Source organism: Ruegeria sp. N10, from assembly GCF_056531545.1.
On record NZ_JBQFLY010000002.1, the window covers coordinates 113,545 to 170,208 of the forward strand.

Sequence of the window (56,664 nt, forward strand, 5' to 3'; positions counted from 1 at the left end):
GATCAGCCCATCCGCAGGTGCGATGCTTGCGCTGGCCCCTTCACGCGATGCGGTGACGGTCTTCAGCACCTCATAGGCCAGCACCGGGCTGGCCTGACGGCGCACGCCTCGGGCCATGATGCCGCGTACGAAATCGATCGAAGACCCGTCCATGATCGGAACTTCGGGGCCGTCGATTTCAATCAGTGCGTTGTGAACGCCGCACCCGGCCAAAGCTGCCATGATATGTTCGATGGTGGATACCGACACCCCGGCATCATTCACCAGACGGGTGCAAAGCGGGGTCCGTTCGACCACGTGATAGATCGCCGGGATCATCGCATCGCCCAGATGGATATCCGTCCGTTTGAACCAGATGCCATGACCAGCTGCTGCCGGTTTCAGGATCATGGTCGCAGGCTTGCCGCTGTGCAGCCCGACGCCTTTAAACGTGACCGGAGATTTGAGCGTATGTTGCAAAATGGGCCTCGGCGAGTGGTGTCCAGCCTGCTGGGGCTGTGTTGGACACTCAGTTAAGGAAGCCCGCGTCAAGGCTCAACTCACTCTTTGTAACCGAATGAAACATGTATGTAACAGATCGGCAAAACCCTGCTTACCCGTTCGTAAGCCACTGTTTTAAAAAGAATTAGGGCCGCCAAATGGCGACCCCGTGAGTGGATTTTGTTACCGCGATCAGTTGGCCTGACGGCGCAGGAAGGCTGGAATTTCGATACGATCCTGATCCGGGTCGGCCTCATCGTGAATCGGTGCCGTGGCCTCGGACTGGCGCAGAACGGGCTGCTGACGCGGCGGATGGGCCGGTGTATCAGAGGCGTGCCCGGTCATCCGGTCGATCAGCCGATTGAAGCCAAACCGCGAGCGTTCTTCGGGTTCGTGATGCGAAACCGCCGCTTGCGGGCGGGGCGTTGCGGCGCGCTGAGCTGCAGAGGGAACCTTCTGAACCGCTGCCTGCAAACGCTGGAGCGCTTCGGGCGACGGGGTGCCTGCGACAGGCGCGCGCGGGGCAACAAAAGCCTCGGGCGCCGGTTCTATTTGCTCGGGCTGCGGCTCGAATTCGGCGACGCGCGGCTGATAGGCCGGTGGCGGCAGATCGTCCTCATCCCGTTCATCAAACGGCTGGAACTTCGGCTGGGCGGGCTCTTCCGCGGCTTCAAACAACGAAGGTTCGCGGTCCTCTTCCATCTGCGGCGCGGGCTCTGCCATTTCGGCGGCTGCGGGCGCTTCTTCGCGACCGTATTCTTCGGCCGAAACGGTGCGGGTCAGCGGCTCGGACATCGAGCGGCGCGCGACCGGAATATCAGCCGTTTTTTCGGTGGCGTCGATGCCGGTCGCAACAACCGACACGCGCATGCCGCCTTCCATCGCGGTATCCAGCGTCGAGCCGACGATGATGTTCGCCTCGGGGTCCACTTCCTCGCGGATGCGGTTGGCGGCTTCGTCCAGCTCGAACAGGGTCAGGTCGTGCGAACCGGTGATGTTGATCAGTACACCCTTGGCGCCCTTGAGGCTGATTTCGTCCAGCAGCGGGTTGGCGATGGCTTTTTCCGCCGCCTGAATGGCGCGGTCTTCGCCAGTTGCCTCACCGGTGCCCATCATGGCTTTGCCCATCTCGTCCATCACGGCGCGTACATCCGCAAAGTCGAGGTTGATCAGGCCCGGACGCACCATCAGGTCGGTTACGCCTTTGACCCCCTGATACAGGACATCGTCGGCCATCGAGAACGCCTCGGTAAAGGTAGTCTTTTCATTGGCGAGGCGGAACAGGTTCTGGTTCGGAATGATGATCAGCGTGTCGACGACCCTTTGCAGTGCCTCAACACCGTCCTCGGCCTGACGCATCCGCTTGGCACCTTCGAACTGGAAGGGCTTGGTTACGACACCCACGGTCAGCACACCCAGCTCACGCGCGGCCTGCGCGATGATCGGAGCGGCGCCGGTGCCGGTGCCGCCGCCCATACCCGCGGTGATAAAGCACATATGCGCGCCTGCCAGATGGTCGACGATCTGTTCGATGCTTTCTTCGGCAGCAGCGGCACCCACGGCCGGGCGGGCCCCTGCCCCCAAACCTTCGGTGACCTTCACACCCAGTTGCACCCGCGCCGAGGACTGGCTTTGCTGCAGCGCCTGCGCATCGGTGTTGGCGACGACAAAATCGACGCCGTCCAGCTGTTTTTCAATCATGTTGTTGACAGCGTTACCGCCCGCACCGCCAACGCCAAATACTGTAATCCGAGGCTTCAGTTCGTCTTGCCCGGGCATCGAAAGATTCAATGTCATGCTCTGTCCGCCTGTATTTATGTTCCGCCAAAGCGGTATTTTTCTTACCTATCCTTGCTCGATTCTAGCGGGCTGATGCGAAAAGGTCACGTCAAAAATCGCGATTCACCACAAAATATGGAGGAAATAAGGCAGAAACCGGCGGCATTTCGCAGGTACTGCCAGATATAGCGGAAACAGCGGCGACCATCACAAGGCAGACGACCACGGCGCGAGGACTCAGCCGTTCGTCACGCTTTGGTCGACCATCATTTACACTGCGGAAAACTGCTCAGGTCCTGCCGCGAGGCCTCTGCCGGGCCTTGTGGATATCTTGAGGGATAAATCGGCGCGCCGCAACCGGATTTTTCAACTGAGCGGCGCACTTGGACAGTTCAGGCTGGTTTCGGTGATGCTGCGCACCTCCTGGATTTCGCTTTCTGCAAACGAGGCCAGACGCACCATCAGACGGCCTTCGTGCAGGAAGGGCCACCAGCAGACGGGAATACCATCCGGATCATTGTCATAGAGAAAGCAGATCTGACCGTTTGGCGTGGTGATCTGCCCATAGACACAGCCCTGCCCTTCTTGCCGCCAGACCGAAGCGTGACGGTTCAGAAATTGCTCGGTCCCGACGAAATAGCCGCTGCGAATCTCATGGAACGTGAGCGTTTTGCCGACGGCGGCATCCAGAAATGCCTCGGGCGTGATGATGGTCTGGGCCGAAACCCATCCCGGCAACAGGGCCGCACACAGCGCGGCCCGTTGCAGGTGTCTACCAATTGTCACGGAACCACCGGACGGCCCGCTTGAACGGGCGCGCGGCATATGTGTCGACCGGGATTTCGAAATCCCACCATTCGTCCTGCGGGTGCGCCGCAAACAGGCTAAGCCCCACTGAGGACGAGAACGCCGGTCCTGTCGCCGATTGCGGCAGGCCATGCACCCGCAGCGGGCGGCCCAGACGCACGCGTTGACCAAGGATGCGGGTCGCCAGACCGTCCAGCCCCATGATCTGACTGCCGCCACCGGTCAGAACGATCTGCTGGCTTGGCATGTGTTCAAACCCGGCCGCATCCAGACGCACGCGGACCTCTTCTAGAATTTCCTCGACGCGCGGACGCATGATGCCGATCAGTTCGGCCCGACTGACTGTGCGGCGGTCGTGTTCCCAGTCACCGGTATCGCCGCCGATATCGATCATGTCGCGGTCATCAGCGCCGGTCGCATGAACGCCGCCATTGAACGTCTTGATCCGCTCCGCAACTGCTGCGGGCACACCCAACCCCATCGAGATATCGGCGGTCACGTGATCGCCGCCCATACGCACGCAATCGGCATAGATCATGTGTTTCTTCATGAAGATCGAAACGCTGGTGGTACCGCCGCCCATGTCGATACAGGCCGCGCCGAGTTCCTGCTCATCTTCGACCAGCGCGGAAATTCCTGAGACATAGGCCGAGTTCGCAATCCCGGCGAGTTCCAGATCGCAGCGTTTGATACAGCGCACGATGTTCTGGATCGCCATCGCATCGACGGTCAGCATGTGCATATCGACCGCAAGACTTTGGCCCATCTGCCCGCGCGGGTCGATCAGGCCCGAGCGGTTGTCGAGCGCAAAATTGACTGGCTGTGCGTGCAGCACTTCACGCCCGTCGCCGTAATCCGGCACGTCGCAGGCATTCAGAACACGGCCCACTTCGGCCTCGGTCACCAGCTGGCCATCCAGATCGACCTGCGCGTCCAGCCCGTAAGAGCGCGGGTTGGCCCCCGAGAAACAGGCGATAACGTGATCGACACGGATATCGGCCATCTTCTGTGCGGCCTGAAGCGCGGTGCGGATGGCGCGTTCGGTTTCCTGCATGGCGGTGACTTCGCCAAACTGTACGCCGCGCGAACGTGTCGTTGCGGCCCCGATAACCCGAAACCCTGTCTGCCCCGCCATTGAGCCGATGGTGTTATCTTCACTCAACCGGCCCGATCCGTCAAAACGCAGAACGAGGCAGGCAATCTTGGAACTGCCCACATCCAGAATCGCGATCACACCGCGTTGCAATGCCTGGCGCCGCATCTGACGCATGGCGCGTTGGGACTGATAAAGATCGGTCATCATGCTCGTTACTGCCCGTTACTCAGTGTCACTTTTGTATTCCACCAGTCTTCGCTGGCGGCTTTGGTCATTCGGATGGTGGGACGCTGGCCAAGGCGCATGTCGACCACGGCCACGTCGCGCTCCAGAAGGTCCTGCACCTCGTTCACCGCAAGCACGCGTTCCAGCGCACGCACCGGGCGTTCGGTCGGCAGCATGATGCGCTGGCCACGGTCCAGGACCAGATCCCAGCGGCGTTCACCCACGCGCACCAGCCCGCGCACACGGTTGCCCAGGCTGCGGGCGGTCTGAAAAATCTCGAGCGCCTGCGCCACATGGGCATCCGCACCCGCGCCCGCGATCAGCGGCAGGTCGGCATGGTCCTTGCGAGAAGTGGTTTCCTTGACATGCGCGCCGGTCTCGTCGAGCAGTTCGAGCCCGTCATGCGTCCGCCAGACAATCACGGGCTGACGCTCGACCACGTTGACCTGAAGGATGCCGCCCGGACGGATGCGGACGGTGGCCGATTTCACCGGATCAAGCCCGGTGATCGTGTCGCGCATCTGTTCGACATCCAGATCCCAGGAACTGATCGGAAAATCCAGAGGCACGACCTCGCGGATATCATCGGACAGGCTGGTGCCTGCCCCGTCGATGGCCATCAGGTTAACCATGAACTCGGGGCGTTCCTGAATCGAGGTGCGAATATCGGCAATATAGGTACCAAGCGCTTCGCGCCGTTCCTGAGAGGCAAAATAGACGCCAACTGCCGCGGCAATGGCGCAGATCGGCAGGCCAAGCTTGACGCCCAGACGGATACCCGGTGTCAGCATCCAGCGCTGAAGACGATAGCTGAGGCGCGACGGGGCCGGATCGCTGCGGCGTGCGGTGCGGGAAAACACCCGCGCCCCGCGCAGACGCAGAATGGGCTGGGTGTCATGCGGCTCCGTATCAGCCGAGGCAAAATCGGCATCCGGCCCGGCAAGGGGCTTGGTGCGATGGATTTCCAGAGAGCGGCTGGCGATTAACGGTTGCATGAGGCGTCCTTAACCATCCAGGCGCAGAGCTGACCAAATGTCATGCCCATATGCGCGGCCTGTTCCGGGGCCAGCGAGGTGGGCGTCATGCCCGGCTGGGTATTGGTTTCCAGCAGAAACAGCCCATCAGCACCCGCGCTGTCATCCCAGCGAAAATCGGTGCGGCTGACACCCTTGCAGCCCAAAGCATCATGCGCACGCAAGGCATAATCCATACAGCGATCAAAGATATCCTGCGGGATGTCGGCGGGGACCACGTGCCATGATCCGCCGGGTTTGTACTTGGCGTCATAATCGTACCAGCCGCCATCGGTCATGATCTCGGTCACGGTCAGGGCGCGGTCGCCCATGACGGTCACGGTCAGCTCGCGCCCGGCCACGTATTTCTCGACCATGATCTGGTCGGGCATGTCTTCGGACAGCTGCGGCGGGCCGTTGGCGTTTTCGTGAACGATGTAGATGCCGACACTGGACCCTTCGTTATTGGGCTTGGCCACATAGGGCGGTTCCATCACATGGGCGCGGGTCACTTCGGCCCGCGGGACGATCACACTGGGGACAACGGGCAGACCTTCGGCCTGATAGACGTCCTTGCTGCGTTGCTTGTCCATGGCAAGGGCCGAGGCCAGAACGCCCGAATGGGTATAGGGAATACGCATCCATTCCAGCATCCCCTGCACGCAGCCATCCTCGCCCCAGCGGCCATGCAGGGCGTTGAAAACCACATCCGGCTGAATATCCAACAGGCGCGCATAGAGGTCGGGACCTGCGTCCAGTTCGACCACTTCAAAGCCTTCTCCCACAAGGGCGGCTGCGCATTCGCGCCCAGAGCTGAGAGACACCTCGCGTTCCGCCGAGGGGCCGCCCATCAATACCGCCACTTTGGGGTTTGTCCTGCTCGACATACCCAATGTGCGCCTCAATGTCCCCGGACCTTATGTGGTGGTCCGTACTGCGTTTATGCCTTTGATCCGTCGCCTGAATTTGCCTGTTTTGGTCTGACGGTCGGGGCTTTATTCTTTTAGCGGATCACCGACCCGCATGATTTCCCACTCTAGCGTGATGCCGCTTGTTTCGTAAACCTTTTTTCGCACCTCTTCGCCCAGGCCTTCGAGGTCGTCAGCGGTGGCGGTGCCGGTATTGATCAGGAAGTTCGAGTGTTTCGGGCTCATCTGCGCCCCGCCGCGTGCCGCACCGCGCATTCCGGCATCGTCGATCACTTTCCACGCCTTGAGGTCATGCACGTCATCGGCCTGCCCGGTCGAAGAAAACCCGGCCGGGTTGCGGAACGTCGATCCGGCGCTGCGGTCCTTGGTGGGCTGTGTTTCGTCACGCTTTTTCAGTTGCGCTTCCATTCGGGCATGAAGATCATCGGGATCGCCGGACGGGCCTTCGAACGTGGCCGAAATCAGAACGGCGCCTTCGGGCAAGTCGGACTGGCGATAGCGAAAGTTCAGTTCCTCGGTCGTCAGGTCCCGCAGGTCGCCCTGCCGGGTGACAATGGTGGCCTTGCGCAGCACGTCCGCCGTGTAGCTGCCGTAACAGCCCGCATTCATCCGCACCGCGCCCCCGATCGAGCCGGGGATGGTGCGCAGAAAGGTCAGGTCCACACCCGCATCCGCGGCCTTGCGCGCAACATGCGCGTCCAGTGCGGCAGCGCCCGCGATGACCGTATTGCCCTCAACCGAGATGGCGTTGAACCCGCGCCCCAGCCGGATCACCACGGCCCGCAAGCCACCATCGCGCACGATGAGGTTCGAGCCGACCCCCATCGGGAAGACCGGCACACCATCCGGCAGATCGCGCAGGAAGGCCTGCAAGTCTTCGATATCGGCAGGTTGAAACAGGTAATCCGCCGGCCCACCGACGCGGAGCCATGTGAGGTCAGACAGGTTACGCGCTTTGGACAGGCGGCCCCGGACGTCAGGAAGGACAGGGGGAAGCCGTGTCATGTAGTCGCGCGCACCGCCAGGCTGCGCCCACCGACCCCGCCCATGATTGCGGCGAAAAGGAAGGGGAGAACGCCGGCAGTCAACCAGACCAGCGGGCCGAACGCCTTGTCTTCTTCACCCGTTCCGACACCGGCCAGCACGACGATCAGCCCCAGACCAACCGCGGATGTCAGCCCGATCAGCCACAGAAGGCTGCGCAGGCCAAGCCAGCGGCCCGCCGTAAACCCGGCAGCGGCACCCAGAACGAAGGAAACGAGCGGTAGATAGGCAAATGTGGCGATTGTCGCCATGACAGATCTCCTGAAGTTGGCCGGTTATTCTTTGGCCGCCTTCATGCCCTGCATTTTCGCCTTTGTCCAACGGGTCAGATAAATCACCGGCCAGCGCAGCACGGACATGCCCATTGCCAGCACCAGCAAACCGATCCAGGGGCCGTTTTCATAGGTGACATAGCCGACGATGGGAATGCCCACGATGATCAGGATATAGGCGCGCGTCCAGTGGTTGTCGGTACTGGGGATCAGCGCAAGGATGTTGGCGGCAAAGCCCCACAGGGCCGCCAGAGCGATAGACCATGTCATTCCGCGACCTCGTGCCCTGTCCATTTGCGCCAGTAATACCGGATGGGGTTGCGAAACATCGACACGAACCCGGCAAATGCCGCGACCGACCAGAACCAGCCATGGACATACCCAAGCCACACGACCAGCACTGGTGCGCAGATCAGCAGGACAAACCCCAGCGGGAATTGCAGCCGCATCGGCAACATTGCCACGATGGTGGCGCAGATCACCCAAAGCGCTGCAAAGATCATCGAATAGTCCATTCGCCCCTCCGAGGACACGCGACTGCTGCAGTCAGAGTATCACACTTTTAAGTTGTGCGACAAACAAATGACGCGTCAAACAGCTTGTTTTCTTTGCAATCTCTCGGGCAAGCCGTTGGCCCAGGCGCTGATCGTACCGGCCCCGAGGCAGACGACCATGTCGCCCGGACGGGCCTGTTCGCGCACGAGGCGTTCGAGATCGTCTTCATCCAGCAGCGCACGGGCGTGGCGGTGGCCGTGACGGATCAGGCCCTGCACCAGATCGTCGCGCGAGGCACCTTCGATCGGGTCTTCGCCAGCGGCAAAAACCTCGGCAATCGCCACAACATCGGCGTCGTTGAAGCAGGTGCAGAAATCATCAAACAGGTTGGACAGGCGCGAATAGCGGTGCGGCTGATGCACCGCAATCACGCGGCCTTCGGTCGCCTGACGGGCAGCCTTGAGAACAGCTGCGATTTCAACCGGGTGGTGGCCGTAATCGTCGATGATGGTGACACCGTCGATTTCTCCGACCTTTGTAAAGCGACGGTTGACGCCGCCGAAATTGGCCAGCGCATCGCGGATTTCCGCAGCTTTCATGCCCAGATGGCGGGCGACAGCCACAGCGGACAGCGCGTTTGAGACGTTGTGATCGCCGGGCATCGGCAGGGTGCAGCCTTCGATCATCTTGTCTTCGTATTGCAGGTGGATGTCGAAATGCGCCACGCCGCCCTTGTAGGTCAGGTTCACCGCCCGCACATCCGCCTGCGCGTTGAACCCATAGGTGCGGACACGGCGATCCGTGATGCGGCCGACAAGGGCCTGAACCTCGGCATGATCGGTGCAGCAGACGGCCAGACCGTAGAATGGCAGGTTCGAGACGAATTCGTAGAAACCGTCGCGCAGCCTGTCGAAATCACCCCAATGCTCCATATGCTCGGGGTCGATATTGGTGACAATGGCGATGGTTGCGGGCAGGCGGTTAAAAGAACCGTCGCTTTCGTCGGCTTCGACCACCATCCATTCGCCCTGCCCCATCCGCGCGTTCGATCCATAGGCGTGGATGATGCCGCCATTGATCACGGTCGGATCGAAATCGCCTGCCACCATCAGTTCGGCCATCATGGTCGTCGTGGTGGTCTTGCCGTGCGTTCCGGCAATGGCAATGTTCGAGCGCAGGCGCATCAGTTCGGCCAGCATGTCGGCGCGGCGGACAACCGGCAGCCCTCGGGCGCGGGCTTGGTCCAGTTCCGGGTTACCCGGTTTGATCGCGGTCGAGACAACCACAACAGCGGCGTTTTCAAGGTTTTCGGCGCGCTGGCCGACGAAAATCTCGGCCCCCAAACTGGCCAGCCGGTCTGTGATCTTCGAGGCTTTCAAATCGGAGCCCTGTACCTGATACCCCAGGTTCAGCAGCACCTCGGCGATGCCCGACATGCCGATCCCGCCGATGCCCACAAAATGGATCGGCCCTACGTCCTGCGGCAGTTTGGTTGCTGGGTTCATGTGGTCTCCTTCTGCGCCAGCTGCTCGACCAGAGCGACCAGACGCTGGGTGGCATCGGGCGCCCCGACCGACAGGGCACCATGGGCCATTTTCTGTGCGGCTTCGGGGTTCGTGAGAACCGTGGTGATTTGCTGTGTCAGCGTGGGAACGTCAAGCGCATTTTCCGGGATCATGATGGCCCCGCCGGCCTGCACCAGCCCGTGCGCGTTGGCGGTCTGATGATCCCCGGCGGCGGCGGCAAACGGGATCAGGATCGAAGGGCGACCGATGACCGAGATATCGGCCACGCTGGACGCGCCCGAGCGCGAGATCACCAGCTGCGCATCCGACATGCGGCGGGGAATGTCATCGAAGAAGGGCTGAACGTCGGCGCGGATACCATGATCTTGGTAGAATGCGCTGACCCGTTCGCCATCTTCATCCCGCGCCTGATGCGAGACACGGATATGCGCGCGAAGGTCTTGGGGCAGCGCGGCAATCGCTCCGGGCACCATATTGCTGAGGATGCGCGCACCCTGCGAGCCGCCCATCACCAGAACCGACATCGGATAGTCACCCGGCGGGATATACCCGGCGGCGGCGCGGTCCAGAACCGCGGCACGTACCGGGTTGCCAGTGTGGATGCCATGCGCGCCTTCAGGCAGATCCGTCGGCCAGACGCCGCAGGCCACCTGTGCAACGCGGGTTGCAAACAGCTGATTCACGCGGCCCAGTACCCCGTTCTGTTCATGGATCATCCGCGGAACTTTCAGCAGGGTCGCTGCGCCCAGCGCCGGGATCGAGGGATAACCGCCAAAGCCTACGACAACATCGGGTTTGTCGCGCATCATCTGGAAGACCATGCTGGTGACACCACCAGCGATAATCGGGCCAACCATCGCCTTGGCCGCCAGACCGCCACGGGCGAAGGTGGCCGAGGACGCCTCGACAATTTCAGTCGAATGGGGAAAGCCGCCGGTATAGCGCGCACCGCGCGGGTCGGTGGACAGGCGCACGCGCCAGCCCTTGTGCAGCATCGCCTCGGCCAGCGCCTGAGCGGGGAACATATGGCCCCCGGTGCCGCCAGCCGCAATCAACAGGTAAGGGTTCCCCATTATCCTCGTCCGCGCAGAATATCGCCTAGTTCGCCCTGTGGGCGGTTTCGGGTGAAGGCCAGCAGCATGCCGACGGCAATACCGCCTGCAATCAGCGACGAGCCGCCATAGCTGACGAACGGCAAAGTCATGCCTTTGGCGGGCAACAGACGTACCGCAACACCCATGTTGATCATCGCCTGAACGCCAAACATGCAGGCCAGACCGGTACCGGCCAGACGAATGAACATGTCGCGTTCGCGCATCAGCCGCAGCAGCGAGCGCACGACGATCAGCGCATACAGCGCAATGATGATCATGACGAGGATCAGGCCGTATTCCTCGGCCGCGACGGCGATGATGAAATCGGTATGGGCATCGGGCAGTGACCATTTCACCTGCCCTTCCCCCACGCCGACGCCGAACAACCCGCCTTCGCGGATGGCGTTGGTTGCATAGCCAAGCTGGGTGGTCGGATCGACCTCTTGATTCAGAAAGCCGTCGATGCGGCGGGCAAAGTGTTCAGAATTCGAATAGGCCAACATCCCGCCCAGAACGACAACACCGGCCATGCCCAGCAAAAGCAGCATCGGTGCCCCGGCCACGAAATACATGACGCCCCAGCCGAACAGGATCAGGCAAGCCTGACCGAAATCGGGTTGCATAACCAGCATGGCCACGATGGCCATGCAGAGCGCAAAGGACCACAACCGCCCCGGAGGGCCGTTTATTTCCTGTGAGGCGGCCAGCAGCCACGCGGCCACGACGACAAAGCCGGGTTTCAGAAACTCGGACGGTTGCAGCGAGGCAAAGCCCAGCGAGTACCAGCGCACTGCGCCCTTGCCGAAATCCGTTCCGAACACCGGCAGGAAGACCAGAGCGACGAAGGCCCCCAGAAAACCAAGTACGGCCAGACGCCGCACCAAGGTTGGAGACATCATCGAGGTCAGCAGCATCGCGATCAGCGCCAATCCGCCGAACAAGGCCTGACGCTCGACATAATGGAAGGGATCGAACCCGTTGCGACCGGCCAGTGGCGGTGAAGAGGCCAGCCCCAGCAACAACCCGATGGTAAACAGGATCAGAACGCAGGACATCGTCCAGCGATCGATAGTACGCCACCATTTCGGTAGAATCGGTTCTCCGCGCTGGTCCTGGACCGCGCCATACACCATCTCAGTCATGAGATACCGCCACTCTCTGCCTCGTTAACGCCCCGTTTTCGGGATCTGGCTGAGAGTCTACATGCAATTTGGCGATCAGGCCAGCCTGTTCAGGAGCAAATCGGGATTTCCCGCCCAAGACCCGCGCCGCACGCCCGGATCGCCGGTCAGCCGTTTTACGACGGCCACCGGACGGGAGGAGGTGGGCATCAGACCTTGCTTAGCAGCAGCGGCACATCCAGCAACCCCGCCACACCGAACAGTTCGGCCCTGGGGGGCGGCGTGTAACCGTTGATCGCGTCAGCTTGCAGGGTTCCTGCGGCAGAGGACCAATACCAGTGGGTGTTGTCGAAACGCGTTGCAGATGTTTCGAGGTTCTTGAAGATGGCTTTGATCTGCACCCCATTGAGAACATTGGGCGACTTTCGCTGCATCATCGCTATTGCCCCGGCAACAAGGGCCGAAGCCCCCGAAGTGCCGCCGAATTCAGTATACAGACCGGCGGGATCGTCCACCGCCTTTTTTCGGGTTTTGACCGCCGCGGCAAGGCTGCCTTCGACATAGCCCCGCGGGCCCGGCACATCCAACGTCACCAACCGTTGAGGCGCGAATTCGACATTCGGGATCGCGTCACCACTGCCGTCGCGTTTCAGGTGATGTTTCGGATTTTCCAGATGGAAGTCAGTGGCCGAGGCTGCATCACGGTCCAGACGAATTTGATAGCGGTTATAGATTTCACCGTCATCCGAGGGGGCGGATACAGTCAGATCTGCAGAGTGGTTCGAATACCCGGACCGGGTGCCATTATAGTTGACGGCCCCCACCGAGATAATCCCGTTGGTTGGATCACCAGACAGGCTGGCAGGGTAAATCAACTCACTTCGACCGTCATTGCCAGCGGCACAGACCACCGGAATTCTCGTGCTGACCCATTTGATGATCTTGTCCAGCGCCGACCATGCCACCGAGATGTCGCGCGCGTCGCCGTCGGGTTCGTCGCGCCTCGTCTCGTGCAGGCGCGTCTTTTCGTGCGAGTCCAGACCCGGATAGAACGGCTCGGTGCCAGTGGCAGGGCGAAATCTATATCCCGGCCAATGAGCAGGGTTCGCGGCATCGCGCGGAAACAGGATGACATGCGCGCCTTTGTGGAGGGCATAAAGAAACGCCGCAATCAACTCTTCCGGGCTGGGTGAGATCGACGTCGTGATCGGAATAACCCTGCTTTTGGGATCAACCCCGTAATACGCCGCGATATTGCCGGTATTGCCGAATTGATCCGCCGCAAAGCTGGTTCCGCAGGCCAGCCCGGCACAGCTGGTGCCGTGCCCGGCATAGCGATCGTCATAAGCATCGATGTAACGCTTGACACCGAACCCCGATCTCAATCCGGCAATCACCCGCTGTTCCTGCGACGTCAGGCCCGGAATGCCCAAGGGGTTCTGAATGCCCGACAGATGTTGCACATGTTCTTCGATATGTTCTGCCCCTGCCCCAACGGCCGACCGGTCGATGTATTTGACACCGAACGGGTGGCTGGCCAGATCAAGGGCGTCGTCCCGAATGACCCTGTCCGCCGGAACCGGTCCGGTGTCCGGCGCTTTCAGGTTTGGGTGATGCGGGGCCACGCCCATGTCGATCAGGGCGATCTTCGCCTCGGCCAGAGCAGGACCTGTGAAATCCCAGATCGCGCTGTCGATTTCCGGGCAGGTCTCTCCGTCAGCGGGCGGGGGCGCCTTGACGGTCAAGGCTTTGATCGCGACCAGATGCCAGAGATAGTAATATCGTGCGTAGTCTTCGTTTCCTGCGGTCATTTCGTCACCTCGCGTTGATCCTTAACCCAGCCATTCGTCTTGTGCTTCGTCCATCAGTTCGTCCAGAACCTCGGTCAGGTAAGCCACGGTTTTTCTGGCCAGACTTCGCCCGGCGGCTGTGTCGCTTGGGTAGTGCAGACCAGCCCATTCGCGGTTTTCAGCAATCCGCTGGGCGCGGTGGAACAAAGCGACAGTGCCCGGATGTTCAGGGATCAGCCGCGAGAACAGTTCGGCAATCGCGAAGGATTGGTAGGAGTGGTTCGAGGGGTAAGCCGCATGATAAGGCACCGGAAGAAAGGGCCGGATCAGCGGCTGGATAATATTGGGTCTGGGCCGGCTGAAGCGGTTCTTGTAGGTCAGGCCGATTTCATTCGTCAGTTCCAGCAGGATCGTCATCAGCGCGCGGGTCGCATCAAAGCCGCCCTTCTCGTCAATGCCCAGCGGACTGAGATATTCATCGATGCCAAAGCCTGCCTGCGCCACGATTTCCTCGCGCCGTGTTGCCTGATTTGACCACTTGAGCCGCCCTTGCAGGATCAGCAGGTATTCAGTTTCCTTCATGCTTTCGTCAGGCCCCGGTGGCGGCAGAAGATCGATATTTTCCCAGACCTTGCCCAGCAATCCGGATGCGGGCAGCATACCGATCCGGCACAGATCGCGCATCTCGCGCCAGCCGAAGGAGGCATCGCTGCCGCCGACGTCAAAATCGCTGCGGTTTCTGTTACGATTGCGATTTCTGTTTCGGTTCCGGTTTCTGTTCCGATTGCGGTTTCTATTGCGGTTTCGGTTCAGTGCGAATGCCGAAGATGCGCTCATCGCGACAGACGCCGCGCCGAGGGCAGAGCGTTTCCCGATCTCTTCGTCTTTCGCACCTTTTACACGGCTGTCAGACCTGAAGGGGTCAATGAATTCTTCGTTCTGCATGAACTCGGTAAGCTCGCGCAGTTTTTCAATATCCAGCAACTCGGGATCCAGATCATGAATGGCATTGAGGTAATCGATGAAGCTTTCCCTCTGCGCGTCGTAAATGAAATTGTCCAACGCCATTCGATTGCCCCCCGGTGAGGCACCGAGACCACCGGTTCCGGCAAGGTTCATCAATTTCACCACTTTGCAGGAAATCAGCTCTCCACGTCGGGCCATCATGCCAAAATCATTGAGCGTGGACACGTAAGACATAAGTAAACCCCCTACTTTTACCCCTACTTCAAGCGTGTTGCGGCAATCCGATCCTGGACAGGCCGCTTTCCATCAGTTGCGCGCTGAACCGTGTTGGCACCGGGAACCGGTCTTGCTGGATGCAGGCCAGCGACATGTCCGGTTCCAAGTTGGTCAGCCGCTGCAAGGCGAACTCGCCTCGCTGCCGGTCACCTGCGTGCCCGTAAGCCGCAGCCAGATAGCGCATGACGGTTTTGAACTGCGGCTGAACCTCCATCACGGATTCTCCGAACCTGATGGATTTCTCGAACTCGCCATTGACCAGCGCGGCGACGCAACCGGCCCCGTCGAACAGGTGCCGGTATGGGCTGTGCCGCCCGATAAGCCGCGCCTTCTGCGCGGCTTCAACCGCCTGGGCTGGGCGATCCGTGTAGCAATAAAGCATGGCGGCTGAATCCCAGCTCATCGCCCGATAAGGGCTGAGCTCGAGCGCGCGGTCGACCAGATCCTGCGCCACCGAAAACTCTCGGAACACGTAGGAATGCACGTGGGCGACAAGGCCCAGAACGGTGCCGTTATCCGGGTCAGCCTCGACCGCGCGGCGGGCCAGATCGCGCGCCTGCGCTTCCAGCGCGGCATCCCAGGTACCGTACCGTTCGCCGACCTTGAAGGTCGTGACATAGGCCAGCCACGCCAGATAGACCGGCTTGGGATCAAGCTCGTAAGCCGCCAGAATATCGGCCTCGAGCTGGTCCAGCCCCGGCCCGGTCATGGTCAGCAGGTGATGCACGGCGGCAACGGCGGTTTTCGCCGCGTGATGGGCGGCCGGGTCGCGCATGTGACGCCCGTTCAGCAAGGCCGTCAGCAAGGCGTCGGTGGCATAACTGATGAACGACGTCAGCCCAGAGCAGTTTTGACCCAGAAAGTCACCTTGATCGGCCACTACATTCTGGCTCCAGATCACTTTCCTGTCTTCCGACCGCATTGCTGTGGCGGACACTTGCAACATGCTGCCACAGGTCGAGGCGCGGCATTGCAGGAACAGGTCAGGCCCTGCCGACAAAGGTTCCTGCGGGAACGCAATCTGCGGCACCCGGTAATCCTGAACCTCAAGCGCTTCGGTTTCGGTAAGGGACTTGGACAGCTGTTCCGCGACGATGTTGGACACGAATGCCGCGGTTTCGGAACCGCCCCCTACATCCGGAGACAACAGACCGATCACGAAATTCGGGCGCGGTAAGGTGAACGACAGCTGTTCTGACCGGAAAGCCGTTGGGTTGGCGGGAACAGGAACCGGCTGTTCTTTTCCGTCCTTCTCATAGGGGACGTCGATTGTTGCGCGTGCAACTTTAAACAGCTCGAGCGAGGCACCGATATTCTTGAGATTGGGCCGCCCGATCGAGTTGAACAGGAAATCCTGCCGCCCGCGCAGCGCATTGCGCACAACGCTTGAGACCAGAACCTCGCCGGATGACCCGACGCTTTCGATGCGCGCTGCCGTGTTCACGGCGTCACCGATGATCTGCTGGTCAACCTCGAACGTGTCGCCCAGATGTATCCCAATTCGATACCCTTTGGCGTACCGGTCGGGGGCATGGGTCAGGACATCCTGCACCCCCAGCGCAGTTTCGACGGCGGCACGCGCACTTGGAAAGACGGCGCATAGCCCGTCACCGGTCAGGCCGGTCACCCGGCCCCGAAAGCTGTTAACCAGATCGCTGACGCAGTTCAGATCGCGGCGGATTCTGGCCAGCGTTTCAAGCTCGGCCTCGCGGACGGCGGCAGAGTAATCACATGCATCAAGGAACAGGATCGCCCTGAGCCGCGCCTTGGGAAGGTCGCTTGGATTGTTCAAATTCAGATTAATACCCATGATCGTGTCTCGGAACTCTTTAACTTGTTGAAATGTGCCACCCCGAAAACAGGCGGGCTGGCACGCATCAGAGGCGTGTTGCGATTGCAAATGCAGCCGACGGGTGTGAATGGCGCTGCATTGCGCGGGACGGGCCACGGGCCTGAATGGAAATCACGAGGCATTAATCGGCCCGCTGATGAGATTTGGTTTCTAAAATGCGTTAAGTTCAAAATAATAAGGGTTATTGTATTGTTTTAGTGAACTTCCGTCGACATATTTTTATTTTTGCACGTATTTTTCGGTGCAATTTGGCCAATTTACCCGGCATCTGTGGCGCTTGGTGCTTGGCGGGCAAGACGGGCTGATGCGGCAAGACTTCCCGTTAGGAGTGCGCGAGGGCTGACCCCGGTCAAGTCCTTGGCATTGGACCTTCCTGTTGCCGCTGAACCGGGCGGACAGTACGACGCAACAGCGGCTGACAGGTACCGGAAATCGATTCTCCAAAAAGTATCCGAACGTTGCCCGGCCCTCACCGTTTCTGCCGGTCAAGCCAGTCACCACCCTGTTTGGTGGCCCACATGTGGCGGGATCAGGTGCCTCGCACAACCTGAACGGTGCCGCATTTTGACCGGACCCGAACGTGGTTTTCTGCGATCTGCGCCCTTCCAGCCCAGCCCCGAAACACCCGCGCAAAATCCCGACAACCAGCCCAAATCGGACCCCACGCAAGGGTGTCACCGCGCGCAAGCCCCGAATTTCCGGGAATCATTCACCTGACAACTAAATCCTTTGCCTCAGGCCCGATGCGCCGGGTTTCACCCTTGTCATCGCCGAAAATCCACGCCAAGGGCGGTGCATGAGGTTCGATACGATCATATTGGGCGCCGGAGCGGCAGGCATGATGTGCGCGGCCCGTTGCGGTGGGCGGGTGCTGGTGATCGACCACGCCAAGGCGCCGGGCGAGAAAATTCGCATCTCAGGCGGAGGGCGGTGCAATTTCACCAATATGTATGCAGGCCCGGACAACTTCCTGTCGCAAAACCCGCATTTCTGCAAGTCCGCGCTAGCCCGGTTTACGCAGTGGGATTTTGTCGATCTGGTGAACCGGCACGGCATCGGATGGCATGAGAAAACGCTTGGGCAGTTGTTCTGTGATGGCTCTTCAAAGCAGATCATCCAGATGTTGCTGGACGAGATGAGCCGCGCCGGCGCCGAGCTGTGGGTCCAGACCGCGCTGCGTGATCTGCGCAAGGATGGCACCGGATTCGCGCTGGAGGTCGAGCGTGAGGGGCAGCGCCTGCATCTGACCTGTGCCAATCTGGTGCTGGCCACGGGGGGCAAATCCATCCCCAAGATGGGCGCGACCGGGCTGGCCTATGACATTGCCCGGCAGTTTGGCCTGCGGGTGACCGACACCCGCGCGGCGCTGGTGCCATTCACCTTTTCGGATGGCCGGTTCAAGGACCTGTCCGGTGTTTCCCTGCCCGCGCGGCTTTCTAACGAACGCACAAGTTTTGACGAAGCGCTGTTGTTCACCCATCGCGGCCTCAGCGGGCCGTCCGTTTTGCAGCTGTCCTCTTATTGGCGCGAAGGTGAGGAGATCGGCGTGAACCTGATCCCCGAACTGCCCCTGTTCGATCTGCTGCGTGCGCAACGGCAAAACGCCGGGCGCAAGGCGCTGACAACGGAACTTGCGCGGCATCTGCCGTCCCGGCTGGTCGAGTATCTGAGCCAAGTCATTCCGATGTCCGGCAATCTGGCCGATCAGTCGGACGCGAAGCTGTCTGAACTGGTCGCGGCCCTGTCTGACTGGCGGCTGGTACCGTCGGGAACCGAAGGGTATCGCACTGCCGAGGTCACACTGGGCGGAATAGATACCGATGATCTGTCGTCGAAAACGATGGAGGCCAAGGATGTCCCTGGCCTCTATGCGATTGGCGAAGCGGTGGATGTCACCGGGTGGCTTGGCGGCTACAACTTTCAATGGGCGTGGTCATCAGGCCATGCCGCAGGTGTTGCCATTGCCGCCAGGCATTAACCTACACTTCCGTTTGCGCGGCATTAACCTACGACGTTGTAGCCGCGACCGCGCATGCAGTTGCGCACGATCACTTCCTGGTTCTGGGTGTTGCTGATCGCACTGGCACCCACACCGACCAGAGCACCGGCCGCCGCCGCACGGCCAAGATCGCTGGCGCTGTTGTCGATAATTGCCGTGGTTGCCGCAGCACCGGCCGCGCCGATGGCGGCAGCGCCTGCGGTGTTGCTGTCCAGCGTCGGGCGGGACCGCGCCAGCGCCTGACAATTGGCCAGATCGGACTGGTAGTTCGGCCCCACAGGCCCGTCGATGATAGGAACATAATTCGCCCCGCTATTGGCACAGGCCCCGGCCAGCGCAACGACGGGAAGGATGGAGAGAATTTTGCGTGCAGACATTTCCGCTTCCTCTTTATTGAACTTAAGGTGACGCAACCTCAATTCCAACAAAGTGTCAATCTGACTGAAAAATGTCCACACGTACCGGCAGGCTGTTGCAGGTGCGGTGTTAGCCCAGCCGTTTTTGCACCTGCGCTGTGAAATCGTCGCCACGCTGTTCGAAATTGTCATATTGATCGAAACTTGCTGCTGCCGGGGCCAGCAGAACGGTCTCGCCCGCCTGTGCATCCGCCATGGCCTGCGCCACTGCCGCCTCCATCGTGGTACAAACCTGTGCGTCGGACGTCAGTTGCATCGCAAAGCCCGCCGCCTCACGACCGATAACATAGGCTTTGATCACCTGATCCGCTGCTGCGTTCAGGGCTGCGACACCGCCTTCCTTTTCAAGGCCGCCACAGATCCATCGGATCTTTTTGAACGCCATAAGCGCTTTCAGGGCGCTGTCGACATTGGTCGCCTTGGAGTCGTTGACATAGGTAACCCCGTCGGCCTCGGCGATGATCTGGCTGCGGTGGGGCAGGCCCGGGAACGAGTGCAGCGCGTCTTCGATCACGCGCGGCGCAAGGCCCAGCGACCGGCAAGCCGCATAAGCCGCACAGGCGTTCTGGTGGTTATGGGCACCGGGAAGGCCCTTGATCGCGCGCAGGTCGATAGACCCGGCCTGCCGCCCCTTGCGGTATTCCGACAAAAACCCCTTGCGCGCAAAGACCTGCCATCCCGGCCCGGTCAGCTTTCGCGCTACCGAGATACGAATTACGCGGTCATCCGCTGGCCCTTCGGCCAGTTGCCCTGCCAGAAACGCACCTTCGGTTTCGTCGATGCCGACAATCGCGCGGTCCGGGCCGCCTTCGGCAAACAACCTTCGTTTGGCCGCGAAATATCCGCCCATGCCGCCGTGGCGGTCCAGATGGTCGGGCGACAGATTGGTAAACACCGCCACATCCGGGGTCAGCGCGCGGGCCAGTTCCGTCTGATAGCTGGAAAGCTCCAGCACCACGACCGAGCCATCACCGCCCGGACCGATATCCAGAACCCCGCGCCCGATATTTCCGGCCAGCTGCGCCTCGCGCCCGGCCTCGGTCAGGATGTGATGGATCAGCGCCGCGGTAGTGGATTTCCCGTTCGAGCCGGTGACCGCGATGACACGTGGCGGAGTGTCATAATTGCTCCATTCCGGCCCCGCAAAAGAGCGGAAGAACAGCCCGATGTCATTGTCGACCGGCACGCCTGCGTCCAAGGCTGCGGCAACCACGGGGTTGGGTTCGGGATAAAGATGCGGAATGCCCGGCGAAACGATGAGCGTGGCAATGGTGTCAAACGCCCCCTGTTTGCGCAGGTCGGCACAGGAGAATCCTTCGCCCTCGGCTATGGCGCGAGCTGTCGGGTTGTCATCCCAGCAGACCGGCTCCGCCCCGCCTGCGCGCAAGGCGCGTGCGGTTGCCAGGCCGGACCGGCCCAATCCCAGAACCGCAACTTTCTGCCCTGAAAAGCCTTTGACCGGGATCATTTCATGTGTCCTTTGCCTAGCTGCGCTTCAAGCCAGTCTGCCCGCTCGACCACGGGCCGTTTCGGGACAAGGACTGTCTGGAAACCAAGTTTCGGTAAGCGGTCGCACAAAGCTTCATATTCCGCAAGAGCGTCAGACAGATCATGCTGTCGCTCGCTGTCCTGAACATAGATTTCAGGCCATGGTGGAAACAGGAACACGCGGCAATCATAGCCAAGCCGCAGAATCTTATCACGCAGTGCATTTTCAAGATTTGTGCCCGTGCGCTCGAACCAGATCAGAGCATCCAGCGCCGACCTGTCAAACAGAACCAGACCAGCTGGAGCATGGGCCATGTCGTCAATAGCCGTGCCGATCACCTTTCTGCAAAACGCCTTGGGGTCATTCCACGGTAACGCGTTCCCACCGCTATGCTGCTCGGCCCTGACCACACGTCGACCAGGTTCAGGAACCGTTGCGTAGCCACGTTTCGCCATTTCCTGAAGCAGGGTTGACTTACCTCCGCTGGAACATCCTGACAAAACAACTCGACGGTTGGTCACCGGACTTTCAGCGTTGCCAGACCGATCATCGCCAGGATCAGCGAGATGATCCAGAAGCGGATGACGATGGTAGGCTCGGCCCAGCCCTTTTTCTCATAATGATGATGGATCGGGGCCATCAGGAAAACCCGCTTGCCGGTGCGTTTGAAGTAGAGAACCTGAATGATCACGCTCAGCGCCTCGACCACGAACAGGCCGCCGACGACGGCCAGAACCAGCTCGTGCTTGGTGGCCACGGCAATAGCGCCCAGCGCGCCGCCCAGCGCCAGCGAACCGGTGTCGCCCATGAACACCGCCGCCGGGGGGGCGTTGTACCACAGAAATCCCAGACCCGCACCAAAGAGCGCAGAGGTAAAGATAAAGATCTCACCCGTGCCCGGCACGTAATGCACGTCAAGATATTCGGTAAAGTCGACGCGGCCCACGGCATAGGCGATCACGCCCAGCGTCGAGGCGGCGATCATCGCTGGCATGATGGCCAGCCCGTCCAGACCGTCGGTCAGGTTCACCGCGTTGGCGGCCCCTACGATCACGACAATCGAGAACGGGATATAGAAGATACCCAGATTGACCAGCGTGTCCTTGAACACTGGCACGGCCAGTTGATTCTGCAACGCTTCGGGGTGGTGCAACGTCGCCCAGAGCGCGGCCAGCACCGCGATGATCACGCCCAAGGCAAGGCGCATCCGCCCCGGAACGCCCTTGGTGTTCTGTTTCGACACCTTGGCATAGTCATCCGCGAATCCGATGGCCGCATAAGACAGGGTCACGAAAAGCACCATCCAGACATAAGGGTTATCCAGACGTGCCCAGACGAGGGTCGAGGTCACAAGAGCACCGACAATCAGCAACCCGCCCATTGTTGGCGTGCCTGCCTTGGAAAAATGCCCCTCGGGGCCATCATTGCGGATCGGCTGGCCCTTGCCCTGCTTTCTGCGCAGCACGTTGATCAGGGGCTTTCCGAAGATGAACCCAAAGATCAGTGCCGTCATGAAGGCACCGCCTGCGCGGAAGGTGATATACCGGAAGAGGTTCCAGAAATCCCCGCCATCCGACAGGGCGGTCAACCAGTACAGCATGACAATACCTTTCTCACACGAGGCGCATGGGCGTGATCACCCATCAAGCGCGCCCCCTTGCCCCATTTTGCGCAGACCGTCAACAATCGAGGCCAATCCCATGCTGAGAGAGCCCTTGGCCAGCACAGTATCGCCGTCCCTGACCAGCGAAGGCAACCGTTCGGCCATCTCGGCGCTGGTTTCGGACCAGAGACCGCGTTTCGCCGGGGGCAGCGCGTGGTGCAGTGCCCGCATCAACGGGCCGATACAATGCACCTGATCGACATGTGCCATCGCTTCGGCATCGGCCATGGCGGCGTGCATCGCCACTTCCTGTGTGCCCAGCTCTTTCATGTCGCCCAGAATGGCGATGCGGCGTTTGCCTTGTGAGGCAGCGAGTACATCCAGCGCGGCCTCCAGCGAGGTCGGGTTGGCGTTATAGCTGTCATCCAGCAGTTCGATCTGCCCGCCGCCGGGCAGAGGAATGCTTTCCCGTACGCCGCGCCCCTTGACCGGGGACCATGCGCGCAGACCTGCGACGGCGTCATCGAGATCAACACCCAATTCAACGCAGGCTGCCAAGGCCCCCAGCGCGTTCATGGCGAAATGCGTACCGGCAGAGTTCACCTCAAATCGGATTACCTGTTCATCAACGGCAGCCTCGGCTTTCACGGTGTTCGCCGCCTGCTGAACGTCGGTCAGCCGGTAATCCGTTGCGCCTTGGCCGAAATCCACGATTCCGGCCCCCTGCCCAAGCGCCGTTTGGCGCAGGATGTCTGCGTGGTCGATATCTGCATTGACGATTGCCGCGCCACCGGGTTCGAGCCCTTCAAAGATCGCTGCTTTTTCATGGGCGATACCAGCGACGGACTCGAAGGCTTCCAGATGCACCGCCGCCACGGTTGTAACCAGCGCCACATGCGGGCGGGCCTGCCGGGCCAGCGGGGCAATCTCGCCCGGATGGTTCATGCCGATCTCGATCACTGCGAATTCAGTGTCACACGGCATCCGTGCAAGGGTCAGCGGAACGCCCCAGTGGTTGTTGTAACTGGCCACGCTGGCATGGGTTTTGCCTTGTGTTTCAAGGATCACGGCCAGCATTTCCTTGGTCGATGTCTTGCCGACACTGCCGGTCACCCCCACCACACGCGCATTCGTTCTGGCGCGAGCCGCCTTCCCCAAAGCCTCGAGCCCCGCCTGAACATCATCGACGATCAGCAGTGGCGCATCCGGCGATACGTTGTCGGGAATATGCGAGACCAAAGCCGCGCCCGCGCCTTTCTCAAGCGCTTGGGCCACGAATTCATGCCCGTCCCGCGCCGCTTTCAGCGCAACAAACAGATCACCGGGTTGAAGGGTGCGCGTGTCGATGGAGACACCATCAGCGGTCCAATCGGTCGTGACCCGCCCGCCCGTTGCCTGAGCGGCCTCGGATGCTGTCCAGAGCGTCATGCGACCCTCCCGTCCAGCGCGGCGACGGAAATGCTGGCCTGTTCCACATCATCAAAGGGCAGTACCTGATCGCCGACGACCTGCCCGGTTTCGTGGCCCTTGCCCGCAATCAGCAGTGCGTCGCCGGGTTGCAGGGCATCGATGCCGCGCAGAATGGCTTCGGCGCGGTCGCCGACCTCGGTCACGCTGACGTCGCCCGCTGCCTCGAGTGCACCTGCCATGACGGCGGCGCGGATGGCGGCGGGGTCTTCGCTGCGCGGGTTGTCATCGGTGACGAAAACCATATCCGCATGGTTCGAGGCCGCCCTGCCCATCAGCGGGCGTTTCGTGGCATCGCGGTCGCCGCCCGCGCCGACAATGGCAATCAGGCGGCCCATCACATGCGGACGCAGCGCCTTGAGGGCGGTGGCCACGGCGTCGGGGGTGTGCGCGTAATCCACAAAAACTGTCGCGCCGTTGTCGCGGGTTGCGGCCAGCTGCATACGCCCGCGCACGGTGGTCAGATGCGGCAGAGTTTCAAAAACCCGTTCGGGGCTGTCGCCCGCAGCAATCACCAGCCCGCAAGCCAGCAGGATGTTTTCGGCCTGGAACCCTCCGATCAGGTTCAGGCGGGTCTGGAAGGTCCGGCCCTGCCACGCAAATCGCAGGTCCTGCCCGGTGGCATCGAACCGCTGGTTGATCAGGCACAGATCGGCGTCGCCCAACCCGACGGTCAACACCGATTGACCGCGCGCCTCGGCGATCCGGCGGACCCGAGACCCCTTGGGATCGCTCAGATTGATAACCGCGGTGCCATCCTGTGGCAGAACCCGGTCGAACAACCCGGCCTTGGCTGCGAAATACGCTTCAAAAGTCTCGTGGTAATCCAGATGGTCCTGCGTGAAGTTCGAAAACCCGGCAGCGGTCAGGTGCACGCCATCCAGGCGGCGCTGTTCGAGACCGTGGGACGAGGCCTCCATCGCGGCATGGGTCACGCCGTTTTCGGCGGCTTCCGCCAGACAGCGATGCAGGGTGATCGGCTCGGGCGTAGTATGGGCCAGCGGCGCGGTCCATGCCCCTTCGACACCGGTTGTCCCAAGGTTGACGGCCGCGTGGCCCAGTTCGGTCCAGATCTGGCGCACAAAGGTGGCAACCGAGGTTTTTCCGTTGGTTCCGGTGACTGCGACAATGGTCTGCGGCATCGCGCCGAACCACAGGGCGGCGGCCCCGGCCAGCGCCTGACGCGGGTCTTCGACAACCACCAGCGCCGCCTCCGACACCGCAAGTTCAGCTGCTGCGATTCTCGCCCCTTCGGCATCGGTCAGGATGGCGGCGGCCCCCATGCGCAGGGCGTATTGGATGAACGAACCACCATGAACCCGCGTGCCGGGAAGGGCTGCAAACAGGAAACCGTCTTTCACCTCGCGGCTGTCAACGGCCAGACCGGTGATCTCGGGGTTTACCCCGCCTCGCGCGGTCAGGGCCAGTTGGCTGAGTTTCTTTGACCTTGTGCCCATGACCCACCTCTTGCCGGACAGCCTAGTTTGAGGTCAGCGTTATAGCAGCGCCCGCCTCAGGCTCAAGCCGGGGACGCAAGCCCAGCAGAGGCGCCACGCGACCAATAAGTTCGGCAGCTACAGGCACTGCTGTCCAGCCTGCAGTTCGGCGTTTTTCGCCGTATGCCACGATCGAGGGTTCATCCAGCGTGACGATCAGAACATATTTCGGATCGTAGGCCGGGAAGATCGTTGCGAAAGTGGCGATGACCTTGTCTTCGTAATACCCGCCGCGTGGCTTGGGCTTGTCTGCCGTGCCGGTCTTGCCAGCCACGTCATACCCTTGCACTTCGCCAAAGCTGGCAGTGCCATCCGTCACCACCTTGCGCAGCATTTTCTGCGCCTGACGCGCGGTTCCCTGCGACATCACGCGGGGGCCGTATTGCGGGCCGTTCTGGCGCAGGATGGTCGGGCTGACATAGTGCCCGCCATTGGCAATCGCCGCATATCCCGCCGCCAGATGCATCGGGCTGGTTGACAGGCCATGGCCGTAGGAGATGGTCACGGTGCTCAGCTCGCCCCATTTCTTCGGCATCAGCGGCACACCACCCTTGGCTTCGACAATCTCGAACGGAGTCGGTTCGAACATGCCGAGCGCGTTCAGAAAGTCCTGCTGCCGCTGCGCACCGATCTGCAACGCCAGACGCCCGGTGCCGCGGTTCGAGCTGTGGACGATCACATCCGCCACGCTGATCTTGCCGTAATTCTTGCCGTTAAATTCACCAATCGGGAAGCGCCCGATCTTCATCGGGCCGGATGTATCGATGATGGTGTTCGAGTTTACCAGCCCAAGCTCGACCGCCTGCGCGGCGGTGAAAATCTTGAAGACCGACCCCAGTTCGTACACGCCTTGCACATAGCGGTTGAACAGCGGGCTGTCCGAGGGATCAAACCCCGCGGTCGGCGGGCGCGGACGATCATTGGGATCGAATGAGGGCAGCGAGGCGGCGGATACAACCTCGCCCGTATGCGCATTCATCAGAACCGCCGATGCACCCTTGGCATTCATGATCTTCATACCGCCATAGAGCACTTGTTCGACCGCGGCCTGAATGGTCAGGTCCAGCGACAGTTGCAGCGGCTTGTTGCCGTTGGCGGGATCGCGCAGATAGTCGTCAAACTGCTTTTCCACCCCGGCCACACCGATCACCTCGGCGGCGCTGACGCCCTCGCGGCCAAAGCCGGAGCCGCCAAGGATGTGCGCGGCCAGCTTGCCATTGGGATAGAGGCGCATTTCGCGCGGGCCAAACAGGATGCCGGGATCACCGATGTCGTGCACGGCCTGTTTCTGTTCGGGCGAGATGCGTTTCTTGATCCACAGGAACTTGCGGTTGCCGGTGAAGTCCTTGACCAGACGCTCTTTATCCAGATCGGGGAAGATCGCGACCAGCTGATCTGCTGCCGCAATCGGGTCGATCATCAGCGGTGGCTGCGCGTAGACGGAATAAGTGTCCAGATTGGTTGCCAGAATGCGCCCTTCGCGGTCGACGATATTGGCGCGCTGCATGGCAATCGCAGCCCCCGGCGCATTGGCCAGCGGCTCCTGCGCCTCGGACGTTGCCAACATACCCATGCGGACGCCAACCACCGTGAAAGCGCAAAAGAAGAACAACCCCAGCACCAGCAGACGCCCTTCGGCGCGGGCGCGGGCGCGGTCTTTCATGTCTTCGTGGCGCTTGCGGATGTTTTCACGCTCGATCGCCTTTGGGTTTTCGCCCCGGGCGCGGGCGTCAAGGATACGGGCCAGTGGGCGAAGGGGCGTGCGCGTCATGGGATCTGCACCTCGCCCAAGGCCTGAATGTCGGTGATGGCCTGCAATTCAATCGGGTCAACGATGGGCAGGTCAGGATCCTCGGCAAAGGCAATCTGGTCGGCGCGCCCGAACTGTTCGGCCCGCAGAGGCAGCAGACCAAGACGTTCAAAATTCAGGTCTGCCAGTTCTCGCAGCCGGTCGGGGCGGTTCAAATATGCCCATTCGGCGTTCAGAACCGCCAGCCGCACCTGCGCCATGCCGATCTCGCGTTGCAGGGATTGCGTTTCCTTCACCACCTGTTGGGTGCGATAATTCTCCTGATAGGCCCAAAGCGCCAATCCGAACACGGACAGGGCAGTCAACACATACAAAACACTCTTCATCTTGCCCTTCCCCCAAGTTGAGGCGTTCCAATGGCGCGGGCCTCAATTTCCCCCGCCGGAGCATCGGTACGGATCGCAACACGCAGCTTGGCCGAGCGCGCGCGCGGGTTTTCCTGCAATTCCTGTTCGTCGGGCCCCACCGCCTTGCGGGTCTTCAGCGTAAATTGCGGCTGGTCCTGTTCCATCTCGGGCGCATAGCGGTTCGCACGCCCTGTCTTGCCCGCGCGCGACTGAAAGAACCGTTTGACCATCCGGTCCTCGATGGAATGGAAGGTGACAACGGCCAGCTGCCCACCGGGTTTCAGCGCACGTTCGGCAGCCATAAGGCCCTGAAACAGCTCTTCATATTCGGCATTCACCGCGATCCGCAGGCCCTGAAAACTGCGCGTTGCGGGATGCGATTGCCCCGGTTTCGGACGCGGCAGGCAGGATTCGACAATCTCGGCCAGTCGCAGGGTTGTTGTGATCGGCGCCTCGGTTCGTGCCCTGACAATCGCCTTGGCAATCCGGCGGCTGGCGCGTTCTTCGCCATAGTGGAACAGGATATCGGCCAGTTGCGCCTCGGTCGCGGTGTTTACCAGATCGGCGGCGCTTTCGCCTTGCTGGCTCATCCGCATATCTAGCGGACCGTCCTTCATGAAGGAAAACCCGCGCTCGGCCTGATCCAGCTGCATCGAGGACACGCCAAGATCCAGTACAACGCCGTCCAGGTCCTGCGCATATTCGTCCATGCGCGAGAATACGCCGGGCTGCATCACCAGCCGGTCGCCGTAATCCTGCGCCCAATCTGCCGCCATTTCAAAGGCCAGCGGATCTCGGTCTACACCGATCACCTTGTCCGCACCGGCCTCCAACAGCCCGCGCGTGTAGCCGCCCGCGCCAAACGTGCCGTCCAGCCAGATGCCAGTGACCGGCGCAACCGCAGCCAGCAAGGGGCGCAGCAGAACGGGAATATGTGGTTTTTCTGATGAGGACGCAGCGCCGGCCATGCCGTTACGCATCCCCGGTGCCATCTAGGAACTGCATCGGATCAAAATCGTCAGGCAGATCATCTATCCATTCTTCGGTCTTGGCCAGTTCCTCGACCTCGTAGGTCTCGGGTTTCCAGATCTGAAAGGTGTCACCTGCGGCAATAAAGAACGCCTCTCCTTCCAGACCGATCTTGCTGCGCAGCTTGGCGGGCAGCACAAGACGCCCGGTTTCGTCCACGTTGGTCGGGAAGGACTGACCGTGGAACATGCGCTGCAACATCCGCCGCTGCATCGAGCCACGCGGCAAGGCATCGATCTTGGCATCAACCTCGTCAATCGCCTGCATGGTATAACATTCAAGGAACTTGCGGCGGTGGTCGCCATAGACAATCACCAGTTCAGGGTTGTCACCGGGCTGCCAGTTGGGATCGGACGATTCAAGCACACGGCGAAACGAGGCCGGGATCGACACCCTGCCCTTCGTATCCACCTTGTGGTGGCTCTCACCTCTAAACCTGCGCGCCAAGACGACTGTCCCTTTCGCTTGCGCCCCACCTTGAATTCACGGCCCCCCCCGGATGAAAAACGGCGGGTTGATCTGCTGCCACTGATCAACCCGCCGCATTGACCCGCTAAGCGGGATGTCCAGCTGCGCGCGCCACCTGGGGGGATGTCTGCTCGCCCGCGCGCCGGATCTCTTGGTTGATGAAAGCGAGATGCCTGTATGAAACCTGAATATTTTTGGTCGGGGTCGTTTGGTGCCCCTGCTGCCTCGTCCTCATCGGATGCATTAGGGATGACATGGGAATTCATGGAAATCAATAGGAAACTTGCGCAGCGTGTCATGAGGAACACGGCCAGAGCGGAATATCATTGAAGGATTCGAGTCCTATGACACCAGTTTTAGCGGATGATGAAAAACCCACCCCTATATATAGAAAATTCTGCGGCCGAATTTTTTCCCGCGATTTCCCAAGAAATTTGCCTGCTTTTCTTTTGGACTGGAAATATTAGCCCCAAATGCACAATCAGCCCTTCGAATCGTTCAGAATTTCGGATCGCTTTCCGGCAATCTCCCCCACGCGACCACATCGCCCCATGATTTCCCACGAGCGATTTACCCATGCCTTGTCAACATCAGAACGGATATGTTTTGCCCATTTTCCCGCCGAGCGCGCTCAATTCAAAGGCAGGCCGCCGTGAAGAGCCAGATGTCGCCGCAAAAGCTGACCTAGGGTCGACCCCATATTTTCAAGGCGCATCGCGGCAAGAAGAAAAAACTGAGCCAATCTATGCATTTGCTGCATAGCAGCATTGATGTCGTGACCTATTGTGCAATTGCAGCATTTGCCTATCTTCAGTCTCAAGCAAGGGCCGGACGATACCGGCAAGACAAAAAGATACGGATGAAGAGCATGGCAGTCGCAAGCACGCATACAGCAGTAAAGAACGCACCGGCGTTTGGTTTTGGCGCAGTTTTGGAAAACGCAAAAACCCGGTTCGTGCGCTATCGCCTGTACCGCCAGACCGTCAATGAACTGTCCGCTCTGTCGAACCGCGAGCTGGCCGATCTTGGCCTGCACCGCTCGATGATCCGCCGCGTTGCCATGCAGGCAGCGAACGAACAATCCGCGCGATAAGCGCAACACGCATACTGAGATCAGGCCCTTCCTCCTCCCTTAGGGTCTGTAATCAGCGGCAGCGTCTCCCTCCTCCCTGACGTTGCCGCACCTTATACCGGCTTCAACCCGCCGGACACGGATACATCGGGGCTTCCTCCTCCCTGCCTTGATGTTGAAAGCGCGCGGCGATGTCTTCCTCCTCCCTGACATCGCCGCGTCTTCCTCATACCGGGCTCAAACCTGGGTTCGCATACATCAGGGCTCTCCTCCTCCCTGCTCTGATGTTGACAAGACGGCGGTTCCCTCTCCTCCTCCCTGGGAACCGCCGTTTTTTGTTTTTCAGACACTGGTGTAGGATGGCATCCTGACTTCTGATGCGGAGGACGCCATGGCCGCCTATTTCATTGCGCAGATCAACATTCACGACCCCGACGGGTACCAGGGCTATCTGGCAGGTTTCATGCCGATCTTCGACCGCCACGGCGGTCGCCTGCTGACGGTCTCATCCAAACCGGTCGAACGGATCGAAGGCGATTGGCCAGAAGGCGGGATTGTGTTGATGGAGTTTCCGGATCTTGCAGCGGCGAAAGCCTGGAAGGACGACCCGGATTACACCGAACTGGCGAAGATCCGAAAGGCCACCGCAACCACCAATCTGGTTCTGGTCGACGGGATATGACGCCTCAGAACGGGACGTCATCCTTGTTGGTCAGAAAACGCGAGACCACTTTCTTGATGCCCGCCTTGTCGAAATCGACCTCGACCTTGTCACCTTCGATCCCGATCACCGCGCCATAACCGAATTTCTGGTGAAACACCCGCTCGCCCAGCGTGAAACTGGCCAGTGCGGTGGCGTCGATCACCGTGTTGTGGCTTTCGCGGGGTTGCGACATGCCATATTGGCCCTGCCGCGCCTGCAACCGTCTCCAGCCCGGTGAATTATAGACATTGGCTTCGGCCGCGCGGGTTTCTATGCCCGCCGTCTGATGACCGCCACCATAAAGGCCCGGAGGTGTCAGCACCTCGACATGGTCCTCGGGCAACTCGTCAATGAACCGTGACGGCATCGAGTTCTGCCATTGCCCGAATACACGCCGGTTGGCGGCGAAGGAAATCGTACAAACCTCTTCGGCGCGGGTGATGCCGACATAGGCCAGACGGCGTTCTTCCTCGAGCCCTTTGAGGCCGGTTTCGTCCATCGACCGCTGCGAGGGGAACAGCCCGTCTTCCCACCCCGGCAGGAAAACGACGGGAAACTCCAGCCCCTTGGCCGCGTGCAGGGTCATGATCGAGACTTTAGCGCCGTCACCATCCTGCTCATTGTCCATGACCAGGCTGACATGTTCCAGAAACCCTTGCAGGTTTTCGAAATTGTCCAGTTGGTTGACCAGTTCCTTGAGGTTTTCCAGACGCCCCGGCGCTTCGGGGGTCTTGTCGTTCTGCCAATGGGCCGTATAGCCGGATTCGTCGAGAATGATCTGGGCCAGTTCGATATGGGTATGCTCGGGCGCGCCATATCGGATCGGCGAAACCCCATCATCGATAACAGTGTCATCATCGACCTCAATCCGGGGACCGCGTGTCATCGCATTCCACCGGGCCAACCCGTCGATCAATTCGCGCAGCGCTTTGCCGCCCTTGCCCTTGATCAGCCCATTGTCGACTGCGATCCGGGCACCTTCGACCAGAGACACGCCGTTCTCACGCGCCACAATCTGAATGGCCTGCTGCGCCTTGTCGCCCAATCCGCGTTTCGGCGTATTCACGATCCGCTCGAACGCCAGATCATCCTCGGGGCTGGTCACCAGTCGGAAATAAGCCATGGCATCGCGGATCTCCATCCGCTCGTAGAAACGCGGGCCGCCGATCACCTTGTAGGGCAGACCGATGGTCAGGAACCGGTCCTCGAAGGCGCGCATCTGGTGCGAGGCACGGACGAGAATCGCCATCTCATCAAGGTTCATCGGACGGATACCGCGCGTCCCGCCCTGCATCGCGTCGATTTCCTCACCGATCCAGCGGGCCTCTTCCTCGCCGTCCCAATGGCCGATCAGGTTGACCTTGTGGCCGTCTTTGGCATCGGTCCACAGCTCTTTACCCAAACGGCTTTCGTTGCCCCGAATGACGTTGGAAGCCGCCGCCAGAATATGTGGGGTCGAGCGATAGTTTTGTTCCAGCCGCACCACGTAGGCACCGGGAAAGTCCTTTTCAAACCGCAGGATGTTACCCACCTCGGCCCCGCGCCAGCCATAGATCGACTGGTCGTCATCGCCCACGCAGCAGATGTTCTTGTGTCCCCCGGCCAGCAGGCGCAACCACAGGTACTGGGCAACGTTGGTATCCTGATACTCATCCACAAGGATGTAGCGGAACCAGTGCTGGTATTGTTCCAGAACATCCGGATGGGTCTGAAAAATCGTGACCATGTGCAACAGCAGGTCGCCGTAATCCACCGCATTCAGCTCGCGCAGGCGGGTCTGGTATTGAGCATAGAGCTCAATGCCCTTGTTGTTATAGGCCCCGGCATCCGCCACAGGCACCTTGTCGGGCGTCAGCGCACGGTTTTTCCAGTCGTCGATGATCCCCGCCAGCATCCGCGCCGGCCAGCGTTTGTCATCGATATTGGCGGCCCGAACCAATTGCTTGAGCAGGCGCAGCTGGTCGTCGCTGTCCAGAATCGTGAAGTTCGATTTCAGATCGACCAGTTCCGCGTGGCGGCGGAGCAGTTTGACGCAAATAGAATGGAAGGTGCCCAGCCATGGCATTCCTTCAGCTGGCTGGCCCAGCAAGCGGCCTACTCGTTCTTTCATCTCGCGCGCGGCCTTGTTGGTGAAGGTCACCGACAGAATCTCGTTCGGGCGCGCGCGCGCCGTGTTGAGCAGATGCGCAATCCGGGCCGTCAGCGCCTTGGTCTTGCCCGTCCCCGCCCCGGCCAGCATCAGAACCGGGCCGTCCAGACGTTCGACCGCGTCACGTTGCGCCGGGTTCAGATCATCCAGATAGGGCGAAGGGCGCACGGCCATAGCCCGCGCCGACAGCGATGCGCCTTCGAAGGCGTCCATTTCGTCAAAACTGCTCATGCCCCCAAACTACGCCGGATGATCGCCAAGGGAAAGAGTTTGTTCACGGCTTGTTCGCGGGGATTTTTCACGTCTTTTTGCATTCAATTCTAAACAAAGATGCCGCTGCCCTGTAGGGCTGTTAACCCTCTGTCAAGTCCTGACCCGGATGCTGGTTCCATGGCTGCGGGAGTGGAACAGATGGAAGCGACGGAACTGGCGGGCGGGTCGTCACGGCTGAAACTTGTGGGTGTGACCTTGATTCTGATCGCGCTGACAGCGGCAGCGGGATGGGGCATCTATGCTGCCCCTGCCCCGGTTGTAGACCGCATGTTGGAATCGGACCTGCGAAAAGACGCCATGCGGTTAAGCCGTCAGGTCGAAAGCCATCTGAACAATCTGGATGCAACGTTTCGGTTCCATGAGTTGAACGAGCATGACGCGGAATTCCTGATGCTGTTGCCCGAAACCTCGGATATTTATCGGTTCAAGCTGTTTGACGCATCCGGTCAGGTGTTCTGGTCGACCCGTGCAAACGATATTGGGGCCGTAAATACAAAACCTTACTTCCAGTCGGTCGTCGCCGCCGGAAGGGTCTACTACAACCACGAAGAAAAGCCCGCGACAGAGGTTGATTCATTTGACAACGACCCCGCTAAGCGAACCGGCCCGGGCAGCCGCCATGTGGCCGAAGTCTATACGCCGATCACCGTGGATGGCGTATTCCTGGGCGCTATCGAGTTCTATTCGGACATCACCGATCTCAGGACCCTGTTCATTACCCGTGTGCGTTGGTCGTTGGTGTTTCTTAGCGGTGTCGCGCTGCTGGCACTGACCACTGTCATCCTGATTGTCCACCGCACCAACCGCCGCCAGATGCGTGATTTGCGCAAACGGGCCGTGAAAGAACGCGAACTGATGGGAGAGCAGCTTCGCCTGGCGCGCGAGGTGCGCCTGCTGGGCGAGTTGAACGAATGGCTGCAATCGAGCCGCTCACTGGATGAGCTTTTCGACATGGTGGCCCGCTTTATGACCCATATCCTGCCCGAGGCTGAGGGCAGCGTGTACGTCTATTCCAACTCGCGCGATGTGCTGGACGGGTGTGCCAGCTGGAACGGTGGAACGCATAAATCTCATATCCATCCGGAAGGATGCTGGGGTTTGAGGCGCGGCCGGACTTATGAGTTCGGTGCTTCTGAGATCGATTTTGTCTGCGAACATGCCGAACCGCATGACGGGCGGCCCTATTTCTGTTTTCCCATTCTGGCCCACGGGGAAACCGTTGGTCTGTTGCATCTGCGCGCGGCTGAGGGGCGAGAGGCCTGTTTCCATAAAAGCCGCAAGCTGGCGCAGCTGTGCGCCGAACAGATCAGCATGGCAATCGCCAATGTCCGTATGCGCGATCAGCTGCATGACCAATCGGTGCGCGACCCGCTGACCGGGCTGTTCAACCGCCGCCACATGACCGAGACATTGCGCAAGGCCATCAGCCGCAGCCAACAGACCGGCGCCGCACTGAGCCTGATTGCCGTGGACGTCGATCACTTCAAGAAATTCAACGACACGCATGGTCATGACGCCGGAGACATGGTGTTGCGCGCGGTCGGCGCGGCGCTGGAACAGGGTTGCGACCGGGACGAGATCGCCTGCCGCATCGGCGGCGAGGAATTCATGCTGATTCTGCCCGACAACAGCCCCGAAGATGCCATGACCCGTGCCGAGCAGTTGCGCCAGTCGGTCGAGGCGGTCATTGTCCGCTATGGTGAAAAGGCCCTGCCCCGTATCACAATCTCGGTCGGGGTCGCGCATTACCCCGCCCACGGCACCATGCCGCAGGATTTGATGCGTGCCGCGGATGATGCGCTGTATGTCGCCAAGGACAAGGGGCGCAATCAGGTTCACGTCGCCGCCGGGGCGCTGGTGCAGGCAAGGCTCGTTCCTGCAACGGGTAAACGCCCATCGCCGGAAGCCGCTTGAAAACCTTGCCGAATCGCCCCGCAGGCCGGATCAATCCTTATGGACCTGCACAGTACCTATCCCGGCATTCCCGATCTGAAACGCCGCGCACGCCGTCGGCTGCCGCACTTCGTGTGGGAATATATCGACAGTGGCACCGGGATTGAAACGACGCGGCATCGCAATCGAAAGGCGCTGGATGATGTCCGTCTGAGCCCCTCGATCCTGCATGGGGACCTTGAATTCGATACGTCAGTGAAAATCTTGGGCGTCACCTGTCCTTTGCCCTTCGGTATTGCGCCGATCGGGATGTCCGGTCTGGTCTGGCCTGATGCGGAGCGGTTGCTGGCACAGGCCGCCGCCAAAGCAGGCATTCCCTATTCGCTGTCGACGGTGGCCAGTCAGAGCCCAGAAGACCTGGCCCCCTATCTGGGCGAGACCGCGTGGTTCCAGCTGTATCCGCCAAGGGACCCCGAGATTCGCATGGACATGCTGAACCGGGCGCGCCGGGCGGGATTTCGAACTTTGGTTCTGACCGCTGACGTCCCTGTCGCCTCGCGCAGGGAGCGGCAAACACGCTCGGGCCTGCGGCAGCCGCCGAAACTGACACCGCGCCTGCTGGCACAGATCGTCCAAAGGCCCGCCTGGGCACTGGGCATGCTGCGCAGCGGTGTTCCACACATGCGCACACTGGACAAGTATATCGATGACCCCGGTGATCTGCCGCCGACGGCCCATGTCGGATACCTGCTGCGAACCTCTCCGGATCTGGATTACGTCAAATGGCTGCGCGATCATTGGGATGGGCCGTTTGTCGTGAAAGGCATCCTACGCCCCGAGGATGCGGACAGGCTGGAACAAGTGGGTGTGGACGCCCTGTGGGTGTCGAATCACGGGGGCCGACAGTTCGATGCAGCCCCGGCCAGCATCGAGATTCTTCCCGCGATCCGGAACGCGACCCGCCTGCCACTGATATTCGACAGCGGTGTCGAAGGCGGGCTGGATATCTTGCGCGCGCTGTCGCTGGGCGCGAATTTCGTCATGCTGGGGCGCGCTTTTTTGTACGGTCTTGCGGCACTTGGCGCAAAAGGCCCCGCGCATGTGATCGATATCCTGAGGCAGGATCTGCACGCGAATATGGGTCAGATGGGACTGGCCGATTTATGTCAGTTTGAGACGAAACGCTAAATTATTGATGCTGCAACGCGGCATCCCTATAAGTGTGCCGAGGCCAAAGGGCGTTTGCGAGCGATAACATGCCGGTTCTACCCAGAAGAACGGATGTACCTGTGCGTATTCTCCGCCCAATAAGACGCCCAAACACCAAAGACCGGGACCTGATATGACAGACTTCAACAAGATCCTGATCGCCAATCGCGGCGAGATTGCCATCCGCGTCATGCGCGCAGCAAACGAGATGGGCAAACGCACCGTCGCTGTTTACGCTGAAGAAGACAAACTGGGCCTGCACAGGTTCAAGGCGGACGAGGCCTATCAGATTGGCGAGGGCATGGGTCCGGTCGCGGCGTATCTGTCGATTGACGAGATCATCCGCGTGGCCAAACACTGCGGCGCGGATGCGATCCATCCGGGCTATGGCTTGCTGTCCGAAAACCCGGATTTCGTGGATGCCTGTGTCAAAAACGGCATCACCTTCATCGGCCCCCGGGCTGAGACCATGCGCGCATTGGGTGACAAGGCCAGCGCGCGGCGCGTGGCCATCGCGGCCGGTGTGCCTGTCATTCCGGCCACCGAGGTTCTGGGTGATGACATGGACGCGATCCGCAAGGAGGCCGCCGAGATCGGATACCCGCTGATGCTCAAGGCATCCTGGGGCGGCGGCGGGCGCGGGATGCGCCCGATCCAGTCGGGGGATGAGCTGGAAGAAAAGGTTCTGGAAGGCCGCCGCGAGGCTGAGGCCGCCTTTGGCAATGGCGAAGGCTATCTGGAAAAGATGATCATCCGTGCCCGCCATGTCGAGGTGCAGATCCTGGGCGACAAGCATGGTGAGATTTATCATCTGTACGAACGCGACTGCTCGGTCCAGCGCCGGAACCAGAAGGTCGTCGAACGTGCCCCTGCCCCTTACCTGAGCGAAGATCAGCGCGCCGAGATTTGCGAACTGGGCCGCAAGATCTGTGCCCATGTGAATTACGAATGCGCGGGCACTGTCGAGTTTCTGATGGATATGGAGACGGGCAAGTTCTACTTCATCGAAGTAAACCCGCGCGTACAGGTCGAACACACGGTCACCGAAGAGGTCACCGGCATCGATATCGTTCAAGCGCAGATCCTGATCGCCGAAGGCAAAACGTTGGCCGAAGCCACCGGTGCCGCCAGTCAGGCAGAGGTGCATCTGAACGGTCACGCGCTGCAGACACGGATCACCACAGAAGACCCGCAGAACAACTTCATCCCCGACTATGGGCGTATCACCGCCTACCGCTCGGCCACGGGCATGGGCATTCGTCTGGATGGCGGCACGGCCTATGCGGGCGGGGTGATTACGCGGTATTACGACTCGCTGCTGACAAAGGTCACCGCCTGGGCGCCGACACCCGAGAAGGCGATCAGCCGGATGGACCGCGCCCTGCGCGAGTTCCGTATTCGCGGCGTCAGCACCAATATCGATTTCGTCATCAACCTGCTGAAGCACCCGACCTTCCTGTCGAATGAATACACCACTAAGTTCATCGACACGACGCCGGATCTGTTTGCCTTCAAGCGCCGCCGCGACCGGGGCACCAAGGTTCTGACCTATATCGCCGATATCACGGTGAATGGTCATCCCGAAACCAAGGACCGCCCCGAGCCGCGCGCCGACCTGAAAGTCGCCAAGCCCCCCGCGCAGAAGGCCGAGCCGCGGATGGGCACGCGCAACCTGCTGGAGCAGAAAGGCCCGCAGGCCGTGGCGGACTGGATGAAAGCGCAGCGGCAGCTGCTGATCACCGACACCACCATGCGCGACGGGCACCAGTCGCTGTTAGCGACCCGGATGCGGTCGATCGACATGATCAAGGTGGCGCCAACTTATGCCGCGAACCTGCCGCAGCTGTTCTCGGTCGAGTGCTGGGGCGGTGCGACCTTCGACGTGGCCTACCGGTTCCTGCAGGAATGCCCATGGCAGCGTCTGCGCGACCTGCGCGAGGCGATGCCGAACCTGATGACACAGATGCTGCTGCGGGGCGCAAACGGGGTTGGGTACACCAATTATCCCGACAACGTGGTGCAGGAGTTCGTGCGCCAGGCATCGAAGAACATTGATGTCTTCCGCGTCTTCGACTCGCTGAACTGGGTCGAGAACATGCGTATTGCGATGGATGCTGTTATCGACAACGGCAAGATCTGCGAGGGCACCGTTTGTTATACCGGCGATATTCTGGATCCTGATCGCGCCAAATATAACCTGAAATACTATGTCGGCATGGCCAAGGAACTGCGCGACGCAGGCGCGCATATTCTGGGTCTGAAGGATATGGCGGGCCTGTTGAAACCAGCCTCGGCCAAGATTCTGATCCGGGCGCTGAAGGAAGAGGTTGGACTGCCGATCCACTTCCACACCCATGACACGGCCGGCATCGCCAGCGCCACCATCCTTGCCGCCTCTGAGGCGGGTGTGGACGCGGTGGATTGCGCAATGGACAGCTTCAGCGGCAACACCTCCCAGGCGACGCTGGGCACCGTGGTCGAGGCCCTGCGCCACACCGACCGTGACACCGGGCTGGACATCAAGGCCATCCGCGAGATCAGCGATTACTTCGAGGCCGTGCGCGGTCAATATGCGGCCTTCGAATCAAGCCTGCAGGCCCCGGCGTCCGAGGTGTATCTGCACGAGATGCCAGGCGGTCAGTTCACCAACCTCAAGGCGCAGGCGCGCAGCCTGGGTCTGGAAGAGCGCTGGCACGAGGTCGCGCAGATGTACGCCGATGTGAACCAGATGTTCGGCGATATCGTAAAGGTAACGCCGTCGTCGAAAGTTGTTGGCGACATGGCCCTGATGATGGTCAGTCAGGGCCTGACCCGCGAGCAGGTCGAGGATCCGGCGACGGATGTGGCCTTTCCAGACTCGGTCGTCGACATGATGCGCGGCAATCTGGGTCAGCCTCCGGGAGGATTCCCGAACACCATCATCAAGAAGGTGCTGAAGGACGAGGCCCCCAACACCCAGCGCCCCGGCAAGGACGTGCCTGCCGTCGATCTTGAAGCCACCCGCGCCGAGCTGTCCAAGCAGTTGGAAGGCAAAGAGGTCGATGACGAGGATCTGAACGGGTACCTGATGTATCCCAAGGTGTTTCTGGATTACATGGGCCGTCACCGGATTTACGGCCCGGTCCGTACCCTTCCCACGCGCACCTTCTTTTACGGCATGGAGCCCGGCGAAGAGATCACGGCCGAGATCGACCCCGGCAAGACGCTGGAAATCCGGTGTCAGGCCATCGGCGAGACGGATGAAAAAGGCGAGGTCAAGGTGTTCTTCGAACTCAACGGCCAGCCGCGTGTGATCCGGGTGCCGAACCGGATGGTCACATCAACCACACAGGCGCGCCCAAAGGCCGAGGTCGGCAACCCTGATCATGTCGGTGCGCCGATGCCGGGTGTTGTGGCCACGGTTACCGTCACCGCAGGCCAGCAGGTCAAGGAAGGCGACATGCTGCTGACCATCGAGGCAATGAAGATGGAAACCGGTATCCATGCCGAGCGTGATGCGACGGTCAAAGCCGTGCATATCCAGCCCGGCGGCCAGATTGACGCAAAGGACCTTCTGATCGAACTGGAATAAGACGGAAAACAACCTAATGTTCGTCAGGCCGTGTGGGAGACCGCACGGCCTTTTTCTATGATTGAGCGGAGACCCATTATGCTTGCAATCACCCCGATCTATGCGGCCCTGATCGCAATTCTCTACGTCGCACTCAGCGTCAAAGTGATCCTGCAACGACGCAGCGATAAGATCTCGGTCGGGGATGGTGGCAGCAAGCTGATGATCAAGGCGATACGGACACACTCGAACTGCGCCGAATACGCCCCGATTTCCCTGCTGCTGATTGCCATGGTTGAGCTTCAGGGCGCGGCCGGAATATTGGTCCATCTGCTGGGGCTGATGTTGCTGGCCGGGCGTCTTTTGCATGCGTACGGATTTGGGCGAACGCCGCAGATCGTCATCCTGCGGCAGGCCGGCATGAGCCTGACGTTCCTCGCCATTCTGGGGGCGGCTTTCGCAAACCTGATTCTGGCGCTTTAGGCCGTCTGGCGGGTGTTACCCTGCCAGAACGGTTGTTTCGATCTGCGGTGCACCCAGCAGAACCGGTGTGAACTGATCATGTTCATGCAGGTCCGGCTTCAGGATGGCAGCGCCAATCAGAATCATCGCGGCAAGTGTCACGATCTTCAGGTCTGCAACGGATATCATGACGGCACCTCCTGCCTGTGTTTTACTGATTTGCATTACGGGTTGAACGGATCACGGGCCGGATTCCGTCGAAAAGATTTTTCCCGCTTTTTGTGTTTTTCCGCTTGCAGCCCCGCGTGGGAATTTATACATCCCTCCTCACTCAACGGCGCGGGCGTAGCTCAGGGGTAGAGCATAACCTTGCCAAGGTTAGGGTCGGGCGTTCGAATCGCCTCGCCCGCTCCATTGAGAGGTCTTCGGACCACATATGTATCTGATGCGGGCGTAGCTCAGGGGTAGAGCATAACCTTGCCAAGGTTAGGGTCGGGCGTTCGAATCGCCTCGCCCGCTCCAGATACCAAACCTTCCAAACATGCTGGTTCTTCTGCCCCGGTTGCGGCATTCTGAATGCAATTCGCAACACGGGATGTTCGCATGTCTGATTATGTTATCCGCCCCTTGTCCGCTGATGAGTTGCAGGAGGCTGTGGATTGGGCCGGGCGCGAGGGGTGGAATCCGGGTCGTCACGATGCCGAGTGCTTTCGTACAACTGATCCCGATGGGTTCTTGGGAGGTTTTCTGGATGGCGAATTGATCGCGTCTGTCTCGGCGGTGAACTACGACGATGATTTTGCCTTTTTGGGTTTCTACATCGTCAAGCCAGAATACAGACACCATGGCCACGGGCTTGAGATTGCGCAGCACGCGCTGGCCCACTGTGCCGGGCGCAACATGGGTCTGGATGGCGTGGTCGAGCAGCAGGACAACTACCGGAAATCCGGGTTCACCTTTGCCTATAACAACTACCGCTTTTCAGGGCGGGTTGCAGATATCCTAGGCGCGCTGGCACCGACCGCTGGTGTTGATGTGCTGAGCACCGTTTCAGATGCGTTAAGGGACTATGATCGTCAGCTTTTCCCCGCCCGGCGCGATGCGTTCCTGCATGGTTGGCTGAGCGCAAGCGGCCATGTGTCCCGCGTGTTTACCGAAGACGGGCAGATCAAAGGCTATGCCACGCTGCGCCCCTGTCGGACCGGATACAAGGTCGGGCCGCTGTTTGCGGACCGCGCCGACATTGCCGAAGCACTGCTTGCAAGCGTATTAAAAGCTCTGCCCGAAGATCAAAGCGGGCAAGAGGTGTTCATCGACATGCCACAACCCAACAGTGCCGCCTTTGCACTGGCCGACAGGTTGGGCCTTGCGAAAGTGTTCGAAACGGCCCGGATGTATTCCGGCGATCAGCCGGATATCGACCTGAGCCGCATCTATGGCGTGACAACGTTTGAGTTGGGTTAAAACGCCTTGAACGTCATCGTCGTCAGCGAGCGTTCGATATTGGGAATCACCAGCAGGTGTTCGTTGATGAAATGGCCTACATCCTCGGTTTCGGGGATGTAGAGCTTGAGCATCAGATCAAACTCACCACTAGTGGAATAAAGCTCTGAGTGTATTTCGCGCAGGGCGATTTCCTCGGCGACCTTGTAGGTGGTGCCGGGTTTGCAGCGGATCTGGATGAATACGCAGGTGGACATGGCGTGGCCCTGTTGGTTCGTGTTGTCTGCAAGCTGACATGGTGCCGGGCCGGGTGCAATCCCTTGCAACAGTTTGCAGTGATTGCAACGCATGGTCTGGATCAACCGGCCCCACCCCGTCTATAAGCGCGCCTGTAGCAAAAGGAATTCGCCCATGCGCACCGCTTCGATCAGCCGCAAGACCGCCGAAACCGAAATTTCGGTCGAGGTCAATCTGGATGGCACCGGCACCTATGACAATCAGACCGGCGTCGGGTTCTTTGACCATATGCTGGACCAGCTGGCGCGCCACTCGTTGATTGATATGACAATCCGCGCCAAGGGTGACTATCACATCGACGATCACCACACGGTCGAGGATACCGGCATCGCCCTGGGTCAGGCTTTGACACAGGCCCTGGGCGACAAGAAGGGCATCCGGCGCTATGGCGAATGCCATCTGCCGATGGATGACGCTCAGGTGCACTGTGCGCTGGACCTGTCGGGCCGTCCGTTCCTGATGTGGACTGTCGATCTGCCGACGCAAAAGATCGGTACGTTCGACACGGAACTGGTGCGCGAGTTTTTTCAGGCGCTCAGCACCCATGGCGGCATTACCCTGCATATTGACCAGTTGCACGGCTTCAACAGCCACCACATCGCCGAGGCTGCGTTCAAGGCTGTCGCGCGCGCGTTGCGTGATGCGGTTGAGACCGATCCGCGCAAGGCGGATGCGATTCCGTCGACCAAGGGCGCGCTGTAAATGCTGACAGCCATCATCGACTATGAAAGCGGCAATCTGCATTCAGCGGAAAAGGCGTTTCAGCGCATGGCGCAAGAGGTCGGCGCTGGTGACGTTGTCGTCACCTCTGACGCGGATGTGGTTGCGCGTGCGGACCGACTGGTTCTGCCCGGAGATGGCGCTTTCCCGGCCTGTGCCGCCGAGCTGCGCGGCCATAAGGGTATTTATGACGCGATGGTCGAAGCGGTCGAACAGAAGGGCCGTCCGTTTCTGGGTATCTGTGTTGGTATGCAGCTGATGGCAACCAAAGGCCATGAATACACAGAGACCGATGGTCTGGGCTGGGTGGCAGGTGATGTTGTTCGGATCGAACCGTCAGATGCCGCGCTGAAAGTGCCGCATATGGGCTGGAACGATCTGGTTCTGGAAAGCGATCACCCGATCTTTGCCGGGGTGAAATCAGGCGATCACACCTATTTCGTCCATTCCTACCACTTCCGTGTAAGCAACCCGGCGCAGCGGTTGGCTTATGTGGAATATGGGCAGGACGTCACGGCCGTGATTGGCCGCGACACGATGGTTGGGATGCAGTTTCACCCCGAGAAAAGCCAGGATGTTGGCCTGCGCATGCTGGGCAACTTCCTGACCTGGAAGCCCTGAGGCTTACTGAACCCGCGTCCAGGTTTGCCCGCGACAGATCAGGCCGCCCGCCACGCATCCCTTGACGGTCAGCTTGTTCTGGCCGTCCAGTGACATCTTCGAGTTGTAGGTTTTGTCCCGGTCGGGGGCCCAGATTTTACCACTGTCATAGCTGCCGCCCCCTTCGGGAACCATGTCCCAGATGATCTTTTTGCCAAGGTTCTCATATTCCAGCTGCTGGTTGCCATCGGCGTCGAACGCGCTGTCGATGGTGCCGCAGATCGCACTGCCGCATTCGGAAATCGTCACATGCAGATAGCCACCCGTGTCGCCCGGCGCGGTTTTCCACAGGCCGTCAACCGGATCGTCTGCAAAAGCAGCCGTAGCAAGCAGCATCAGGCCCGCTGAAAGAGTAAAAGTCTTCATGATTTTCTCCCTGTTTTGAAGGCAGTCTGACCCGCCGGTGGGCGACGGGCAAGAATGACCCAGCGTCGCGTTGCATCCCCTGCCCTGCTTGTGCGATATCCCACGCGTGTAACAGTGATATAGGGCCGCCCGACATGATCCTCTACCCCGCCATCGACCTCAAAGACGGCAATGCCGTACGCCTGCTGCGTGGTGAAATGGACAAGGCCACCGTGTTCAACGAAGACCCGGCCGCTCAGGCCCGTGCTTTTGTCGAGGCAGGGTGCGAATGGCTGCATCTGGTCGACCTGAACGGCGCATTCGCAGGCGAGCCGGTCAACGCAGCGCCGGTTGAGGCAATTCTGAAAGCGTGCAAGGTGCCTGCGCAACTGGGCGGCGGCATCCGTGACATGGCCACGATCGAAACCTGGATCGAGAAAGGGCTGGCGCGGGTCATTTTGGGCACTGTCGCTGTCGAAAACCCCGACCTTGTGCGCGAAGCAGCCAAAGCCTTTCCCGGCAAGGTCGCCGTCGGCATCGACGCACGCAACGGCATGGTGGCCACCAAGGGCTGGGCCGAAGAGACCGACGTTCAGGTCACCGATCTGGCCCGTAGTTTCGAAGACGCAGGCGTTGCGGCAATCATCTACACCGATATCAATCGCGACGGTGCCATGCAGGGCCCGAACATCGAAGCGACCGCTGCCCTGGCACAGGCCGTTTCCATCCCGGTGATCGCCTCAGGCGGTGTCAGTTCGCTGGACGACCTGATCGCCCTGCGCGATTGTGGCGTTGCGCTGAACGGCGCGATTTCGGGTCGGGCGCTTTATGATGGCGCGATTGACCTGGCCGAGGCCATCCGCGCCCTGTCGTGATCGGTTATTGCGCGGCTGCGGCGGTCAGCTTGGCCAGCGCACCGCGCATCTTTTCGATGACCGGTGATTTGTCGACATCGTTCAGGTCGTCCAATGTCTCTTTCGGGTCTTCATAGATCAGCCACACCTGGCCATTGGCGTCTTCGTAAGCCTGCACCTTGAGAGGCAGAAACAGCCCGGCACGCGGGTCGATCTGCATGGCTGGCGTACCCAGCGCAGGGTTGCCGAAAATCAGTACCTGATTGGCGGGAATGGGCGTGCCGATCTTTTCCGCCCCGGCCGCGTGGTCGATGCGGGCAAACACGGTTGCGCCTGCATTTCCGACGGCAGCTTCAAGCGCGTCCAGCGCCTCGGCCACGGATTTGTCGGTTTGAACCTTGATCAGATCATCTGCCATAGCGGTCAGCGCGCCTCCGAACGAAAAAACATAAGCCAGAATCAGTCTACGCATATCGATATTCCTTCTGTGAAATTCACTCCAATTTTCACAGATTTGAGACCTCTCACAATCACAAGTCTGGCATCGGCAAGGCTTTGCCAGAATTGAAAACGCCCATTTTACCCTTGCTTTCGAGAACAATCCAACCAGAAGCCAAACATTTTACTGCGTTGAGCCATAATTCGGGCGGAATCTCCGCTTAACTCCTTCGTCAAACACAACAACCCGGGTGGCAAACGTGAGTATTTCCAACCTAGACGTTCCCAAAACGTCCAGATTCGGATCGGCAACCATTGTGATCTTCTGTGCGGCGGTTTTCACAAGCGCCAGTCTGCTGTTCTTTGTCCAGCCGCTTTTTGCCAAACTGGTTCTTCCCAAAATCGGCGGTGCCCCGGCGGTCTGGACAACCGCAATGCTGTTTTTTCAAGTGGTGCTGATAATCGGGTATGTTTACGCGCACCTGTTGACCAAGTTTCTGCCCCTGCGCTGGCAGATCATCACCCATTTTGCCTTCTGGGTGGCGGCGCTGACTTTCCTGCCGCTGTCCACCCGCGAAAGCTGGAGCTATGACGCTTCGACCTCGACCGCGCTGCAAACGCTTGGCCTGTTCGCCGTAGGTGTGGGTGTACCTTTTGCGGTATTGTCGGCAAATGCGCCCCTGTTGCAGGCCTGGTACGCCAAGTCGGGCGGGCCTTCGGCGGATGATCCGTATTTCCTTTACAGCGCCAGCAATGTCGGATCCTTGCTGGCGCTGTTGGCCTTCCCCCTGGTTGCAGACCCGTTTTTTGGCGCTGCCGAGATCAGCCACGCCTGGCTGGTCGGCTTCGTGCTGTTCGGCGCGCTTTTGCTTGGCAGTGGCATGATCGCCTTGCGGGGATCACAGCATACAAAATCGTCGGTTCAAACGGCGCTTAAGGCCAGTTTTCCCACCCTGCGGCAAATCGCTGTCTGGGTGTTCGTCGCCTTCATTCCCTCTTCCTTGATGCTATCCTTTACAACGCGGGTCAGTACGGATCTGGGTGCTCTCCCGCTGATCTGGGTAGTGCCACTGGCAGTCTACATCCTGTCCTTCATCATCGCATTCGCCAAATGGAAGCACCTGACGCTTGACGCCTTGAACCTTCCCATGCTGGCGGCATTGGCAGCGGGTGTCGTACTGGTGTCCGACGTGGTCAGCGAGCATGACGCGCCGGTGGTTATTCTGCTCTATGTCCCGGTGTTGTTCGTCATCGCTCTTTATGCGCACCGCCTGCTTTACGACATGCGCCCATCCGCCGAGCAGTTGACCGTGTTCTACATCGCCCTTTCCGTGGGCGGAGCGATTGGCGGGCTGTTCAACTCGATCCTTGCACCGATTGCCTTCACACGTGAGTTGGAGGTGCCAATCACCATGATCCTGGCCGGAGGATTGTTCCTTGTCCGCGCACCGGGATTTGCCTTTCGCCACGTCATCATGGGCATCGCGGCAAGTGTTTTCATCTTCGTCATCGCAGGTGCGACACGCGGCGTCGCGGCCCTGAGCGCGGACATCCCGCGTGCAGGTGCCCTGTTCGTGCTGATATTCGGAGTGCTGTACCTGTTCCGGGCACAGGCCATGCGTATCCCTGTGGTTCTTACCGTCGTTCTGCTGCCCGCATTTGCGGTAAAGAACAATCCTGTGTTCGAAGATCGCAGCTTTTTCGGCGTGCATTCGGTGTATTCAAGCGAGGGCTACCGCGTCTACAAGAACGGCACCACGGTGCATGGCTGGCAACGCGAATCCGAATATGGCACTCGGCCCACACCGCTGTCCTATTATCACCCCGAAGGACCGATGGCACAGGTCATCACGTCGGACTTCGGCAAGCAATCCAACAGCATCGGAATTGTCGGTCTGGGAACAGGTGCACTGGCCTGCTATCGGCAGCCTTCGCAAAACTGGGACTTCTTCGAGATCGACGCGACCGTAGACCAGATCGCACGCGATCCTTCACTGTTCACCTATCTGTCGGATTGCACGCCCGATTCCAAAACCCATCTGGGTGACGCCCGGATCGTTCTGAAGCAAAAGCCTTTTGCCTTCGATATCCTGGTTTTGGATGCGTACAGCTCGGACGCGATTCCGCTTCACCTGATCACACGCGAGGCGGTAGAGATGTATACCAGCCGCCTGACTGACGATGGGGTTCTGGTGTTCCACATCACAAACCGGTTCTACGATCTGGTCCAGCCTTTGGCCCGAATTGCCGACAGCTTGAACCTGACCGCAGCGCATCAGCGGCTGGCCGTGGGTGAAGAGCAGGTTGAAACCGGAGCCGCCACCAGCAGCGTTGTGATCCTGAGCCCCGACAAATCCCGAATTGAGAATTTTGCGCAGGATGGAAATTGGCGAATTGTCGAGACCGACGGAGCGCTGCCATGGACCGATGACAAGGCAAACCTGCTTTCGGCGCTGACGCTGCTGAAGAACCGGGATCACTAAGCCCCCCGCGCCGCCCATGGCCATTGCTACCAGGGCCAAGGATGGCAAAACGTCTGTGGCATCGGCAGCGCTTTGTCGGTAAAGGTCCGGCAACGAAGGACGATCAGATGCTGAAAACCCGGATCATTCCCTGCCTTGATGTTGCTGATGGCCGTGTGGTCAAAGGCGTGAATTTCGTGGGCCTGCGCGATGCGGGCGACCCGGTGGAATCGGCCAAAGCCTATGATGCAGCTGGAGCGGACGAGATCTGCTTTCTCGACATTCACGCGACCCATGAGAATCGCGGCACCATGTTCGATGTGGTACAGCGCACGGCGGAACAGTGTTTCGTGCCGCTGACCGTGGGCGGTGGGGTGCGAACAAAAGACGATGTGCGCGCCTTGCTGCTGGCGGGGGCGGACAAGGTCAGCTTCAACTCGGCCGCGGTTGCCAACCCGGACGTGATTGCCGAAGCGGCAGATCAGTTCGGCAGTCAATGCATTGTCTGCGCCATCGACGCCAAGACCGTCAGCCCCGGCAAGTGGGAAATCTTTACCCATGGCGGGCGCAAACCCACCGGCATTGATGCGGTTGCCTTTGCAAGAGCCGTGGTCGCCAAGGGGGCCGGTGAAATCCTGCTGACCTCAATGGACCGCGACGGCACCAAATCCGGGTTCAACCTGCCGCTGACCCGCGCCATTTCCGACGCGGTAGATGTGCCCGTGATCGCCTCGGGCGGTGTTGGCACTCTGGACCATCTGGTCGAGGGCGTCACCAAGGGCGGCGCAAGCGCCGTATTGGCGGCATCGATTTTCCATTTCGGCGAATACACCATCCGCGAGGCCAAGGAACATATGGTCGCAGCTGGCATCCCCATGAGGTTGACATGAGCATCTTGCACGATCTGGCCGCCACGATCGAGGCACGCAAGGGGGCTGATCCCGACAGCAGCTGGACGGCCAAGCTACTTGCGAAAGGCCCTGAGAAATGCGCCGAGAAATTTGGTGAAGAGGCCATAGAGGCCATCATCGAAGCCGTAAAAGGGGATCAGGTTAAGCTGACCTCGGAAGCGGCGGACGTGTTGTATCACCTTCTGGTCATGCTGGCCGCGCGGGACGTGGCGCTGGATGATGTTCTGGCCGAGCTGGACCGCCGTCAGGGCACCAGTGGTATCGCCGAAAAGGCTGCCCGCCCCAAAGGGTAAGGCCCGGGTTCCGCACCGTCGCCTGTGCCGTTATAATCGGATGCCAGACTGTCAGGCTGAAGGCGCGATATGATCCGAGTTTTGATGCTTGTGGCAACCCTTGCCATCGTCGCTGGCTGCGCCGCGCCGCCGCGCTCGACCGGGGATGAGGTGCAGCGGCTCGCCACGGAGATTCAGGGCCTTGGCCCGGATATCGACCCTGAGGAGGCCCGACGCGCAGCGGGAATTGCTTACGCCTATACCGCTCAGCTGGTCGAGGAATACCAGATCACAGACCCGCCCCTGATCCATAACATGAAGGTCAACAAGGGGCTGCGCCCGCGTGGGCTGTGCTGGCATTGGGCCGAGGATATCGAGCGGCGGTTGAAACAGGAAAACTTCCGGACGCTGGATCTGCACCGTGCCATTGCAAACGCGGACAACCCGACGCGGATCGACCACAGCACCGCAATCATCAGCGGTAAAGGTGCGACGCTGTATGACGGTGTCGTATTGGACCCGTGGCGTTATGGCGGCGTGTTGTTCTGGTCTCCGCTGGTCGAGGATACCCGGTATGACTGGGTTCCGCGCGACGTGGTGCTGGAAAAGCGGCGGAAGGAACAGGTCGCCCGTCTGAAACCTTACGTGCCCGCCAAACCCTAAAGCTTGGACGAGATGATCCCGGTCGAAAATCCGCCCATGCGCAATTCGCCAAACAGGCGCTGATATTCGATCTTTGGGCAACGGCTCATCACCACATCCACGCCACGGGCCTGGGCCTTTGCCGCCGCTTCAGGGTGTTCCACACCAATCTGCATCCAGATCGTACCGAGCGACGGAAACGCATCCAGCGCCTCGTCCACAATAGGTGGCACGGCCTCGGACCGCCGGAAAATGTCCACCATGTCCACAGGCTCGGAAATTTCTGACAGGCTGCCGCAAACCGTCTGACCAAACAGGTCATTGCCCGCGTGGCCCGGATTGACGGGAATCACCCTGAACCCTTTCAGCGACAAATAGCGCGCCACGTAATAGCTGGGTCGCACCGGGTTCATGGAAACGCCGACAACGGCCACCGTCTTGGTGCGTTGCAAAATGGCCTTGAGGTACTGATCGGAATAATCTGGCATGCCCTATCCTTAACAGCGTTCCAAAAAGAAAAAAGCGCCCAAGAAAGCTTGGGCGCCAGTTGTTGGAACGAGGGACAGTGAAATGACCCGCGGCAGTTCCGTTCCGCGGTCACTGTGACATTTAAGCATGGATCTATTAAAAAAAAGAGGGGCAGCGCATTTTTGTGATGACTTTTCACAATTAGCTGAACTTTACCTATCTTCCGTAGAGAATTGCGGGCCAATTTTCTTCGGCCATCGCAATGTACCCTGTTTGATCCTGCTGCCAGATTTCCTCGACCTCGGGCGAATGCGTCAGGTAAAGACGCCCATCGACCACCTGCCACGCCTTGGGATCTGTGCTTTTCAGCACGCCCATCGCCATCCCGTACGAGCAATAGCCGCCGAACTGCGGCGCAAAGGCGCGCGGATTGCTCTCGAAGAGCTCACGATTTGTCTGCGATTTGAAATGCCACCGGGCACCTTTCCACATGACCGCATTTTCGGGCACCCCTTTTGAGGGCGTATCGCTGCCAAAATATGACACGGGATCATACCCCGCCAACGCCACACCATCAGTGGCGTAATACACGGGTTTGTCCTGCGCAAATACGGCAGGGGCAAGCAGCACAGTGCTCAGCGAGCAAAGAAGAGTACGTCGGTTCAGCATCGTCACATTGGAATCTGCACATTCAAGACCATCAAGATGCAACTTTTCGCGCTTTTCGAAACCCCTGTTGACGCGGTTGTGAATGAGTGTCCGCCAATTGAAACTTAGTCAAAGACGTCTTCGATCACGTCCCATGCTTCATCGAACACGCGCGCAAGCATGGTCTTTTTCCTCTTTTTGCGCTTTGTTTTCCGAGGGGCAGTATGAGACACAGCGGCGCGCAGCGGTTCGGGTTTGAGTACTTTCCGCACGGGCAACATCTTCAGGTCGTGCAGCGGTGCCCCACAGCTGGAACAGCTAAGCTCGTGCCGTTCCTTGCCTTTCAGGATCAGGGCAGCCCGGGTGCCGCAATAGCAGCAGGTCGCGATTTTGGCAGGACCGGGAATGACGCTCTCCTTTTTTCAGGGTCGCGATGCATATAAGGCGATTGCCGCAGCATTTGAGACGTTCAGCGAGCCAAATCCCCCGGCTGCGTCAATTTTAACCAACTGATCCACGGTTTCCTTTGTCTTCTGCCGCAAGCCCGGACCTTCCGCACCCAGCACAAGCGCAACAGGGCGGTCACGGCCATCGCTTAGCGCACCTTCGATTGTCATGTCGGCTTCTCCGTCCAGCCCAAGGACCAGAAAGCCCATGCCCTGAAGCTCGACAATCGCGTCCGCAAGGTTGCGCACCCGCAGATAAGGCTGCCGCTCAAGCGCGCCGCTGGCGGTTTTTGCCAGTGCTCCGGTCTCGGGTGCGGAGTGGTGGCGTGTGCCGATCACCGCACTGGCCCCCAGAACTTCGGCCGAGCGCAGAATCGCCCCGACATTGTGCGGGTCTGTGACCCGATCCAGCAGAATGACGCGAGGGTTTTCGCGACCGATGCAGTTATCGGCCAGACTGCCCCATTCCAACGGCTTGACCTCCAGCGCTGCGCCCTGATGCACTGATCCAGCATCGATGGGTGCAGAGAACTTGCGCGGGTCAACTATTTCGGCCTCGATCCCAGCAAATTCAACAGCTTCCGCCAGTTTGTCACACGCATTCCGCGTCACCATCAGGCGTAGTTTTTGCCGTTTTGGGTTCATCAGCGCATCGCGAACCGCGTGCAGGCCAAACAGCCAGACGGTTTCTGCAGCGGCAGCTTTGCGCGCCTGTTCCTTTTCGACGACCCATTTGGGTTTCTTCATTTCAAGGGCCTCCGGGCCGGGAATTCGGTTTCCTGCGCCAAAGGGAAATTTTCCTGTTGACGCTCCTTTGGTGCGCTAGTAATCACGCCTCCACGTCAGGTGCAACGCCTGACAGTGGGCGACAGGCCGCAAGGTGTGGCAGGGGACTGTAACTCCCTCGCGGAGACGCACGCCTGGTTCGATTCCAGGGTCGCCCACCATCTTTCCAATGTATTTCGAAGATGGTCGGGACGTGTAGTCCGCACTGCCCTGTAATCTGGCAGCTGCGTTATTGCTTTTGGTCTGCCACCATACTCAGATGCGACAGACCTGATCAGTTTTACAGATCTTAACCCGGGGCTAACGCGACTGGATCGTGGACGAAGGGTTCCGCGTGGTCTTCGCCACCGCATGTCATGACGTTCAGATCAACACGCCGGTCGATTGCCCACCTATTCCGCAGCCGGGCGCATCTGAGCTATGCGGTTGAACCAACGCACGATTTCGTCCAAGTCCGCAGGCAATTCCTCGGCCGCGCCTTCGGCGAAGGCGTTGAACTTTTCGGCGTTCAGCCCGTTCACGCCGACCAGCACCGGAATTTCCAGCGCCAGCGCTTCGCCGATCACCGGGCGGAACCCCCGCCCATCAGACTCATGTTTACCGAATTTGTTGATAATCAGCAGGTCCGGCGCGTTCGCAAGCGAGGCGGTCACATACCCAACCGCCTGTTCCAGCGCTGCGGGGTCCAGACGGCAGCCGCGGGACTGGGTGCCCAGTGATTGCGAGATACGGATGGTTTCGCCATTAGGCAGCACGCGCACGTCCATATCGCATTTGCTGCTGTCGGCGCATTCCGTGTTTGTTTGCACGACACCGGCCAGTTTCGCGCCGGACGCCAGCAGACGTTCAGCAACAGCACTGAGCAGGCGATCCGTCGCGCCGCGGTCGGTGGTGGTGACATAGGCCAGATGCATCTTGGACCTCTTGTAATTCGATTGTGACGTTTCAAATAGCACGCAAGGCGCTGCCCGACCACTCCCCCAGTCAAGGAAGCGGCGACAGACCAATCACAGGTGCGTGCAGGTGAAGAAGAACCGCATAAGCGGCCAGTGCGGTCAGCCAGACCCAGGGGCGTGGCCAGGGTCGCGGTGAGCGGAGTGAGAACCGCGACGTATTTCGGGACAACCGGACCCATTCAAAGCCCATCTCACGCGATTTACGCCTGTCGATCAGGTCCATGCCCATAACAGAAAATCCGGCAAACAGGCCGAACAGAATCACATGTGACAGGCTTCCATTGGTCAGAAGATGCGCCAAGGACCACAACAGCAGCGCGGCAAGGATCGGGTGGCGGGTGGTGCGCAGAATACCGGGGTGTTCGGGGTCAAAGGGCCTGTTGCCCATCCCTCCGAAAGAAAACGGGTTCTGGATCGCAAGCCCGGTCACAGCCAGCCAGCACACCACGGGCATGATCAGTATCGGCAACCAGCGCAAGACTGCGAACGGCGGAATGACCTCGACATAGGGGGCGTTTGCAGCGGCAACAATCAGCCATGCCAGCACGGCCAAAGACAGAAGTGAATAGGCCGTGAAATACCCCCGGCGGCCGAGCGTGCCGATCAGCCAACCCCGCACGGTGGGCCGTACAGGAATTGCATGGCTGAGTAGGAAAGCGATGAGTGCTGCAAGGAACAGGCCCCAACCGGTCATGATATTCTCCAAACGTGTTGGGGTCGGTCTAGACTGGGAGGACAGCGACGTCCTTGCCCGAAATCAAGTTGGGCCGCAGGGGCGAACGCACCGTCCCTGCCTTGTATTACAGCCCAAGCGCCGCGCGGCGTTCTTCGGCAAAGCCCTGCACGATGCGGTCTGCGATCAGTGCCAGAATCGCCATCGCGGCCCCGGCAGATATGCCCAATCCTACATCCGCCTGACCCAGCGCCAGATAGATCGACTGGCCCAGACCGGTGGTCCCGATCAGTGCCGCGATGACCAGCATGGCGAAGGCGTAAAGGATGGTCTGGTTCAGCCCCAGAAGGATGGTCGGGGCCGCATAAGGCGCCCGCACATCGCGCATGATCTGCCACTCGGTCGCACCGCTTGAAATTGCGGCCTCCATCATCTCATCCGGTGTATTGACCAGCCCGTGCCGCGTGTAGCGGATCATCGGGACAATCGCATAGGCACAGATCGCCAGAAAGGCCGAGAACTCACCAATCTGGAACACCATCAGCACCGGGATCAGGAACACGAACAGGGGGATCGTCTGCAACATGTCGCAGATCGGGCGAACCACGTTCCACACAGGCTGCCATACCGCGCTGGCAAGACCGATCAGCCCCCCTGCCAAAGCGCAGGTAAACACCGCTGCACCACTAAGATAGAGCGACAGCAGCGCCTTTTCCCACAGGCCCGAGACGAGGATGGTGCAGAGCAGCCCCACGCAGAGCGCGGCCAGACGCCAGCCCCCGGCGACCCAGCCCAGCGCGGCAGCGCCGGTCAGGACAAAGGGCCACGGCAGGTTCGCGATGCCGGTTTCCAGCATTCCGATCAAGATCAGAACGACCAGCCCGCCAGTCAGCCGCCCGCGCCACGCCATCAAAAGCGCAATTCCGGCACCGGCCGCGAACAGACCATAGCTCATGCTCGACGTCCACTGGAAACCCCATGTGAAGGGCAGCACCGCCTGATCCAACCCGATCCGAAGCGGTAGCAGTACATAGAACAACGAGTTGTTCTTGAGGGCGTCCAGCCACTGGCCGTTGGCCTGCGTGAACGCGGTCAGGCCGCTGTCCACGACCTCGGCCATCGGGTCCAGCAGGGTCAATTCCGCAGGATTTGGCAACCACGCCCAGAAGGCGGCGGTGAAGACAACAGCAAAACCCAGCATCGCCCAGACAACGCGGCTGTCATAGCGTTTACGCTCGGTCGCCAAAGTGCCGCTCATCCGGTCGATCACCACCGCAAAGACCACGATAACCAGACCCGCCATCAGCGATTCGCCGAACTGCGCCTTGCGCATGGTCAGCAGAACCTCCCAGCCGATATCGTTGAACCCACCGATGACCGCGGCGATGATAACCATCGACAATGCGGCCATCAGACATTGGTTCACACCGACCATAATCTGAGTGGTGGCGGCAGGGATTTCGACCTGGAACAGCTGCTGGAACCGAGTGCCGCCAGACATGATGGCCGCCTCTTTGATTTCGGGTTCTACCCGTTCCAATCCCAGCATCACATTGCGCGCCATTGGCGGTGCGGCATAGATGGCCGAAGCAATCAGACCAACAACAGGACCAAATCCAAACAGCAGCAGCAGCGGTGTCAGATAGGCAAAGGTTGGCACCGTCTGCATGATGTCCAGCACGGCCTGCACAAAGGATTTCACCTTTGGCACTTCGTTGGCGAGGATGCCGATGGCGCCCCCAATGACCAGCGCCACAGGGACAGACACGGCGACAAGCGCCAGCGTATTCATGCTTTCGGCCCAATAGCCCGAGGCCAAAACAAAGCTGAGGCCCAGAAAGCCAAGTGCGGCCATGGACAAGCCGCCCAGATACCAGCCCAACGCGGTCACGATCCCGATCAGAATGGGCCATGGCGTTTTGCCCAGCACGAAATTCGCCCAGTTCATTGGGTGGGTCATCAGGTCCGAAAACAGCCGCATTGCCGGTTTGATCAGGTTCAGAAACCAGTCCAGAAACGCGCCAACCCATTGGGTTGCAGGCAGTTCCCACGCGGCGGGCCACTTGACCAGCCACGGGGCGATACCCTCGAGCGCAAGGCAAACTGCACCGACGATAACAGTTATCAGGGCGGCCTTCGCACCTGCCGTCAACTGCGCACTGCGCCGTGTCGGGAGGTCGGTTATGGCGGTCATGTCTCGTCCACCTGAAGAGCTGCGGCCAGATCGGACGGATGCACCGTGCCGACGACATTGCCCGCCTCATCCCGCACGGGCACGGGTTCATACAGCTCCATGCAATGCGCAAGGGCTGCGTCCAGCGTCATCGAGGTGGTGAGGCCGGGATCATCGGGGCCACATTCCGCCTCGCTCCGCATGACCGAGGCGACCTTGGCGTGTTGACCTTTGGCGACATCCTTCGAGAATTCGCGCACGTAATCATCCACCGGGCGCAACACGATATCAGTGGGCGTTCCGATCTGAACAATCTTGCCGTCGCGCATGATGGCGATGCGGTCGGCCAGCTTCAGCGCCTCTTGAATGTCATGGGTGATGAAGACGATGGATTTCTTCAGCGTCGCCTGAATACGCAGGAATTCATCCTGCAACTGGCGGCGGATCAATGGGTCGAGGGCCGAGAACGGTTCATCCAGAAACCAGATATCGGGATTTACAGCGAGGCTGCGGGCAATGCCCACACGCTGACGCTGGCCACCTGAAAGCTGGCGCGGAAAGCTGTCTTCGCGCCCTTCCAGACCGACCAGGGAGATCACCTCCTGCGCGCGCGCCAGCCGTTCCTTCTTGCCCACACCCTGCACGCGCAGCGGATAGGCCACGTTTTCAGAAACGGTCATATGCGGGAACAGGCCGAAATGCTGGAACACCATACCCAGTTTTTTGCGGCGCAACTCGGTCAGCGCCTTTTTTGAGGCTCCGATGACATTTTCGCCATCCACCCGAATCTCACCACCTGTGCCCGGCAGCAGCTGCGATATGCAGCGGATCAGCGTGGATTTGCCCGAGCCCGAGAGGCCCATGATGACGAAAAGCTCGCCTTCCTGAACCTCGAAATTGGCATCCTGAACAGCGGGGATCAGCCCCTGTTCGCGAAGGGCGGCGGCAGCCTTGTCTGCGTCATTCCCTGACCGAGACAGCGCGTCGGTCAGGGCTTTGTCAGCGCCGGGGCCAAACACCTGCCAGAGATTCCGGCAGGCGATGGCTGGCATGGTCGTGTCCGTCACTTACGCGGGCTCACTGGGTTGCCGCGTCTACAACCGGACGCCATTTGCCTTCGTTTTCAGCCATCCATGCGGCGACAACTTCTTCGACCTTTCCGCCGTCAACGTCGATCGCGCCCATCATCGGCTGCTGGTCTTCAACCGCCAGCTGATAGTTGGTCAGGATTTCAAAGGCTGCCGGCCATTTCTCTTCCATACCGCTCCAG

The 56,664-nt window shown here is 60.1% G+C and carries 55 protein-coding genes and 3 tRNA genes (2 of these 58 cut by a window edge); 18 read left to right on the forward strand and 40 right to left on the reverse strand.

The window, feature by feature from the left end; genetic code table 11:
• From lpxC to ACR0JI_RS03940, 16 genes are all read right to left on the reverse strand, one after another.
• A protein-coding gene (lpxC, locus tag ACR0JI_RS03865) for a UDP-3-O-acyl-N-acetylglucosamine deacetylase (protein ID WP_480475967.1) crosses the window boundary here: on the reverse strand, positions 1-459 show its 5' end (the start). Its footprint begins 462 nt before the window's first position; 459 of the gene's 921 nt are visible here — the first part of the coding sequence; its start codon is at positions 457-459; its stop codon lies off the left edge, out of view.
• Positions 460-672: 213 nt separating this feature from the next.
• The gene (gene ftsZ / locus ACR0JI_RS03870; RefSeq protein WP_480475965.1) at positions 673-2,277 is read right to left on the reverse strand and encodes a cell division protein FtsZ; all 1,605 of its coding nucleotides are present in this window, start codon (positions 2,275-2,277) and stop codon (positions 673-675) included.
• 348 nt (positions 2,278-2,625) lie between these two features.
• Positions 2,626-3,045, reverse strand: coding sequence for a hypothetical protein (locus ACR0JI_RS03875; protein ID WP_480475963.1), 420 nt, complete (start codon positions 3,043-3,045; stop codon positions 2,626-2,628).
• Entirely contained in the window at positions 3,032-4,366 is a 1,335-nt protein-coding gene (ftsA, locus tag ACR0JI_RS03880) for a cell division protein FtsA (RefSeq protein WP_480475961.1), read from the reverse strand. Before ftsA ends, ACR0JI_RS03875 begins: the two co-directional genes overlap by 14 nt.
• A gap of 8 nt (positions 4,367-4,374) precedes the next feature.
• Complete coding sequence (locus ACR0JI_RS03885) at positions 4,375-5,382, reverse strand: cell division protein FtsQ/DivIB (protein ID WP_480475959.1); 1,008 nt, start codon at positions 5,380-5,382, stop codon at positions 4,375-4,377.
• Positions 5,370-6,293 (reverse strand): D-alanine--D-alanine ligase, encoded by a 924-nt coding sequence (locus tag ACR0JI_RS03890; protein WP_480493807.1) that lies wholly within the window; start codon positions 6,291-6,293, stop codon positions 5,370-5,372. Before ACR0JI_RS03890 ends, ACR0JI_RS03885 begins: the two co-directional genes overlap by 13 nt.
• Before the next feature lie 102 nt (positions 6,294-6,395).
• On the reverse strand, positions 6,396-7,334 hold the full coding sequence (gene murB / locus ACR0JI_RS03895; protein WP_480493806.1) for a UDP-N-acetylmuramate dehydrogenase: 939 nt from the start codon (positions 7,332-7,334) through the stop codon (positions 6,396-6,398).
• Positions 7,331-7,624: a hypothetical protein gene (locus ACR0JI_RS03900; RefSeq protein ID WP_209504519.1), complete on the reverse strand. Its 294-nt coding sequence runs from the start codon at positions 7,622-7,624 to the stop codon at positions 7,331-7,333. The genes murB and ACR0JI_RS03900 overlap by 4 nt, the downstream gene beginning before the upstream one ends.
• Before the next feature lie 24 nt (positions 7,625-7,648).
• Positions 7,649-7,915: a DUF2484 family protein gene (locus tag ACR0JI_RS03905; protein ID WP_480475955.1), complete on the reverse strand. Its 267-nt coding sequence runs from the start codon at positions 7,913-7,915 to the stop codon at positions 7,649-7,651.
• Positions 7,912-8,160 carry a DUF2484 family protein gene (locus ACR0JI_RS03910; protein ID WP_480475953.1) on the reverse strand — a complete coding sequence of 83 codons (249 nt, stop codon included), beginning with the start codon at positions 8,158-8,160 and terminating at the stop codon, positions 7,912-7,914. Before ACR0JI_RS03910 ends, ACR0JI_RS03905 begins: the two co-directional genes overlap by 4 nt.
• A gap of 75 nt (positions 8,161-8,235) precedes the next feature.
• Positions 8,236-9,645 carry a UDP-N-acetylmuramate--L-alanine ligase gene (gene murC / locus ACR0JI_RS03915; RefSeq protein ID WP_480493805.1) on the reverse strand — a complete coding sequence of 470 codons (1,410 nt, stop codon included), beginning with the start codon at positions 9,643-9,645 and terminating at the stop codon, positions 8,236-8,238.
• Positions 9,642-10,739 carry a UDP-N-acetylglucosamine--N-acetylmuramyl-(pentapeptide) pyrophosphoryl-undecaprenol N-acetylglucosamine transferase gene (locus tag ACR0JI_RS03920; RefSeq protein ID WP_480493804.1) on the reverse strand — a complete coding sequence of 366 codons (1,098 nt, stop codon included), beginning with the start codon at positions 10,737-10,739 and terminating at the stop codon, positions 9,642-9,644. The genes murC and ACR0JI_RS03920 overlap by 4 nt, the downstream gene beginning before the upstream one ends.
• On the reverse strand, positions 10,739-11,902 hold the full coding sequence (gene ftsW / locus ACR0JI_RS03925; protein ID WP_209504524.1) for a putative lipid II flippase FtsW: 1,164 nt from the start codon (positions 11,900-11,902) through the stop codon (positions 10,739-10,741). Before ftsW ends, ACR0JI_RS03920 begins: the two co-directional genes overlap by 1 nt.
• Positions 11,903-12,090: 188 nt before the next feature.
• Positions 12,091-13,692 (reverse strand): S8 family serine peptidase, encoded by a 1,602-nt coding sequence (locus ACR0JI_RS03930; RefSeq protein ID WP_480493803.1) that lies wholly within the window; start codon positions 13,690-13,692, stop codon positions 12,091-12,093.
• A gap of 21 nt (positions 13,693-13,713) precedes the next feature.
• A complete protein-coding gene (locus ACR0JI_RS03935; protein WP_480493802.1) occupies positions 13,714-14,871 on the reverse strand; it encodes a phosphatase PAP2 family protein in 1,158 nt (385 codons plus the stop codon).
• A 28-nt stretch (positions 14,872-14,899) separates the two neighbouring features.
• A complete protein-coding gene (locus ACR0JI_RS03940) occupies positions 14,900-16,723 on the reverse strand; it encodes an adenylate/guanylate cyclase domain-containing protein (RefSeq protein WP_480493801.1) in 1,824 nt (607 codons plus the stop codon).
• Positions 16,724-17,561: 838 nt separating this feature from the next.
• Between ACR0JI_RS03940 and ACR0JI_RS03945 the strand changes: the two genes are divergently transcribed.
• Entirely contained in the window at positions 17,562-18,743 is a 1,182-nt protein-coding gene (locus ACR0JI_RS03945) for a BaiN/RdsA family NAD(P)/FAD-dependent oxidoreductase (RefSeq protein ID WP_480493800.1), read from the forward strand.
• A 23-nt stretch (positions 18,744-18,766) separates the two neighbouring features.
• On the opposite strand, the gene ACR0JI_RS03950 is transcribed toward ACR0JI_RS03945, so the two are convergent.
• The 10 genes from ACR0JI_RS03950 to mraZ all read right to left on the reverse strand — a co-directional run bounded on the left by ACR0JI_RS03950 (position 18,767) and on the right by mraZ (position 28,868).
• Positions 18,767-19,141 (reverse strand): glycine zipper family protein, encoded by a 375-nt coding sequence (locus ACR0JI_RS03950; RefSeq protein WP_480475937.1) that lies wholly within the window; start codon positions 19,139-19,141, stop codon positions 18,767-18,769.
• 109 nt (positions 19,142-19,250) lie between these two features.
• Positions 19,251-20,648 carry a UDP-N-acetylmuramoyl-L-alanine--D-glutamate ligase gene (gene murD / locus ACR0JI_RS03955; RefSeq protein WP_480493799.1) on the reverse strand — a complete coding sequence of 466 codons (1,398 nt, stop codon included), beginning with the start codon at positions 20,646-20,648 and terminating at the stop codon, positions 19,251-19,253.
• A complete protein-coding gene (locus ACR0JI_RS03960; protein ID WP_480475933.1) occupies positions 20,645-21,190 on the reverse strand; it encodes an AAA family ATPase in 546 nt (181 codons plus the stop codon). The genes murD and ACR0JI_RS03960 overlap by 4 nt, the downstream gene beginning before the upstream one ends.
• Positions 21,187-22,269 carry a phospho-N-acetylmuramoyl-pentapeptide-transferase gene (gene mraY / locus ACR0JI_RS03965; RefSeq protein ID WP_480475931.1) on the reverse strand — a complete coding sequence of 361 codons (1,083 nt, stop codon included), beginning with the start codon at positions 22,267-22,269 and terminating at the stop codon, positions 21,187-21,189. Before mraY ends, ACR0JI_RS03960 begins: the two co-directional genes overlap by 4 nt.
• A 36-nt stretch (positions 22,270-22,305) precedes the next feature.
• Positions 22,306-23,700, reverse strand: coding sequence for a UDP-N-acetylmuramoyl-tripeptide--D-alanyl-D-alanine ligase (locus ACR0JI_RS03970; RefSeq protein WP_480493798.1), 1,395 nt, complete (start codon positions 23,698-23,700; stop codon positions 22,306-22,308).
• Positions 23,697-25,196, reverse strand: a complete 1,500-nt coding sequence (locus tag ACR0JI_RS03975) for a UDP-N-acetylmuramoyl-L-alanyl-D-glutamate--2,6-diaminopimelate ligase (RefSeq protein WP_480493797.1) — start codon at positions 25,194-25,196, stop codon at positions 23,697-23,699. The genes ACR0JI_RS03970 and ACR0JI_RS03975 overlap by 4 nt, the downstream gene beginning before the upstream one ends.
• 22 nt (positions 25,197-25,218) lie before the next feature.
• A complete protein-coding gene (locus ACR0JI_RS03980) occupies positions 25,219-27,006 on the reverse strand; it encodes a peptidoglycan D,D-transpeptidase FtsI family protein (RefSeq protein ID WP_480475925.1) in 1,788 nt (595 codons plus the stop codon).
• On the reverse strand, positions 27,003-27,371 hold the full coding sequence (gene ftsL, locus ACR0JI_RS03985) for a cell division protein FtsL (RefSeq protein WP_209504535.1): 369 nt from the start codon (positions 27,369-27,371) through the stop codon (positions 27,003-27,005). The genes ACR0JI_RS03980 and ftsL overlap by 4 nt, the downstream gene beginning before the upstream one ends.
• Entirely contained in the window at positions 27,368-28,360 is a 993-nt protein-coding gene (rsmH, locus tag ACR0JI_RS03990; RefSeq protein WP_480476928.1) for a 16S rRNA (cytosine(1402)-N(4))-methyltransferase RsmH, read from the reverse strand. Before rsmH ends, ftsL begins: the two co-directional genes overlap by 4 nt.
• Positions 28,361-28,364: 4 nt before the next feature.
• Positions 28,365-28,868: a division/cell wall cluster transcriptional repressor MraZ gene (gene mraZ / locus ACR0JI_RS03995; protein WP_480493796.1), complete on the reverse strand. Its 504-nt coding sequence runs from the start codon at positions 28,866-28,868 to the stop codon at positions 28,365-28,367.
• A gap of 889 nt (positions 28,869-29,757) precedes the next feature.
• Between mraZ and ACR0JI_RS04000 the strand changes: the two genes are divergently transcribed.
• Entirely contained in the window at positions 29,758-29,982 is a 225-nt protein-coding gene (locus tag ACR0JI_RS04000) for a DUF1127 domain-containing protein (protein ID WP_480493795.1), read from the forward strand.
• A gap of 370 nt (positions 29,983-30,352) precedes the next feature.
• Complete coding sequence (locus ACR0JI_RS04005; protein ID WP_480493794.1) at positions 30,353-30,643, forward strand: DUF1330 domain-containing protein; 291 nt, start codon at positions 30,353-30,355, stop codon at positions 30,641-30,643.
• 4 nt (positions 30,644-30,647) lie between these two features.
• On the opposite strand, the gene ACR0JI_RS04010 is transcribed toward ACR0JI_RS04005, so the two are convergent.
• Positions 30,648-33,044, reverse strand: a complete 2,397-nt coding sequence (locus ACR0JI_RS04010) for an ATP-dependent helicase (RefSeq protein WP_480493793.1) — start codon at positions 33,042-33,044, stop codon at positions 30,648-30,650.
• Positions 33,045-33,203: 159 nt separating this feature from the next.
• Between ACR0JI_RS04010 and ACR0JI_RS04015 the strand changes: the two genes are divergently transcribed.
• The 4 genes from ACR0JI_RS04015 (at position 33,204) to ACR0JI_RS04030 (ending at position 40,221) form a co-directional block, all read left to right on the forward strand.
• On the forward strand, positions 33,204-35,000 hold the full coding sequence (locus ACR0JI_RS04015) for a sensor domain-containing diguanylate cyclase (protein ID WP_480475915.1): 1,797 nt from the start codon (positions 33,204-33,206) through the stop codon (positions 34,998-35,000).
• Positions 35,001-35,039: 39 nt separating this feature from the next.
• Positions 35,040-36,167 carry an alpha-hydroxy acid oxidase gene (locus ACR0JI_RS04020; protein ID WP_480493792.1) on the forward strand — a complete coding sequence of 376 codons (1,128 nt, stop codon included), beginning with the start codon at positions 35,040-35,042 and terminating at the stop codon, positions 36,165-36,167.
• Between the two features lie 154 nt (positions 36,168-36,321).
• Positions 36,322-39,759, forward strand: coding sequence for a pyruvate carboxylase (locus ACR0JI_RS04025; protein WP_480493791.1), 3,438 nt, complete (start codon positions 36,322-36,324; stop codon positions 39,757-39,759).
• A gap of 78 nt (positions 39,760-39,837) precedes the next feature.
• Positions 39,838-40,221, forward strand: a complete 384-nt coding sequence (locus ACR0JI_RS04030; RefSeq protein ID WP_480493790.1) for an MAPEG family protein — start codon at positions 39,838-39,840, stop codon at positions 40,219-40,221.
• Between the two features lie 15 nt (positions 40,222-40,236).
• Here ACR0JI_RS04030 and ACR0JI_RS04035 read toward each other — a convergent pair whose 3' ends face one another.
• Entirely contained in the window at positions 40,237-40,389 is a 153-nt protein-coding gene (locus ACR0JI_RS04035) for a hypothetical protein (RefSeq protein WP_480475907.1), read from the reverse strand.
• 150 nt (positions 40,390-40,539) lie between these two features.
• Between ACR0JI_RS04035 and ACR0JI_RS04040 the strand changes: the two genes are divergently transcribed.
• The 3 genes from ACR0JI_RS04040 to ACR0JI_RS04050 all read left to right on the forward strand — a co-directional run bounded on the left by ACR0JI_RS04040 (position 40,540) and on the right by ACR0JI_RS04050 (position 41,664).
• Positions 40,540-40,614: transfer RNA gene (locus ACR0JI_RS04040), tRNA-Gly, on the forward strand.
• 33 nt (positions 40,615-40,647) lie between these two features.
• Positions 40,648-40,722, forward strand: a tRNA-Gly gene (locus tag ACR0JI_RS04045).
• An 81-nt stretch (positions 40,723-40,803) separates the two neighbouring features.
• A complete protein-coding gene (locus tag ACR0JI_RS04050) occupies positions 40,804-41,664 on the forward strand; it encodes a GNAT family N-acetyltransferase (protein WP_480493789.1) in 861 nt (286 codons plus the stop codon).
• Here the strand turns inward: ACR0JI_RS04050 and ACR0JI_RS04055 are convergent.
• Positions 41,661-41,900 carry an Lrp/AsnC family transcriptional regulator gene (locus tag ACR0JI_RS04055; RefSeq protein ID WP_480482339.1) on the reverse strand — a complete coding sequence of 80 codons (240 nt, stop codon included), beginning with the start codon at positions 41,898-41,900 and terminating at the stop codon, positions 41,661-41,663. The two genes, ACR0JI_RS04050 and ACR0JI_RS04055, sit on opposite strands and share 4 nt — an antisense overlap.
• Positions 41,901-42,054: 154 nt before the next feature.
• Here ACR0JI_RS04055 and hisB point away from each other — a divergent pair, with 154 nt between their 5' ends.
• Entirely contained in the window at positions 42,055-42,642 is a 588-nt protein-coding gene (hisB, locus tag ACR0JI_RS04060; RefSeq protein WP_480493788.1) for an imidazoleglycerol-phosphate dehydratase HisB, read from the forward strand.
• Positions 42,643-43,281, forward strand: a complete 639-nt coding sequence (gene hisH / locus ACR0JI_RS04065) for an imidazole glycerol phosphate synthase subunit HisH (protein ID WP_480493787.1) — start codon at positions 42,643-42,645, stop codon at positions 43,279-43,281.
• A 3-nt stretch (positions 43,282-43,284) separates the two neighbouring features.
• Here hisH and ACR0JI_RS04070 read toward each other — a convergent pair whose 3' ends face one another.
• Complete coding sequence (locus tag ACR0JI_RS04070) at positions 43,285-43,686, reverse strand: DUF2147 domain-containing protein (protein WP_209504550.1); 402 nt, start codon at positions 43,684-43,686, stop codon at positions 43,285-43,287.
• Positions 43,687-43,820: 134 nt separating this feature from the next.
• Between ACR0JI_RS04070 and hisA the strand changes: the two genes are divergently transcribed.
• On the forward strand, positions 43,821-44,540 hold the full coding sequence (gene hisA, locus ACR0JI_RS04075; protein WP_480493786.1) for a 1-(5-phosphoribosyl)-5-[(5-phosphoribosylamino)methylideneamino]imidazole-4-carboxamide isomerase: 720 nt from the start codon (positions 43,821-43,823) through the stop codon (positions 44,538-44,540).
• Positions 44,541-44,544: 4 nt separating this feature from the next.
• Here the strand turns inward: hisA and ACR0JI_RS04080 are convergent, their stop codons facing one another.
• Complete coding sequence (locus ACR0JI_RS04080) at positions 44,545-44,991, reverse strand: DUF302 domain-containing protein (protein WP_480493785.1); 447 nt, start codon at positions 44,989-44,991, stop codon at positions 44,545-44,547.
• Positions 44,992-45,217: 226 nt separating this feature from the next.
• Here ACR0JI_RS04080 and ACR0JI_RS04085 point away from each other — a divergent pair, with 226 nt between their 5' ends.
• The 4 genes from ACR0JI_RS04085 to ACR0JI_RS04100 all read left to right on the forward strand — a co-directional run bounded on the left by ACR0JI_RS04085 (position 45,218) and on the right by ACR0JI_RS04100 (position 49,265).
• Positions 45,218-47,440, forward strand: a complete 2,223-nt coding sequence (locus tag ACR0JI_RS04085; RefSeq protein WP_480493784.1) for a fused MFS/spermidine synthase — start codon at positions 45,218-45,220, stop codon at positions 47,438-47,440.
• 107 nt (positions 47,441-47,547) lie between these two features.
• On the forward strand, positions 47,548-48,309 hold the full coding sequence (gene hisF / locus ACR0JI_RS04090) for an imidazole glycerol phosphate synthase subunit HisF (protein ID WP_480476924.1): 762 nt from the start codon (positions 47,548-47,550) through the stop codon (positions 48,307-48,309).
• Positions 48,306-48,623: a phosphoribosyl-ATP diphosphatase gene (locus ACR0JI_RS04095; RefSeq protein ID WP_480475891.1), complete on the forward strand. Its 318-nt coding sequence runs from the start codon at positions 48,306-48,308 to the stop codon at positions 48,621-48,623. Before hisF ends, ACR0JI_RS04095 begins: the two co-directional genes overlap by 4 nt.
• 69 nt (positions 48,624-48,692) lie before the next feature.
• A complete protein-coding gene (locus ACR0JI_RS04100) occupies positions 48,693-49,265 on the forward strand; it encodes a hypothetical protein (RefSeq protein WP_480493783.1) in 573 nt (190 codons plus the stop codon).
• Here ACR0JI_RS04100 and ACR0JI_RS04105 read toward each other — a convergent pair.
• From ACR0JI_RS04105 to rlmB, 4 genes are all read right to left on the reverse strand, one after another.
• The gene (locus ACR0JI_RS04105; RefSeq protein ID WP_480493782.1) at positions 49,262-49,732 is read right to left on the reverse strand and encodes a CoA-binding protein; all 471 of its coding nucleotides are present in this window, start codon (positions 49,730-49,732) and stop codon (positions 49,262-49,264) included. The genes ACR0JI_RS04100 and ACR0JI_RS04105 overlap by 4 nt on opposite strands.
• 196 nt (positions 49,733-49,928) lie before the next feature.
• Entirely contained in the window at positions 49,929-50,303 is a 375-nt protein-coding gene (locus tag ACR0JI_RS04110; protein ID WP_480493781.1) for a YHS domain-containing (seleno)protein, read from the reverse strand.
• Between the two features lie 182 nt (positions 50,304-50,485).
• The gene (locus ACR0JI_RS04115) at positions 50,486-50,767 is read right to left on the reverse strand and encodes a hypothetical protein (protein WP_480493857.1); all 282 of its coding nucleotides are present in this window, start codon (positions 50,765-50,767) and stop codon (positions 50,486-50,488) included.
• A 15-nt stretch (positions 50,768-50,782) separates the two neighbouring features.
• Complete coding sequence (gene rlmB / locus ACR0JI_RS04120; protein WP_480493780.1) at positions 50,783-51,553, reverse strand: 23S rRNA (guanosine(2251)-2'-O)-methyltransferase RlmB; 771 nt, start codon at positions 51,551-51,553, stop codon at positions 50,783-50,785.
• Between the two features lie 116 nt (positions 51,554-51,669).
• Between rlmB and ACR0JI_RS04125 the strand changes: the two genes are divergently transcribed.
• Positions 51,670-51,753, forward strand: a tRNA-Tyr gene (locus ACR0JI_RS04125).
• A 231-nt stretch (positions 51,754-51,984) separates the two neighbouring features.
• On the opposite strand, the gene ACR0JI_RS04130 is transcribed toward ACR0JI_RS04125, so the two are convergent.
• The 5 genes from ACR0JI_RS04130 to ACR0JI_RS04150 form a co-directional block, all read right to left on the reverse strand.
• The gene (locus tag ACR0JI_RS04130) at positions 51,985-52,506 is read right to left on the reverse strand and encodes a DUF2478 domain-containing protein (protein WP_480493779.1); all 522 of its coding nucleotides are present in this window, start codon (positions 52,504-52,506) and stop codon (positions 51,985-51,987) included.
• 70 nt (positions 52,507-52,576) lie between these two features.
• On the reverse strand, positions 52,577-53,242 hold the full coding sequence (locus ACR0JI_RS04135; protein ID WP_480493778.1) for an NnrU family protein: 666 nt from the start codon (positions 53,240-53,242) through the stop codon (positions 52,577-52,579).
• A gap of 106 nt (positions 53,243-53,348) precedes the next feature.
• Positions 53,349-55,415, reverse strand: coding sequence for an ABC transporter permease (locus ACR0JI_RS04140; protein ID WP_480493777.1), 2,067 nt, complete (start codon positions 55,413-55,415; stop codon positions 53,349-53,351).
• Positions 55,412-56,461 carry a quaternary amine ABC transporter ATP-binding protein gene (locus ACR0JI_RS04145; protein ID WP_480475875.1) on the reverse strand — a complete coding sequence of 350 codons (1,050 nt, stop codon included), beginning with the start codon at positions 56,459-56,461 and terminating at the stop codon, positions 55,412-55,414. The genes ACR0JI_RS04140 and ACR0JI_RS04145 overlap by 4 nt, the downstream gene beginning before the upstream one ends.
• Positions 56,462-56,471: 10 nt before the next feature.
• Positions 56,472-56,664: the end of an ABC transporter substrate-binding protein gene (locus ACR0JI_RS04150; RefSeq protein ID WP_209504562.1), read on the reverse strand. 758 nt of this gene lie beyond the right edge of the window; 193 of the gene's 951 nt are visible here — the last part of the coding sequence; its start codon lies beyond the right edge, outside the window — the gene reads right to left on this strand; the stop codon is at positions 56,472-56,474.

Coding starts and splice junctions, on each gene's coding strand:
- ACR0JI_RS03920 (WP_480493804.1), bottom strand. CDS start 10,739: ATGGGGAACCCTTACCTGTTGATTGCGGCTGGCGGCACCGGGGGCCAT.
- ACR0JI_RS03905 (WP_480475955.1), bottom strand. CDS start 7,915: ATGACATGGTCTATCGCTCTGGCGGCCCTGTGGGGCTTTGCCGCCAAC.
- ACR0JI_RS03945 (WP_480493800.1), top strand. CDS start 17,562: ATGAGGTTCGATACGATCATATTGGGCGCCGGAGCGGCAGGCATGATG.
- ACR0JI_RS04050 (WP_480493789.1), top strand. CDS start 40,804: ATGTCTGATTATGTTATCCGCCCCTTGTCCGCTGATGAGTTGCAGGAG.
- rsmH (WP_480476928.1), bottom strand. CDS start 28,360: ATGGCCGGCGCTGCGTCCTCATCAGAAAAACCACATATTCCCGTTCTG.
- ACR0JI_RS04100 (WP_480493783.1), top strand. CDS start 48,693: ATGATCCGAGTTTTGATGCTTGTGGCAACCCTTGCCATCGTCGCTGGC.
- hisA (WP_480493786.1), top strand. CDS start 43,821: ATGATCCTCTACCCCGCCATCGACCTCAAAGACGGCAATGCCGTACGC.
- hisB (WP_480493788.1), top strand. CDS start 42,055: ATGCGCACCGCTTCGATCAGCCGCAAGACCGCCGAAACCGAAATTTCG.
- hisF (WP_480476924.1), top strand. CDS start 47,548: ATGCTGAAAACCCGGATCATTCCCTGCCTTGATGTTGCTGATGGCCGT.
- murC (WP_480493805.1), bottom strand. CDS start 9,645: ATGAACCCAGCAACCAAACTGCCGCAGGACGTAGGGCCGATCCATTTT.
- ACR0JI_RS03900 (WP_209504519.1), bottom strand. CDS start 7,624: ATGGCGACAATCGCCACATTTGCCTATCTACCGCTCGTTTCCTTCGTT.
- ftsL (WP_209504535.1), bottom strand. CDS start 27,371: ATGAAGAGTGTTTTGTATGTGTTGACTGCCCTGTCCGTGTTCGGATTG.
- ACR0JI_RS04135 (WP_480493778.1), bottom strand. CDS start 53,242: ATGACCGGTTGGGGCCTGTTCCTTGCAGCACTCATCGCTTTCCTACTC.
- ACR0JI_RS03935 (WP_480493802.1), bottom strand. CDS start 14,871: ATGTCTTACGTGTCCACGCTCAATGATTTTGGCATGATGGCCCGACGT.
- hisH (WP_480493787.1), top strand. CDS start 42,643: ATGCTGACAGCCATCATCGACTATGAAAGCGGCAATCTGCATTCAGCG.
- mraY (WP_480475931.1), bottom strand. CDS start 22,269: ATGCTGTACTGGTTGACCGCCCTGTCGGATGGCGGGGATTTCTGGAAC.
- ftsW (WP_209504524.1), bottom strand. CDS start 11,902: ATGACTGAGATGGTGTATGGCGCGGTCCAGGACCAGCGCGGAGAACCG.
- ACR0JI_RS04010 (WP_480493793.1), bottom strand. CDS start 33,044: ATGAGCAGTTTTGACGAAATGGACGCCTTCGAAGGCGCATCGCTGTCG.
- ACR0JI_RS03980 (WP_480475925.1), bottom strand. CDS start 27,006: ATGACGCGCACGCCCCTTCGCCCACTGGCCCGTATCCTTGACGCCCGC.
- ACR0JI_RS04140 (WP_480493777.1), bottom strand. CDS start 55,415: ATGACCGCCATAACCGACCTCCCGACACGGCGCAGTGCGCAGTTGACG.
- murD (WP_480493799.1), bottom strand. CDS start 20,648: ATGATCCCGGTCAAAGGCTTTTCAGGGCAGAAAGTTGCGGTTCTGGGA.
- ACR0JI_RS03970 (WP_480493798.1), bottom strand. CDS start 23,700: ATGACGCTCTGGACAGCATCCGAGGCCGCTCAGGCAACGGGCGGGCGG.
- ACR0JI_RS04005 (WP_480493794.1), top strand. CDS start 30,353: ATGGCCGCCTATTTCATTGCGCAGATCAACATTCACGACCCCGACGGG.
- ACR0JI_RS04095 (WP_480475891.1), top strand. CDS start 48,306: ATGAGCATCTTGCACGATCTGGCCGCCACGATCGAGGCACGCAAGGGG.
- ACR0JI_RS03940 (WP_480493801.1), bottom strand. CDS start 16,723: ATGGGTATTAATCTGAATTTGAACAATCCAAGCGACCTTCCCAAGGCG.
- ACR0JI_RS04015 (WP_480475915.1), top strand. CDS start 33,204: ATGGCTGCGGGAGTGGAACAGATGGAAGCGACGGAACTGGCGGGCGGG.
- ftsA (WP_480475961.1), bottom strand. CDS start 4,366: ATGACCGATCTTTATCAGTCCCAACGCGCCATGCGTCAGATGCGGCGC.
- ftsZ (WP_480475965.1), bottom strand. CDS start 2,277: ATGACATTGAATCTTTCGATGCCCGGGCAAGACGAACTGAAGCCTCGG.
- ACR0JI_RS04070 (WP_209504550.1), bottom strand. CDS start 43,686: ATGAAGACTTTTACTCTTTCAGCGGGCCTGATGCTGCTTGCTACGGCT.
- ACR0JI_RS04000 (WP_480493795.1), top strand. CDS start 29,758: ATGGCAGTCGCAAGCACGCATACAGCAGTAAAGAACGCACCGGCGTTT.
- ACR0JI_RS04035 (WP_480475907.1), bottom strand. CDS start 40,389: ATGATATCCGTTGCAGACCTGAAGATCGTGACACTTGCCGCGATGATT.
- ACR0JI_RS04105 (WP_480493782.1), bottom strand. CDS start 49,732: ATGCCAGATTATTCCGATCAGTACCTCAAGGCCATTTTGCAACGCACC.
- ACR0JI_RS03975 (WP_480493797.1), bottom strand. CDS start 25,196: ATGGGCACAAGGTCAAAGAAACTCAGCCAACTGGCCCTGACCGCGCGA.
- ACR0JI_RS03950 (WP_480475937.1), bottom strand. CDS start 19,141: ATGTCTGCACGCAAAATTCTCTCCATCCTTCCCGTCGTTGCGCTGGCC.
- rlmB (WP_480493780.1), bottom strand. CDS start 51,553: ATGAAGAAACCCAAATGGGTCGTCGAAAAGGAACAGGCGCGCAAAGCT.
- ACR0JI_RS03930 (WP_480493803.1), bottom strand. CDS start 13,692: ATGACCGCAGGAAACGAAGACTACGCACGATATTACTATCTCTGGCAT.
- ACR0JI_RS04020 (WP_480493792.1), top strand. CDS start 35,040: ATGGACCTGCACAGTACCTATCCCGGCATTCCCGATCTGAAACGCCGC.
- ACR0JI_RS03885 (WP_480475959.1), bottom strand. CDS start 5,382: ATGCAACCGTTAATCGCCAGCCGCTCTCTGGAAATCCATCGCACCAAG.
- ACR0JI_RS04080 (WP_480493785.1), bottom strand. CDS start 44,991: ATGCGTAGACTGATTCTGGCTTATGTTTTTTCGTTCGGAGGCGCGCTG.
- ACR0JI_RS03910 (WP_480475953.1), bottom strand. CDS start 8,160: ATGGACTATTCGATGATCTTTGCAGCGCTTTGGGTGATCTGCGCCACC.
- ACR0JI_RS04130 (WP_480493779.1), bottom strand. CDS start 52,506: ATGCATCTGGCCTATGTCACCACCACCGACCGCGGCGCGACGGATCGC.
- ACR0JI_RS04055 (WP_480482339.1), bottom strand. CDS start 41,900: ATGTCCACCTGCGTATTCATCCAGATCCGCTGCAAACCCGGCACCACC.
- murB (WP_480493806.1), bottom strand. CDS start 7,334: ATGACACGGCTTCCCCCTGTCCTTCCTGACGTCCGGGGCCGCCTGTCC.
- ACR0JI_RS04025 (WP_480493791.1), top strand. CDS start 36,322: ATGACAGACTTCAACAAGATCCTGATCGCCAATCGCGGCGAGATTGCC.
- ACR0JI_RS04030 (WP_480493790.1), top strand. CDS start 39,838: ATGCTTGCAATCACCCCGATCTATGCGGCCCTGATCGCAATTCTCTAC.